At 61.1% G+C, this 57671-nt stretch carries 47 protein-coding genes and 6 tRNA genes (2 of these 53 only partly in view); 18 read left to right on the top strand and 35 right to left on the bottom strand.

Annotation, left to right across the window (positions count from 1 at the left end):
• On the top strand, nt 1-20 hold the end of the coding sequence (locus L6963_RS01775; protein WP_237206410.1) for an aminotransferase class I/II-fold pyridoxal phosphate-dependent enzyme. The gene continues 1198 nt to the left of window position 1, outside the view; only the last 20 of its 1218 coding nucleotides appear in the window; the start codon falls outside the window, past its left edge; its stop codon occupies nt 18-20.
• A gap of 6 nt (nt 21-26) precedes the next feature.
• Here L6963_RS01775 and L6963_RS01770 read toward each other — a convergent pair whose 3' ends face one another.
• The 6 genes from L6963_RS01770 to L6963_RS11790 form a co-directional block, all read right to left on the bottom strand.
• Nucleotides 27-644 (bottom strand): LURP-one-related/scramblase family protein, encoded by a 618-nt coding sequence (locus L6963_RS01770; RefSeq protein ID WP_237206409.1) that lies wholly within the window; start codon nt 642-644, stop codon nt 27-29.
• A 14-nt stretch (nt 645-658) separates the two neighbouring features.
• On the bottom strand, nt 659-1219 hold the full coding sequence (gene rsmD, locus L6963_RS01765) for a 16S rRNA (guanine(966)-N(2))-methyltransferase RsmD (RefSeq protein WP_237206408.1): 561 nt from the start codon (nt 1217-1219) through the stop codon (nt 659-661).
• Between the two features lie 216 nt (nt 1220-1435).
• Complete coding sequence (locus L6963_RS01760) at nt 1436-3970, bottom strand: ATP-dependent DNA helicase RecG (protein WP_237209105.1); 2535 nt, start codon at nt 3968-3970, stop codon at nt 1436-1438.
• Nucleotides 3971-3999: 29 nt separating this feature from the next.
• A complete protein-coding gene (locus L6963_RS01755; RefSeq protein WP_237206406.1) occupies nt 4000-4959 on the bottom strand; it encodes a DAK2 domain-containing protein in 960 nt (319 codons plus the stop codon).
• The gene (gene thiL / locus L6963_RS01750; protein ID WP_237206405.1) at nt 4940-5980 is read right to left on the bottom strand and encodes a thiamine-phosphate kinase; all 1041 of its coding nucleotides are present in this window, start codon (nt 5978-5980) and stop codon (nt 4940-4942) included. Before thiL ends, L6963_RS01755 begins: the two co-directional genes overlap by 20 nt.
• Before the next feature lie 7 nt (nt 5981-5987).
• Nucleotides 5988-6986: a hypothetical protein gene (locus L6963_RS11790; RefSeq protein ID WP_272878926.1), complete on the bottom strand. Its 999-nt coding sequence runs from the start codon at nt 6984-6986 to the stop codon at nt 5988-5990.
• Between the two features lie 139 nt (nt 6987-7125).
• On the opposite strand from L6963_RS11790, the gene L6963_RS01740 reads away from it, so the two are divergent.
• Entirely contained in the window at nt 7126-7653 is a 528-nt protein-coding gene (locus L6963_RS01740) for a DUF3515 domain-containing protein (protein ID WP_237206404.1), read from the top strand.
• 83 nt (nt 7654-7736) lie between these two features.
• Here L6963_RS01740 and L6963_RS01735 read toward each other — a convergent pair whose 3' ends face one another.
• The 6 genes from L6963_RS01735 to leuC all read right to left on the bottom strand — a co-directional run bounded on the left by L6963_RS01735 (nt 7737) and on the right by leuC (nt 14399).
• On the bottom strand, nt 7737-8864 hold the full coding sequence (locus L6963_RS01735; RefSeq protein ID WP_237206403.1) for a D-alanine--D-alanine ligase family protein: 1128 nt from the start codon (nt 8862-8864) through the stop codon (nt 7737-7739).
• Between the two features lie 41 nt (nt 8865-8905).
• Nucleotides 8906-9994 carry an NAD(P)H-dependent glycerol-3-phosphate dehydrogenase gene (locus tag L6963_RS01730; protein ID WP_237206402.1) on the bottom strand — a complete coding sequence of 363 codons (1089 nt, stop codon included), beginning with the start codon at nt 9992-9994 and terminating at the stop codon, nt 8906-8908.
• A 22-nt stretch (nt 9995-10016) separates the two neighbouring features.
• Entirely contained in the window at nt 10017-10790 is a 774-nt protein-coding gene (locus L6963_RS01725; protein ID WP_237206401.1) for a lysophospholipid acyltransferase family protein, read from the bottom strand.
• Nucleotide 10791: 1 nt separating this feature from the next.
• Entirely contained in the window at nt 10792-12114 is a 1323-nt protein-coding gene (murA, locus tag L6963_RS01720) for a UDP-N-acetylglucosamine 1-carboxyvinyltransferase (protein WP_135013844.1), read from the bottom strand.
• 225 nt (nt 12115-12339) lie between these two features.
• A complete protein-coding gene (leuD, locus tag L6963_RS01715; RefSeq protein ID WP_237206400.1) occupies nt 12340-12927 on the bottom strand; it encodes a 3-isopropylmalate dehydratase small subunit in 588 nt (195 codons plus the stop codon).
• A gap of 50 nt (nt 12928-12977) precedes the next feature.
• Nucleotides 12978-14399, bottom strand: a complete 1422-nt coding sequence (leuC, locus tag L6963_RS01710) for a 3-isopropylmalate dehydratase large subunit (protein WP_237206399.1) — start codon at nt 14397-14399, stop codon at nt 12978-12980.
• 221 nt (nt 14400-14620) lie between these two features.
• Between leuC and L6963_RS01705 the strand changes: the two genes are divergently transcribed.
• Nucleotides 14621-15337 carry an IclR family transcriptional regulator gene (locus tag L6963_RS01705; protein ID WP_237185919.1) on the top strand — a complete coding sequence of 239 codons (717 nt, stop codon included), beginning with the start codon at nt 14621-14623 and terminating at the stop codon, nt 15335-15337.
• Nucleotides 15338-15406: 69 nt separating this feature from the next.
• Here L6963_RS01705 and L6963_RS01700 read toward each other — a convergent pair whose 3' ends face one another.
• The 8 genes from L6963_RS01700 to L6963_RS01665 all read right to left on the bottom strand — a co-directional run bounded on the left by L6963_RS01700 (nt 15407) and on the right by L6963_RS01665 (nt 23706).
• The gene (locus L6963_RS01700) at nt 15407-17122 is read right to left on the bottom strand and encodes a dynamin family protein (RefSeq protein WP_237206398.1); all 1716 of its coding nucleotides are present in this window, start codon (nt 17120-17122) and stop codon (nt 15407-15409) included.
• 15 nt (nt 17123-17137) lie between these two features.
• Complete coding sequence (locus tag L6963_RS01695; protein WP_237206397.1) at nt 17138-18934, bottom strand: GTPase; 1797 nt, start codon at nt 18932-18934, stop codon at nt 17138-17140.
• A 107-nt stretch (nt 18935-19041) separates the two neighbouring features.
• Nucleotides 19042-19114 (bottom strand) — tRNA-Glu (locus L6963_RS01690).
• 214 nt (nt 19115-19328) lie between these two features.
• Nucleotides 19329-19401 (bottom strand) — tRNA-Glu (locus L6963_RS01685).
• Between the two features lie 25 nt (nt 19402-19426).
• A tRNA-Gln gene (locus tag L6963_RS01680) sits at nt 19427-19498 on the bottom strand.
• Between the two features lie 309 nt (nt 19499-19807).
• Nucleotides 19808-21322 carry a glutamate--tRNA ligase gene (gene gltX / locus L6963_RS01675; RefSeq protein WP_237206396.1) on the bottom strand — a complete coding sequence of 505 codons (1515 nt, stop codon included), beginning with the start codon at nt 21320-21322 and terminating at the stop codon, nt 19808-19810.
• Nucleotides 21323-21418: 96 nt separating this feature from the next.
• Complete coding sequence (locus tag L6963_RS01670; RefSeq protein WP_237206395.1) at nt 21419-22195, bottom strand: fumarylacetoacetate hydrolase family protein; 777 nt, start codon at nt 22193-22195, stop codon at nt 21419-21421.
• Between the two features lie 53 nt (nt 22196-22248).
• The gene (locus tag L6963_RS01665; protein WP_237206394.1) at nt 22249-23706 is read right to left on the bottom strand and encodes a pentapeptide repeat-containing protein; all 1458 of its coding nucleotides are present in this window, start codon (nt 23704-23706) and stop codon (nt 22249-22251) included.
• 238 nt (nt 23707-23944) lie between these two features.
• Here L6963_RS01665 and L6963_RS01660 point away from each other — a divergent pair, with 238 nt between their 5' ends.
• Nucleotides 23945-25636 carry an ABC-F family ATP-binding cassette domain-containing protein gene (locus tag L6963_RS01660; RefSeq protein WP_237206393.1) on the top strand — a complete coding sequence of 564 codons (1692 nt, stop codon included), beginning with the start codon at nt 23945-23947 and terminating at the stop codon, nt 25634-25636.
• A 77-nt stretch (nt 25637-25713) separates the two neighbouring features.
• On the opposite strand, the gene L6963_RS01655 is transcribed toward L6963_RS01660, so the two are convergent.
• From L6963_RS01655 to thrC, 4 genes are all read right to left on the bottom strand, one after another.
• The gene (locus L6963_RS01655; protein WP_237206392.1) at nt 25714-26811 is read right to left on the bottom strand and encodes a branched-chain amino acid aminotransferase; all 1098 of its coding nucleotides are present in this window, start codon (nt 26809-26811) and stop codon (nt 25714-25716) included.
• A 111-nt stretch (nt 26812-26922) separates the two neighbouring features.
• A complete protein-coding gene (locus tag L6963_RS01650; protein ID WP_237185912.1) occupies nt 26923-27981 on the bottom strand; it encodes a 3-isopropylmalate dehydrogenase in 1059 nt (352 codons plus the stop codon).
• A gap of 65 nt (nt 27982-28046) precedes the next feature.
• The gene (locus L6963_RS01645) at nt 28047-28397 is read right to left on the bottom strand and encodes a hypothetical protein (RefSeq protein WP_237206391.1); all 351 of its coding nucleotides are present in this window, start codon (nt 28395-28397) and stop codon (nt 28047-28049) included.
• Nucleotides 28398-28495: 98 nt separating this feature from the next.
• On the bottom strand, nt 28496-29923 hold the full coding sequence (gene thrC / locus L6963_RS01640) for a threonine synthase (RefSeq protein ID WP_237206390.1): 1428 nt from the start codon (nt 29921-29923) through the stop codon (nt 28496-28498).
• A gap of 123 nt (nt 29924-30046) precedes the next feature.
• Here thrC and L6963_RS01635 point away from each other — a divergent pair, with 123 nt between their 5' ends.
• From L6963_RS01635 to L6963_RS01620, 4 genes are all read left to right on the top strand, one after another.
• Nucleotides 30047-31294, top strand: a complete 1248-nt coding sequence (locus L6963_RS01635; protein WP_237206389.1) for a sensor histidine kinase — start codon at nt 30047-30049, stop codon at nt 31292-31294.
• 104 nt (nt 31295-31398) lie between these two features.
• Nucleotides 31399-32025, top strand: coding sequence for a response regulator transcription factor (locus tag L6963_RS01630; RefSeq protein ID WP_237206649.1), 627 nt, complete (start codon nt 31399-31401; stop codon nt 32023-32025).
• A gap of 142 nt (nt 32026-32167) precedes the next feature.
• Nucleotides 32168-32917 carry an ABC transporter ATP-binding protein gene (locus tag L6963_RS01625; protein WP_237206388.1) on the top strand — a complete coding sequence of 250 codons (750 nt, stop codon included), beginning with the start codon at nt 32168-32170 and terminating at the stop codon, nt 32915-32917.
• A 1-nt stretch (nt 32918) separates the two neighbouring features.
• On the top strand, nt 32919-35513 hold the full coding sequence (locus tag L6963_RS01620; protein ID WP_237206387.1) for an FtsX-like permease family protein: 2595 nt from the start codon (nt 32919-32921) through the stop codon (nt 35511-35513).
• A 51-nt stretch (nt 35514-35564) separates the two neighbouring features.
• Here L6963_RS01620 and L6963_RS01615 read toward each other — a convergent pair whose 3' ends face one another.
• A complete protein-coding gene (locus L6963_RS01615; protein ID WP_237206386.1) occupies nt 35565-36380 on the bottom strand; it encodes a hypothetical protein in 816 nt (271 codons plus the stop codon).
• Nucleotides 36381-36599: 219 nt separating this feature from the next.
• Between L6963_RS01615 and L6963_RS01610 the strand changes: the two genes are divergently transcribed.
• A complete protein-coding gene (locus L6963_RS01610) occupies nt 36600-37667 on the top strand; it encodes a hypothetical protein (protein ID WP_237206385.1) in 1068 nt (355 codons plus the stop codon).
• A gap of 95 nt (nt 37668-37762) precedes the next feature.
• On the opposite strand, the gene metG is transcribed toward L6963_RS01610, so the two are convergent.
• The 5 genes from metG to L6963_RS01585 form a co-directional block, all read right to left on the bottom strand.
• On the bottom strand, nt 37763-39304 hold the full coding sequence (gene metG / locus L6963_RS01605; protein ID WP_237206384.1) for a methionine--tRNA ligase: 1542 nt from the start codon (nt 39302-39304) through the stop codon (nt 37763-37765).
• Between the two features lie 95 nt (nt 39305-39399).
• Nucleotides 39400-40995, bottom strand: a complete 1596-nt coding sequence (gene serA, locus L6963_RS01600) for a phosphoglycerate dehydrogenase (RefSeq protein ID WP_237206383.1) — start codon at nt 40993-40995, stop codon at nt 39400-39402.
• Between the two features lie 256 nt (nt 40996-41251).
• Nucleotides 41252-42280: a ketol-acid reductoisomerase gene (gene ilvC, locus L6963_RS01595; protein ID WP_185174491.1), complete on the bottom strand. Its 1029-nt coding sequence runs from the start codon at nt 42278-42280 to the stop codon at nt 41252-41254.
• Nucleotides 42281-42428: 148 nt separating this feature from the next.
• Nucleotides 42429-42938, bottom strand: coding sequence for an acetolactate synthase small subunit (gene ilvN, locus L6963_RS01590; RefSeq protein WP_185174490.1), 510 nt, complete (start codon nt 42936-42938; stop codon nt 42429-42431).
• A complete protein-coding gene (locus L6963_RS01585) occupies nt 42935-44773 on the bottom strand; it encodes an acetolactate synthase large subunit (protein WP_272878928.1) in 1839 nt (612 codons plus the stop codon). Before L6963_RS01585 ends, ilvN begins: the two co-directional genes overlap by 4 nt.
• A 429-nt stretch (nt 44774-45202) precedes the next feature.
• On the opposite strand from L6963_RS01585, the gene L6963_RS01580 reads away from it, so the two are divergent.
• Nucleotides 45203-45655 (top strand): hypothetical protein, encoded by a 453-nt coding sequence (locus L6963_RS01580; RefSeq protein ID WP_237204498.1) that lies wholly within the window; start codon nt 45203-45205, stop codon nt 45653-45655.
• 121 nt (nt 45656-45776) lie between these two features.
• On the opposite strand, the gene L6963_RS01575 is transcribed toward L6963_RS01580, so the two are convergent.
• The 3 genes from L6963_RS01575 to L6963_RS01565 all read right to left on the bottom strand — a co-directional run bounded on the left by L6963_RS01575 (nt 45777) and on the right by L6963_RS01565 (nt 46891).
• Nucleotides 45777-45849: transfer RNA gene (locus L6963_RS01575), tRNA-Lys, on the bottom strand.
• Between the two features lie 186 nt (nt 45850-46035).
• A tRNA-Lys gene (locus L6963_RS01570) sits at nt 46036-46108 on the bottom strand.
• 168 nt (nt 46109-46276) lie between these two features.
• Complete coding sequence (locus L6963_RS01565) at nt 46277-46891, bottom strand: MarR family winged helix-turn-helix transcriptional regulator (protein ID WP_237198552.1); 615 nt, start codon at nt 46889-46891, stop codon at nt 46277-46279.
• 199 nt (nt 46892-47090) lie between these two features.
• Between L6963_RS01565 and bcp the strand changes: the two genes are divergently transcribed.
• From bcp to L6963_RS01525, 8 genes are all read left to right on the top strand, one after another.
• Entirely contained in the window at nt 47091-47561 is a 471-nt protein-coding gene (gene bcp / locus L6963_RS01560) for a thioredoxin-dependent thiol peroxidase (protein WP_237206371.1), read from the top strand.
• A 70-nt stretch (nt 47562-47631) separates the two neighbouring features.
• A tRNA-Leu gene (locus L6963_RS01555) sits at nt 47632-47713 on the top strand.
• A gap of 116 nt (nt 47714-47829) precedes the next feature.
• Complete coding sequence (locus L6963_RS01550; RefSeq protein WP_237206370.1) at nt 47830-49557, top strand: ABC transporter substrate-binding protein; 1728 nt, start codon at nt 47830-47832, stop codon at nt 49555-49557.
• Nucleotides 49558-49718: 161 nt separating this feature from the next.
• Entirely contained in the window at nt 49719-51197 is a 1479-nt protein-coding gene (locus L6963_RS01545; protein ID WP_272878929.1) for a malate:quinone oxidoreductase, read from the top strand.
• A gap of 177 nt (nt 51198-51374) precedes the next feature.
• A complete protein-coding gene (locus L6963_RS01540) occupies nt 51375-52481 on the top strand; it encodes a YihY/virulence factor BrkB family protein (protein ID WP_237206369.1) in 1107 nt (368 codons plus the stop codon).
• Nucleotides 52482-52486: 5 nt separating this feature from the next.
• Nucleotides 52487-53320, top strand: coding sequence for an alpha/beta fold hydrolase (locus tag L6963_RS01535; RefSeq protein WP_237206368.1), 834 nt, complete (start codon nt 52487-52489; stop codon nt 53318-53320).
• A gap of 60 nt (nt 53321-53380) precedes the next feature.
• Complete coding sequence (locus L6963_RS01530) at nt 53381-54472, top strand: S-(hydroxymethyl)mycothiol dehydrogenase (protein ID WP_237206367.1); 1092 nt, start codon at nt 53381-53383, stop codon at nt 54470-54472.
• Nucleotides 54473-54483: 11 nt separating this feature from the next.
• The gene (locus tag L6963_RS01525) at nt 54484-55131 is read left to right on the top strand and encodes an MBL fold metallo-hydrolase (protein ID WP_237206366.1); all 648 of its coding nucleotides are present in this window, start codon (nt 54484-54486) and stop codon (nt 55129-55131) included.
• Nucleotides 55132-55224: 93 nt separating this feature from the next.
• On the opposite strand, the gene L6963_RS01520 is transcribed toward L6963_RS01525, so the two are convergent.
• Both L6963_RS01520 and L6963_RS01515 read right to left on the bottom strand, forming a co-directional pair.
• A complete protein-coding gene (locus L6963_RS01520; protein ID WP_237206365.1) occupies nt 55225-56613 on the bottom strand; it encodes an MFS transporter in 1389 nt (462 codons plus the stop codon).
• Nucleotides 56610-57671 carry the 3' end of an AAA family ATPase gene (locus L6963_RS01515; RefSeq protein WP_237206364.1) on the bottom strand. Its footprint extends 2082 nt past the window's final position, so the window shows 1062 of its 3144 coding nt (coding positions 2083-3144); its start codon lies off the right edge, out of view — the gene reads right to left on this strand; its stop codon occupies nt 56610-56612. Before L6963_RS01515 ends, L6963_RS01520 begins: the two co-directional genes overlap by 4 nt.

The following is a 57671-nucleotide window of genomic DNA, read 5'->3' as shown; positions in this document are numbered from 1 at the left end:
TGCGCGCCTACAGCGGCTAGGTTCTGCTAGTTGCGGGCGTCCTTAGCTCGAATCAAATCGAGGGCCACCAGGCCACCCAGAATGGCCAGCCGTACAGGTTCGGGGGCACCGGGGTCAAAGTTCACCCCGTAACGGCTTTTACCGCGCAGACCAGCTACCAGGCCACCCCACTCGCGGGCGACGCGGGCAGCGACATGGCCATTGACCGTAATGTTGAAGTCGTATTCAAAGAGGCTACCTTCGAGCTCCAGGGTGAGGCCAGGCAGTTCGATGGTCAGGCGCTTGCGCATGAAAGAGAACTGCTTTTGCACGTGGGCGAAGAGGGAACCATCGGGGTTCAGCAGTTCGTAGCGGTCCAGGCCAAAGTCAAAGGGGTCAACGATCTTGAGAAGAAGGTTCCCGTTACCGTCGACCAGGTCAAAGGTGCGGTTGCCCTTGAGCAGGCGGCCCGCGGTTGAGCCGGTGGTGAGCACCCGGCCGAGCACGCGCCCGTCCTGGCTCTGCATCTCAAAGTCATTGCTCATGAAGCTGCGGGTTTGCTGCACCACCAGGGTGTTTTCGGTCAGCAGGGGCGCGGACGCTCCCTGGTTCGTTTCTGGGGTCGGCTGGGGCTGATACCCGGGGTTGTTTGTGTTCTCACTCATAGTTCCACCCTAAACTAGACGGCGGGCTCCACATAATAGAGCACGGTCTCACCGTATTTTTTCTCGGCAAACTTTTCAAGGCCTTCGGGCCAGGCGGGCTCGTCGGTGCGGGAGGCCCGTTCAACCACCACCACCGCTCCCTCGGTCAGGCGGGGCGCCAGCAGGGCCAGCAGATCTTCGAGCTCGCTGTTGGTCACGGCGTAGGGCGGGTCAATAAAGACCAGGTCCCAGGCGGACGCCCCCGCCGAAAGGTAGGTGCGGGCCGTCATCTTATGCACGCGAGCAGTTCCGCCAGCGGTCTTGCCCACGGCGGCAATGTTTTTTTCGATGACGGTAACGGCCTTGGGGTAGTGGTCTACGAAGTCCACATGGGCGGCCCCGCGCGAGAGGGCCTCGCAGCCCAGGGCACCCGAGCCACCAAAGAGGTCGAGGGCGCGTACACCGTCCAGCATGTTGTAGGTGTCCAGGCGAGAGAAGAGGGCTTCTTTAACCCGGTCGGTGGTGGGGCGGGTGTTATCACCGGGGACATTCGCTAGGCGCAGACCGCCTGCGGCTCCTGCAATAATGCGGCTCATTCGGCTGCGCTCCGCTCGTGATGGTAGGGGGTGGGGACTGTTATAAGGGTACCGTCAGGCAGGGGCGGGAACAAAGGTGGATGTGATGTCAGGGCATGTGGTGACGTAGTGCTGAACGGTAGGCCTTGGTTGACCGCATTTATTCTGTTCTGACCGCAACTAGTTGCGGGTATATCAGAATAAGTGCGGGGGGGGCTCCGTCCTCCACCGCCGCATCTAGCCGCGCCCCAGGAAGGCCTCGCGGTCGGCGTCGAGGGCCCGGTCGATGGTGCGGGCCAGATCGGGGTGTTTAGCCAGGGTGGGGTCAGCCTCAATAATTCCGAAGGCGTCCTGCCGGGCCCGCTCAATGAGTTTGGCATCGGTCAGGGCCCGCAGCAGCTTGAGGGTGGACTTCTTCCCTGACTGGGCAGCGCCGAGAATATCGCCTTCGCGCCGCTGTTCCAGGTCAACCCGCGAAAGCTCGAAGCCGTCGGTGGTGGCCGCTACCGCTGCCAGTCGCTCCCGACTGACGCCGTCCGCCGGCTGCTTGGTGACCAGCAGGCAAGTGCCGGGCAGGGAGCCGCGGCCGATGCGTCCGCGCAACTGGTGGAGGCCAGAAATACCGAAGCGGTCGGCATCCATAATGATCATGAGAGTTGCGTTGGGCACGTTCACACCCACCTCAATCACGGTGGTAGACACCAGCAGGTCAACGCGACCGGCGGAGAATTCGGTCATGACCCGGTTCTTCTCGGCGGTATCCATTCGCCCGTGGAGCCCCTCGATGCGCACCCCGGCCAGGGCGGGAACGTCCTCTAGCTCCTCCAGGGTGCTCTCGACCGAGGCCAGCGAACCTCGGGCGCTCTCCCCCGCCGCAGCCTGGGAGCCCAGCCCTTTACCGGTGAGCCCGCCCGCCCCGAAGAGGGTCTGGCCTGCTTCGGCGTCACCGGGGGTATCGGCCCCACCGATTTTGGGCACCACCACATAAACCTGGTGCCCAGCATCGATTTCTTCGCGGGCGCGGGCCCAGATGCGGTCGGCCCAGCGGGGGTGCTCTGCCAGCGGCACCACGTGGGTGGTAATTTTTTGGCGGCCGGCCGGTAGCTGGTCAAGCACCGAGGTGTCGAGATCGCCGAAGACGGTCATGGCGACGGTACGGGGTATGGGGGTGGCGGTCATGACCAGCCGGTGGGGCAGCTCCCCGCCGGGCCCGCGCAGGGCATCGCGCTGTTCAACGCCGAAGCGGTGCTGCTCATCGACTACGACCAGCCCGAGGGCGGCGAAGGTCACCGAGTCTCCGAGCAGGGCGTGGGTACCAATGACGATATCTGCCTCGCCCGAGGCGATAGCCAGCAGGGCTTCCCGTTTGGCCTTGGTTTTGAGGGAGGCGGTGAGCAGCACGACGCGGACGCCCGCCCCGGCGCTCCCGGAACCGTCCTGCGGGGCCAGCATGTCGCCCAGAATCTCGCAGACCGACCGGTAGTGCTGTTCAGCCAGAACCTCGGTGGGAGCCAGCATCGCTGACTGGGCACCGTTATCTGCCACCTGCAGCATGGCGCGCAGGGCCACCACGGTTTTGCCCGAGCCCACGTCCCCCTGGAGCAGGCGATTCATGGGGGAAGAGCTGGCCAGGTCAGAGCGGATTTCTGCACCAACGGCCTGCTGGCCCTCGGTCAGCTGATAGGGCAGGGCTTCCAGCAGGGCGTCCGCGAAACCGCCCTCTACATAGGGGCGGGCAACGGTCTGGTGGGCGGCTCGGGCTGCACGAATACGGGCCAGAGCGGCCTGTAGCACGAAGGCCTCGCGGTAGCGCAGGGAGTGGTGGGCTGCCCGCCAGGTTTCTTCGGTATCGGGGGTGTGCACGGCCCGGTAGGTCCATTCCAGGGAGGGGATCTTGCGGCTCTTGCGCACGGTAAAGGGGACGGGGTCTTCGAGCTCCTTGAGGTTGATGCGCTCAATCAGGGTCTCGATGGCTGCGGCCACCTTATCGGTGGGGAACTTGGGGCTGGCCTTATAGACCGGTATGGGGGCGGACGCCCGCGCGGCAGCCCGCTCTATCGCTTCGGCGCTGGCGCCGGGGGTGGCGGCCAGTTCTTTTCCGGCGATGACGGCGTAGTGGGGGTTGGTCAGGGTGATTTCGCCCCGGTAGGAGCCCACTTTGCCCGAGAACATGACATGGTCACCCTCGTGAATGTCGCGGGCTGCTGTCCAGGCGTTGAAGAAGCTTAGGGTCATGGTGCCGCTGGCTGTCAGCGAGTAGGGTTCGGGGGCGTAGCCACCAAAGATGTCTCCCAGCCGGTAGCTGGGCTGGGTGCCCGGTAGCTGGGTGTCGGTGGAGCCCCCTGCGCTGCCGTGCAGACGGGGGTTGGTGTAGCCCCGGGTGTAGGACGCCGGTGGGGCCGCTCCCCGGTAGGCGTTGGGGTTAGGGGGTTGCCAGGTGGGCTCGGGCTGGCCAACCTGATCTAGCTGGTCGGTGATGGTGATTTCTGTGATGGATCCGCGGCGCGATGCCATCTGGCGGGTTGTCACCCGCACTACCCTGGCGACGATGGTAGCTTCGGCGCCTTCGACCAGGGATGAGAAGGGGGTGAGTTCCCCGCGTGGCAGGTACTTGCGGGGGTAGTAGTCCAGGGCCTGCCCCACGGTTTCTAGCCCCAGATGGGTCTTAAAGGACTTGGCCAGGGTCGCCCCCAGGTAGTCGGTCAGGGGGGCGTTATCGAGGCGGTCTTCTGCGGCGTACCGGGCCAGGGCGTCCTTTGCCTGCTCGCTCAATTCCGGGGTCTTTCGTTTACGGGCTGTCATTAGGGGCTGGGCTCCCGGTGGGCGGGGTCATCCAGGGAGGTGGTTCGCACGTTGAGGGGCTTGCCCGCAGCGCGGATGAGGGCCAGGGCGTCCTCGGCCTCGGGGACGTGCACGTGGATAGCCCACAGGGCCTCATTCCCTGCTTCGACCTGGGCGATGGAGACCGAGTCCCCGACCGTCTCTAAGGCGCTGCGCAGCTGGGTTACTTCGAGCACCGGAAGATAAATCTCGCACATAACCTCAACGCGGGCTTCTGCCGCCGAGCGCTGCCGAGTGCTTCGGGGCGGTAAGGACGCCGCCCCCACCTGGAGCAGGTCGCGGTAGGTAGCCTGCGGGGCGGCTCCCAGCAGCTCTGTTGCCAGGGCCACTAAGACCAGGTGCAGGCCCAGGGCTCCGGAATCAACCCAGCCGTTACGGGCGTGGTCTGCTTCGGCGGTAGCTCGCAGGGCAGCCTCTGAGACGGCCAGTAGCTTCGTGAGGTAGACCTGCCAGGGGTCCTCTTCATCGGTAGGATCTGGCATCGGGCAGGTAGCAAGAGCCTGCATGAGGGTGAGCATGGTGCCGTCGGCGGGCTGGCTCAGAGCGGCGGACGCCTGCTGGGCCCCTCGTTCCCAGGCAGCGGCGAGCGCCTGCGGGGTCAGAGCTTGAACAGTAGAAGGCAGCAGCTGCCCGGCCTCCCCCAGTTCCTCAGCTAGACCCAGGAGCCAGACAGCTAGCAGGGTTCCAGAGTTTCCCCTGGCCCCGCGCAGGGCTGCCCGGGCGGCGAGGGCGAGGGTGGGCTCGTCCGCCATGCCTGCGGTGTCGGCGGCCCGGCCGAGGGTGGCGACCATGTTGGCCCCGGTGTCGGCATCGGCCACGGGGAAGACGTTAATGCGGTTGAGAAGGGATCGGTGCTCCACCAGCTGGGTGCGAGCGCGCAGTAGCCAGTTCAGCCACCAGTCAGCGGGAACCTGCCTCAAAGTGATCCCATCCTTTCGCGGTGTAGGTGCGGCCGTCGACGGTGATTCCGTCACCTGCCTGTACCGTACCAATTCTAGTAAATCCGGGCGGTATCTGTGCAGGTGGGCAGGTGCCTAGTAGGCCGTGGTCTTCCCCGCCGGTTAGCACCCAGCGTAGGGCTTGGGCGTCAGCCTGTTCTGGGGTGCCTGCGGTGAGCAGGGCTGCAGGGCCTACCCTGTCAATCCAGGGGGCCAGGGCCGTCGAGTCGAGGTCGAGGGCCACACCGGAGGCCGCTGCAATACGGCCGCCGTCGCGCACCAGCCCGTCGGAGACATCCATGAGGGAGGTCAGGTAGGCGGCGCCCTCCGGCCCCAGGTGAAGGGGCGAGCGGGGGCGCTGCTGGGCGCGGACGCAGGCGGTCAGCTCTTCGGTGGCGGTGAAGGGGGCTGAGTCGAGCAGGGCTAAGCCGGCAGCTGCGGTGCCCAGAGCACCGGCGAAGACCATGGCGTCCCCGGGGCGGGCACCGCTTCGGGTGATGGGTCGGTCGGTCAGGCCCACGGCGGTAACAGTTACCGAGATTTCGCTGCCTGAGCCCATATCGCCCCCGGCAATCGTGCAGGTGGTAGCCCCCTGGGCAGTACAGGATTCGGTAATCCCCCGGGCAAAGTCCTGCACCCAGCTCACGGGGGTATCGGGGGTCAGAGTGAGGGATACCAGCAGGGTGACCGGGGTAGCCCCCATAGCTGCGATATCGGCCAGGTTCTGGGTGGCGGCCTTCCAGCCCACCTCATACCCGCCGGTTGTGTAGCCCGAAGGCCAACTGCGGCGGAAGTCCTGGTTTTCGGTTTGGGTGTCGGTGCTCATGACGGTCAGCCCGCCCCGCAGATCGAGGGCAGCGGAGTCGTCCCCCGGCCCCAGGACCAGGGCGCCGGGGGCACCTAGCTCGGCACGGACGTCCGCCGCCCGCTCATTGTGCTCGGCCAGCACGGGCATAAACAGGGCAAGAAGCTGGCCCTCACTCACCTGGGCAACGGTCTGCATAGGGCTCCTAGTTCCTGGGCGCACGGTTACGCCAGACAAAGTTAAAGACCACCAGGGCCAGGCCCGCCGTGGCAATACCCGTAAAAATCAGCAGGGGGCGGGCACCGTTCATAATGGTGTTGCCGCGCTGGAAGATACTCCCCCCGGTCACTGCCCCGGCCTGGTGCCCCTGGGTTTCGGCCCCGGCAACACCGGCGGCCTGGTTGGGATCAATCGTCGAGGAAGATTTCTCTTGAGCTACCGCTGCATTCAAGAACCCTTCTACCCACTCAGGTGCCCCTGAGTACCCCGGGTCTTGCTGGCTGCTTGAGAAAATACCCAGGACTGTTCCACCCACCGGGGAGCTTTCCAGCTGGCTTGTATCGGCGTCCATTCGCCCAGGAGCCTGGGCACCAGCAACACTACTGCCCAGGGTAGAGGGCACAGGCGAGCCCTGAACCGGTATCGAACCTGGGCTAGTGTCGGTTTGACCGATACCCTCAGAAGGCTGCCCCGTAGGTTGGGGGGCTGGCAGGCTAGGGAGCCCGGCAGCTCCACCGGTCACATCAGGGTCAGCAGTTTCCCCTGGAGGCAGGAGAATCTCAATCGCCGATTGGCTGGGGGCAGGTTCAGGGTTAGCCGAAGGAAGCGGGTTCTCGCTCGGTTCTGGCACAGGAGTCGAGGGGGCGGACGAACTCGGTTCGGGGCTGGGTGTTGGGGCAACGGGCACTGGGCTAGTCGGCTCAGGGTCTGTGGGCTCGGGCGAAGGAGACTCTGGCGCAGAAGTTTCAGGACCGGGTGACTCGGTAGCGCTGGGAGAATCGGTGACGGTGGGGCTCTCACTCGGCAAGTCACTCGATGGGGAGGAACCAGTGGGGGCAGGGCTCACCGTAGAGGTGAAGCTCTCAGTTGGATCAGCTGCGTAGGCGCTCTGGGAGCCTGCCAGGGTCGAGCCGACCAGCAGGGTCAGGGGGGCAAGGGATACAGCCAGAGCCGTTCCCGCAGCATAACAGGTCTTCTTCTGCACGGGCCCTCCTTTCCATCGCTCAAAACCAGGCTGCCGTACCCGGAGCAACCCTACCCCTACCCTACCGAATCTGCCACCGCCCCGGCTAGCTAGACCGCTTACCAGCTCCAAGCCCTCAAGAAAGTTATAGAATAGCCGGGTGAGAACACCACACAAACCTCTTATTCTCTTCCTGGCAGCCTTCGGCCTCACCGGCTGCGGGGCAGGCGCCGTCACCCTTGAACCGGCCCCCGACGCTGCTAACCCCACCTGCGCCTACGCTTTGGTTGCTATGCCAGAAACCGTCAGTGGACTCTCCCAGCGCGAAACCACCGCCCAGGCGACAACTGCCTGGGGCGACCCCAGCGCCGTCATTCTCAAATGCGGAGTCGAGCTCGGCACAGCCCCCGTCTCAGATACCTGTGTCTCCGTCAACGGGGTGGACTGGATCGTCAAACCCGCCGACGAAGAACTTGCCACTGCCACCGAGCAAACAGCCACCGGCACCTGGGTTGCCGAAACTTTCGGACGTGACCCCGCGGTGCAGGTCACCTTTGATGCAGATAGAGTCTCATCGTCCACCGTCCTGGCAGAACTATCATCTGCTGTAGCCCAGATACCCCAGCAGATGCAGTGCACCAACCTCGATGACACCCTCACCGGTATCGACAGCGGCACAGATAGCTAAAGAAAAACCCCCGGCACCTAGTAAGGTACCGGGGGTCATTCACAGCTACGGGTGCGGGGCTTAGGCCAGCACCGCTACCGGGTCTAGCGCAGGCCCAGGGGGCGCTCTAGAGCCAGAGAAATCAGCTCGTCAATCAGCTCACCATAAGCCAGGCCGGTGTTCTCCCACATGGTCTTATACATAGAAATCGGGGTGAAGCCGGGCATGGTGTTCACCTCGTTAATGACCAGGCGGCCGTCCTCGGTGTAGAAGAAGTCAGCGCGGCACAGGCCTTCACCGTCAACGGCAAGGAAGGCCTCAACAGCCAGCTGGCGCATCCGCTCAGAAACCTCAGCGGGCAGGTCAGCCGGGCAACGGGTCTCAGCGGAAGTCTTCGAAACGTACTTGGCCTCAAAATCGTAGAAACCGTGCTGCTCATCCACCACAACAATTTCACCGGGGTAAGAGGCCCGAGGCAGCTCAGAACGGTGCCCATCGAGCACAGCACACTCAATCTCCCGGCCCACAATGCCAGCCTCAATCACGAGCTTAGGGTCGTGGGCCTGGGCCTCAGCAATAGCAGCATCAAGCTGGTCAGCCGAATCAACCTTGGTAATACCAAAGGAGGACCCCGCACGGGCAGGCTTCACAAAGACCGGGTAGCCCAGTTTCTCAATGCGCTCGCGGGCACCAGCCTGGTCAAGTACCCACTGGCGGTGGGTCACAACCTCGTAGGGTCCAACGTCCAGGCCAGCGGCCTCAAAGGCCACCTTCATGAAATGCTTGTCCATACCAACCGCGGACGAGGCAACGCCACAGCCTACGTACTTCAAATCTGCCATTTCCAGCAGGCCCTGCACGGTGCCGTCCTCACCAAAGGGGCCGTGGAGTAGGGGGAAGACCACGTCGATAGCCGGGCCCAGCTCAACACTGGTGGAATCAGCAGAATCAATCAGGCGCAGACGATTATCACCGCCGCCTAGGGGCAAAAAGACCTGCTTGCCTGTAGCTGGGAACTCTGCCAGGGCGGTAGCCTCGGTTAGCTCAATCAGGGCAGCTTCATCGGTCAGGTACCAGCGGCCGTCCTTAGTAATACCGATGGTGACCACATCGTACTTGTTATGGTCGATAGCCCCGAGGACGCCTCGGGCGGTAATCAGTGAGATGGAGTGCTCCGACGAGCGCCCACCGCACAGCAGGGCGACAGTAGGTTTGGTGCTGGTTTCGGTCATAACGTCCTTTGGGTCGTGGGCGGGGCAAAGCCCCGTCTGCCCTAGCCTGCCGGGGTGCTTTCCTCAGATTTAAGGGTGCGGCCCAGCAGGGCGGGGGCTAATTCTTCAACTGATATTCTACGGTCGAGCACAGCGGTGACAGCCTCGGTAATGGGCATTTCTACCCCTACTTTTCGCGCGAGTTCTGCCACAACGGGAGCTGATTTGATGGACTCAGCAGTCTGGGTCATGACGGTGTGCAGCTGGTCAGGGGCAATCCCCTCAGCCAGGAGCCGACCGGCGGTATGGTTACGGGAGAGGGGCGAAGCGCAGGTGGCAATCAGGTCGCCCATTCCTGCCAGGCCGCTCACAGTTTCGCTCTTACCGCCAAGGGCCAGAGCGAGGCGGGTCGTCTCAGCCAAGCCACGGGTCATGACCGAGGCCTTGGAGTTATCACCGTACTGCTTGCCCTCGCACATGCCTACGCACAGGGCAATCACGTTTTTGACCAGGCCACCAATTTCAACGCCAACGATATCGGTGTTGGTGTAGGGACGGAAGTAGTCGGCAGCGCAGACGGCGGCAATCTCCCGGGCGGTATCCTGACTCAGGGCCGCAACCACGCTGGTGGTGGGCTGTTCGGCAATAATTTCTTTAGCCAGGTTGGGGCCAGAGAGCACGGTCACCCGCCCGGGAACAGCCTCTACGGCTTCGGGGGCTGCACCGCTAGCGATCAGGTGGCTTTGCAGCACCTCAACCATGACCTCACTCATGCGCAGGCCTGTGCCCATTTCAAGGCCCTTGGCCAGGGAGACCAGCAGGGCGTCCTCTTCCAGCAGAGGGGCGAAGACCTCGAGCTGGGAACGCAGCACCTGGGCCGGAATAGCCAGGACCACAATGCTGGCCCCGGTCAGAGCCTCAGCGGCATCTGCGGTCATCACCATGCTGTCGGGGAGCTTCACCCCGGGAAAGTAGCCCTCATTGGTGCGACTCTCTTGCATGGCCGCCATCGTAGTGGGATTACGCCCCCACAGCACAACCTGCCGGTCGGTGCCTGAGCTGGCGGCGGCGTCCGCAAGAACCTTGGCAAAAGCGGTGCCCCAGCTGCCTGCTCCAAGAACAGCGATTTTCTGGTGCTTCACATTGGTCATGGGTGCGGGCCTCCCCTAGCGGTTACTGGTCAGGTGACTGGCGGACGTCCAACACGGCATTCCAGCGCCCGGCTGGGGCTTTCTCCCCGCGCAGGCCTTCAAGCAGGCTGGTAACGTCATCAAGCATACGGTTGGTGACGGCATTCAGCTCGTCGTGGGTATAGCGAGCACCGGCTTCGCGACGCTGCACCAGGTCGCTGAAATCAACCGGATCACCTACCACGATTTTGACCTTCTTGCGGGGCCAACCAAAACGAGGTTTCCCGCGGCGAGGCCAGAAGTCCTGATCGCCCCAGTGAGCCACCGGGTAGACCGGGGCCCCGGAAGCGAGGGCCAGGCGGGCTGCCCCCGATTTACCGGTCATGGGCCACATCTCGGGGTCCTTGGTCAGGGTGCCCTCGGGGAAGATAATGACCGCTCCCCCGGCGTCCAAAACGTTCTGGGCAACCTCAAGAGACTGGCCCGCCCGGGCTGAACCGCGGGCTACCGGAATGTGGGCACACTGGCGCATGAGCCAGCCAAGCACCGGCACCCGAAATAACGCTTCTTTGGCCAAGAACCTAGGTAGGACCCCCTCCAGGAAGAGAGGGTAGGCTGCGGTAATCGGGTCGACCACGGTCAGGTGGTTTGAGACCACGATAAACCCACCGCTCTTGGGTAGCTTCTCCCGCCCCTCAATCTGCGCCTTCATGGGCAGATTGTAGAGGGGGCGCAAGAGCGTACCGGCTACGGTGTAGACCGCGTCCCCCAGCTTGGTGGGCTTGATATCACTCAAAGAAGCGCTGTTCTTGCTCATCTTAGGCAGTGACCTCGAAGTTAGCGCCCAGGGCGGTGAGCTTATCAACGAAGTGCTCATAGCCGCGGGAGATGACTGAAACGCCGGTGACGTTTGAGGTGCCTTCAGCGGTCAGGGCAGCGATCACGTGGGAGAAGCCACCGCGCAGATCGGGCACGTTGATGTCGGCGCCACGCAGGGGGGTCTTACCGGTGATGATGGCTGAGTGCTTGAAGTTCTGGTGGCCGAAGCGGCAGGGGGTGGGGCCCAGGCAGTCCTTGTGAAGCTGCACGGTAGCACCCATGCGCACCAGGGCGTCGGTGAACCCAAAGCGGTTCTCGTACACGGTCTCGTGAACGACGGAAACGCCCTTAGCCTGGGTCATAGCAACAACCAGGGGCTGCTGCCAGTCGGTCATGAAGCCGGGGTGGACGTTGGTTTCAACAAAGAGGGGGTTGAGGTCGCCACCCTGGTGGAAGAAGCGGATGCCCTCATCGGTGATGTCCAAGCCGCCGCCCAGCTTACGGTAGACGTTGATGAAGGTGGAAAGATCCTTCTGGTTGGCGTTACGCACGAAGATGTCGCCACCGGTGGCCAGGGCCGCGGAAGCCCAGGAGGCTGATTCATTACGGTCGGGCATCGCCACGTGATTAAAGCCGGTCAGCTCGTCGACGCCTTCGATGATGATCTGGCGATCAGTTTCGACGGTAATGATGGCACCCATCTTCTGCAAGATGGCGATGAGGTCCATAATTTCAGGCTCAATGGCAGCGCCGGTCAGCTCGGTCTTGCCCTTGGCACGGGAGGCCGCCAGCAGAACCTGCTCGGTGGCACCGACAGAGGGGTATTCCAGGTTAATCTGGGCACCCTTAAGACCATCAGCGGGAGCCTTCATGGAGATACCGGTAGGCAGCTTCTCAATCTTGGCACCAAACTTTTCCAGCACGCGCAGGTGCCAGTTGATGGGACGGTCACCGATCTTGCAACCACCCAGGTCGGGGATAAAGGCTTCCCCGATAGTGTGCAGCAGGGGGCCGCAGAGCAGAATCGGAATACGGGAGTCGCCTGCGTGCACCTCAATATCGGTGTGGTTAGCTACGGAGACCTTAGAGGGATCCATGCGCAGTTCGCCAGCCTGCATGTTGTAGTCCACCGACACACCGTGCAGCTCTACCAGGTCGGTAACAACCTGCACGTCCTTAATTTCGGGAACGTTACGAAGCACCGAGGGGGTGGAGCCCAACAGGGCAGCAACCATGGCTTTGGGGACCAGGTTCTTAGCACCGCGGACGTTTACCTCGCCCTTCAGAGGGGTGCCACCTTCAATACGCAGTGCGCTGACCATGTATGTCCAATCGTCAAAACTGTTAGGGTGTTGATTCGCGTTACTTTACGCGTCAATTCTCGTTTACCAACTTTACCCCACTTAGGTGCACTGGTTGTTGTACAGGCGGTGTTCTTAGCCATACCACAGCTTTTACCTATCTAGACGGGCCAGGCAGAACACCGAAAGGACGCCGGTGCTCGGGGCACGGCGTCCTTATGGTTAAGCTGTGGGCTGGTTTTACAGCTACTGGGTGCGGGGCAACCAGGCGGGGCGCTTGGCTTCGTAGGCGGTAATCGCGTCCTCGTGTTGTAGGGTCAGACCGATATCATCCAGGCCCTCCATCAGGCGCCAGCGCACATAGTCATCAATCTGGAAGGGTACGGTCAGCGCACCAACGGTGACGGTCTTTTCTTCCAGGTCAACGGTGACCTCGGTACCGGGTTCGGTTTCCAGCTGCTTCCAGATCAGTTCGATGTTGTCCTGGTCTACCTGGGCAGCAACCAGGCCCTGCTTGCCGGAGTTACCGCGGAAGATATCAGCGAAACGGGCTGAGATCACCACGCGGAAACCGTAGTCCTTCAGAGCCCAGACCGCGTGCTCGCGAGAGGAGCCGGTACCAAAGTCGGGGCCGGCAACCAGCACGGAACCCTGCTTGTAGGGCTCCTGGTTGAGGATGAAGTTTTCGTCCTTGCGCCAGCCTGCGAACAGGGCATCGTCAAAGCCGGTCTTAGTGACGCGCTTGAGGTAGACAGCGGGGATAATCTGGTCGGTATCGACGTTGGAGGCGCGCAGGGGCACCCCGATGCCGGTGTGCTTCTTAATGGGTTCCATCAAAAAATCCGTTTCCGCCCGATCAAGCCGGGCTAGTGCGAGTGGGGTGCTTAGAGGTCAGCCGGTGAGGACAGGGTACCGCGGATGGCGGTAGCGGCGGCAACCAGGGGTGAGACTAGGTGGGTGCGCCCGCCCTTACCCTGGCGTCCTTCGAAGTTGCGGTTGGAGGTTGAGGCGCAGCGTTCGCCGGGAGCCAGCTGGTCGGGGTTCATACCCAGGCACATGGAGCAACCGGCAAAACGCCAGTCGGCCCCGAAGTCCTTGAAAATCTGATCCAGACCCTCTTCTTCGGCCTGGGCACGTACCTTCTGAGAGCCGGGGACCACCATCATACGGACGCCTTCGGCCAGCTTCTGACCCTTGACGATTTCAGCGGCAGCGCGCAGGTCCTCGATACGGGAGTTGGTGCAGGAGCCCAGGAAGACCACATCGACGGGGATGTCCTTCATAGGGGTACCTGCGGTCAGGTCCATGTATTCCAGGGCGCGGGAGGCGGCCTTCTGCTCGTTCTCGTCCTCGAAGTCCTCGGGGAAGGGCACTGCCTGGGAGAGGGGGACGCCCTGACCGGGGTTGGTGCCCCAGGTGACGAAGGGTTCTAGCTCGTCGGCGTTGATGAAGACCTCCCGGTCGAAGGTTGCCCCCTCGTCGGTGGGCAGGGTCTTCCAGTATTCAACAGCGGCATCCCAGTTTTCGCCGGTGGGCGCGTGGGGGCGGCCCTTGACATAGTCAAAGGTGGTCTCATCGGGGGCCACCATACCGGCGCGGGCACCTGCTTCAATGGACATGTTGCAGATAGTCATTCTGCCCTCCATGGAGAGGGCACGGATGGCTGAGCCACGGTATTCAAGCACATAGCCCTGGCCACCGCCGGTGCCAATCTCCGCGATAACAGCCAGAATGATGTCCTTGGCGGTCACACCGGGCTTAAGGGTGCCCTCTACGTTAATAGCCATGGTCTTAAAGGGAGCCAGAGGCAGGGTCTGGGTAGCCATCACGTGCTCTACCTCAGAAGTACCAATGCCAAAGGCCAGGGCACCGAAGGCGCCGTGGGTTGAAGTGTGGGAGTCACCGCAGACCACGGTCATACCGGGCATGGTCAAACCCAGCTGGGGGCCCACCACATGCACGATGCCCTGTTCTTTATCGCCCAGGGAGTGGATACGGACGCCGAATTCCTCGGCATTCTTGCGCAGGGTTTCGATCTGGGTGCGGGAGGTCAGATCAGCGATGGTGGAGAAGATGTTCTCGGTGGGGGTGTTGTGGTCCTCAGTTGCGATGGTGAGGTCGAGACGACGCAGGGGGCGTCCTTCGAGGCGCAGACCCTCAAAGGCCTGGGGTGAGGTGACTTCGTGGACCAGGTGCAGGTCGATGTAGAGCAGGTCGGGCTTGCCGTTTTCGCCGGGCACTACAGTGTGCGCGTCCCAAACCTTTTCAGCCAAAGTTCGCGGGGTATGGTCGGTAATACCAGCCATGGAGTCCTCCATAAAGTTTTCTCGTGATGCTTTAACAAGTGTGACCCGCCGAAGAAAATCTTTCCAATAAATGAACTTGCATATCACCATATGAGAAGTCATGATAGGTTATACGGACACAATCCTTTAGCTCTCGATCTTTCACACTCGAAAGGCTCCCACCGCAACCACTCACCTGGGCCGAAGCCCGGCCCACGACCACAGGCGAAAGAAAAGTCACCATGCACGATAACCGCAGCTCAGGCGTCGGCGTCCTCGATAAAGCCGCACACATTCTTGACTGTCTCGAAGCAGGCCCCGCCACCCTCTCCCAGCTCGTTGAAGCAACCGGCCTAGCCCGCCCCACCGCCCACCGTCTCGCCGTCGCCCTAACCCACCACCGCCTGGTGGCCCGCGACGTCCAGGGTCGGTTCATGCTCGGCCCCCGCCTGGGCGAACTGTCCAGCGCCGCCGGCGAAGACCGCCTGATTGCCGCTGCCGGCCCCGTGCTCAACAACCTGCGCAACGTCACCGGTGAGTCCTCCCAGGTCTTCCGCCGCCAGGGCGACTGGCGCGTCTGCGTAGCCTCCGCAGAACGCCCCATCGGCCTACGCGATACCATCCCCGTAGGCACCCAGCTCTCCATGAAAGCCGGTTCTGCAGCCCAGATCCTAACCGCCTGGGAAGACCATGCCCGCCTGGTCGAGGGTCTGCACAATGCCCGATTCTCAGCTACCATGCTGGCAGCCGTCCGCCGCCGCGGCTGGGCCCAGTCCGTCGGCGAACGCGAACGCGGAACCGCGTCCGTTTCAGCCCCGGTGCGCTCCCCCTCCGGCAAGGTCATCGCTGCGGTTTCCATTTCGGGCCCTATCGAGCGCCTCACCCGCCAGCCCGGCCGTCTTCACGCCGAAGTAGTGTGCGAGGCTGCTGCTGCGCTGACTGAGGCGCTACGTAGCTAAAGCCTTACTCAGCAGCTTATACACAGAAACTCCCCGCTCACCGGTGTCGGTGGGCGGGGAGTTTTTGTTTTATCGAGCCTCGTGCAGGGCCTGGCGGTAGCCCTCTAGGCGGGCTAGCTCATCCTGTACAGGGGCGGTGACACAGCGGGCCGCCACATCGGCCAGGTTGGTTTCGAGTTGGCGGCGGATGTTCTTGGCGTAGATGCGGTGACCCACCGCCGCCAGCCCCCGCCCCAGGGCCGCTGTCAGTATGCCCAGCAGGACGCCGGTGGCCACCAGCAGGGTGGGGACGGGCAGGGGGAAGCCCTCAACTGTGGGCGGATCGGGCAGGACGATCTGGAAGTAGCCAGCAAGAGCTAGGCCGGTGAGCCAGAGCAGGCCCACAAGAGCCGTTGCCAGCCCGACCCATTGCAGGGCGTTGAGCAGGTGCCACCACCAGCGCTTCTTCTGGGCATCGTAGTGCACGGTGGCTGCGGCGCGCTCAATTTCGCCGGGGAGCTGGCCCTCGAAGGTTCGGGCTGCTGCCCTGATGGAGTGGCTCCAGGGCTCTTCCACACCGTCTGAGACGCTCGTGGCGAAGGTGCGCAGGGAGGTTGAGAGGGCCGCTTTCTGGGGGGCTCCCAGCGGTGGCAGGGATGACTTAGAAATGGGAGCCCCGTCGTGCTCCTTATGCAGGCCTAGGCGTTTGAGGGGGTCGCGTTTGATTTTGAGCAGCCAGCGGGTTGCAATCCAGCCGGTAGACGAAGCAGCGTGCAGCCTATAGGAGTCAGACGCGGCCTTGACCAGGGCTTCTGCACCTGAGGCAGCGTAGAAGTCGTTCTCAAGCCGGGTGGTTGCGGCGGCGGTAATGCCCGCGGGCTCTCCCCCGCCGTCCTGACCAGCCAAATCTGTGCGGACGCCCGCCAGGTCAGCTTCGATGCGGGCTACCGCAGCGTTCTTGGCGACGGCCACCTGGCCGAGAATCTCGCGCAGGCGGGGTATCTGGTAGCCGGTGCGGGCAGAAACCCCCAACGGATCAGCAAGCAGGGTGGAGGTGAGCCCGTCCTGGGCCAGTAGGAGCTTGAGGGAGTCCAGGACTGCGGGCACTTCGGCTTCATCCAGGCGGTCTACCTGGTTGAGCACGGCCAGGGTCACTGCCCCGTGGGCGGCTAAGGGCCGGATGAAGTCCTGGTGAATCACGGCATCGGCGTATTTTTGGGGGTCCATGACCCAGACCAGCACGTCCACGCACTGGGCCATTTTCTCAACGATTGCCCGGTTGGAGGCCTCTACCGAATCGAAGTCAGGCAGGTCAAGGAGCACGAGCCCGCCGGTGGCCTGTTCGGTCTTGCCAGCTCCCACCGAACGGCGGATTTTGTTCCACATGCCCACGGTCACCGGCACATCGGCGCGGTTGAGGGCCTCTGCTGCCTGGGCGGGGTCTTCGTCCATGTAGGTGCGGTTATCTACTCCCAGCCAGTCCAGGAGGGGTTCTGCACCTTCCCTGCCCCAGATAGCGGCCTGGGCGGTAGAGGTGGTGGGGCGGCGGGCAGCGCTCTTGGCGATTTCTTTGCCTACGACCGCGTTGAAGAGGGTTGACTTGCCCGAACCGGTTGCGCCAAAGAAGCCGATGACGGTGTGTTCGGCGGAGAGTTCGCGGCGGGCTGCTGCGCGGGTGAGCACCCCCCTGGCGGTCTCGATAGTTTCGGGGTCTACGCGCCCCTCGCCCAGTTCCAGGGCGGTAGTGAGGGCATCGACGCGGCTTGCTAGGGCTGTGGTTGCGACAGCTGTATCGGTGGTGGTCACGGTGGTTACTCTCGCTTACTCGGTGTCAGTGCCGGTGAATGCTGAATCGCTGGTGGTGGAGGCGGACGCCAGCTGCTCCCCTGCCCGGGTCAGGGCCTGGGCTGCTGCGGTTAGGTCAGCCGCCGATGGGGTTTCAGGGTCAGCTGCCCCGGTCGTCTCATCAAGACGCTGGGTGAAGCGTTCCTGCTGGCTGATGAGGAGTTCCTGTATGCGCTCTTCCAGGCGGCTGCGGGCACCGGCTGCCATGCGGCGCACGGCGTCCTCACCGAAAATTGCTTCCAGCAGCTTCTGGCCAACGACGCCTGAGCCGCCAGCGATGCCAACCTCTAGACCGGTCAAGCCGCCGGTCATAGAGAAAACCGCGACCATGAGAATTACGGCGGTGACGTTGACGCCCAGCGACATGAACCGCGCTTTTTGGCGCTTACCGGCACCTTCAGCGGCGATGATGTCCATGACGTCTTGCTGCCAGGCGCGAATAGATTCAGCAACTTCTTCGGAGAAGTTCTCACCGAGGGAGGCTAGGTCGTCCCCGTTCAGCAGGGCACGGCCGGCCCGGTCTTCGAGCCAGCGACGCTGGGCGGTTTCGGCGGCAGCTGCCGCTTCTTCCATGATGACCGAGTGCAGGCCCACTTCGAGGGCTTGTTCCACCTCAACGGCGCGAGTGGGCGGGGTACCCCTAAAGAAGCCGGCTACCCGGTCGCGTACCTTGCCAATGGTGGTTTCGACCTGGCGGAAGAATTCGCCGGTGCCCACAAAGTCCTGCCAGCGGGTCAGCACCTCGCCGCGGAGCATCTGCCCGTCCTGGGTAGCCTCGTTGAGATTAGCCAGGGCGCGTTCAAAGGCTGTGGTGACGTCCGCGCGCAGACGGGTCTCGGCGTCCTGCTGTTCCCCGGCGGCCTGGGCCAGGGTAATAGCCTGCTGGGCTACCCCGCGCACGGCTCCTTCGAGGGTTCGGCGGGCGATATCTGAACGGGCGTCCACGTCAGCGCCCAGGGAGCGTAACCAGAAGATGAGCGGGGTCAGGGCGACGGAGGGCAGCAGGCCGCGTTCGTCGCGTTCCTGTTCGGTTACAGAGTGAATGAGGGCGGGGGTGATACCGGCTTCGGTGAGCATGCGGGTGAGGTCGGCTTCGATTTCGTCCTCGGCCCCTTCGGGCACGCGGTTGAGCACCACAGCGATGGTGATATCGCGGGCTGCTGCCTGGCGCAGAATTTCCCAGGGCACGGCGTCGGCGTAGCGGTTGGCCGTGGTGACAAAGAGCCAGAGGTCAGCGGCGCGCAGGAGCTGCTGGGCCAGGCGGCGGTTCTCGTCTGAGACCGAGTCAAAGTCGGGGGCGTCAATCAGGGCGATGCCGACAGGCAGGGACTCTACGGGCACGGTTACCAGCTCGTCTTGGCCGCTGTGGGGGTTGGCCCCGGGCAGGGCTTCACCGGGCGCTACCGGTACCCGCACCAGGTGGGGCAGGATTCGCTCGGGGGTGAAGGCGTCGGCATCCTCGGGGCGGTGGAGCAGGACGGGCTGGCGGGTGGTGGGGCGGATTGCCCCGGAGCGGGTGACGGGCTCCCCCATGAGGGTGTTGACCAGGGTTGACTTACCGGCGCCGGTAGAGCCGCCCACGACCACTGTGAGCGGGGCGTCTAGGGTTGCTAGCTTGGGCAGAATGTAGTCATCGAGCTGGGTGACGGCGGTACGGGATTCTTTGCGCGCGTCGTCAGCGGAAGCTGTGATGAGGGGAAAGGACGCTGCCGCCAGGGTGTTGCGGGCGTCGCGGACGGCTGCGAGAGCGGGGGTGATTGTTTCCTTGTGCACGCACCCTATTCTCGCATGTTTAGCGTAGGTTGAGGGTCTTGGGGCTCAATAAAGCTGAGGACAAAAGAAAAGCTCCACATCTTGGTAGATGTGGAGCTTTTAGCCTGTGACCCCAACCGGATTTGAACCGGTGTTGCCGCCGTGAGAGGGCGGAGTACTAGGCCGCTATACGATGGGGCCGAAACTCTTTCGAGCTGTTACCGTTTCCGGCAACAGATAAAACTATACACAAGGGGTTCACCTACAGGCAAATTGAAGAAGTGTAATCTGCACTACCCTAGATTCTGCCAGACTCCGCCAGGGCTAGCCTCAGGGGAAGAGATCAGGGCCAGGCTGGCTACATTCGGGTATGAAAAAATCCCCCGCTTCAACAGAAGCGAGGGATTTTAGCCTGTGACCCCAACCGGATTTGAACCGGTGTTGCCGCCGTGAGAGGGCGGAGTACTAGGCCGCTATACGATGGGGCCGTAACATCTTGAATCAAGATGTTCGCTGGGATACCAGGACTCGAACCTAGAATGACGGTACCAGAAACCGTAGTGTTGCCAATTACACCATATCCCATTATTATTTGCTCCGGCTTGTTTTCCTTTCGGAAGTCATCGCCGCAACGAGTAATAACTCTATACGAGCTTTTGAGTGCGTGCAACTTGAAATCTGTAGAGCTGGCTCACACTCAAGTAGTTCACCTCGTATTTACCCTTATTTCTAGCGGTTTTTGGCCCCAAAATTTTTGTAAAAATTCCTGAAAAAGTCGCTGCGGGCGTCCTCACCCGCCCCTTTTACCTGCATCTGGTAGGAAAAAAGCACCGCCCCGCTCCCCTGCTGAAGACAGGGAAACGGGGCGGGGCGTGAGCTAAACCTCGATATTTTTTAGGCCAGAGAAGCTCGCAGCTTCTTCAGACGGGCAAGGGAAGAATCCTTACCCAGAATCTCCATGGATTCAAAGAGAGGCGGTGAGATGCGCTGGCCGCTCATAGCGGTGCGCACCGGGCCGAAGGCCAGGCGGGGCTTGATCTCAAGACCGTCGACGATAGCTTCGCGCAGGGCAGCTTCGATAGTTGCAGCGGTGAAATCGGTTAGGCCCTCGACTGCGGTGATAGCCGCATCCAGAACTGCCGGTGCTGATTCCTTAAGCTGCTTGGCGGCGTCCTCAGCAACCTCAATGTTCTCATCTGCGGTGAAGAGGAAGCCGAGCAGGCCGGGGGCCTCGCCCAGAAGCTGCATGCGCTCCTGCACCAGGGGCGCGGCCTCAGTCAGAATAGCCTGCTCGCGCTCGGTCAGCTGCTCAAAGCTCTCGGCTGAGACCAATTCAGCCTTGTGCAGGAAGGGAACCAGGCGGTTACGGAAGTCCTCTGCTTCCAGCAGGCGGATGTGGGTGCCGTTGATGGCCTCAGCCTTCTTGACGTCAAAGCGGGCGGGGTTAGCCAGCACGTCCTTGATGTCGAAAGCAGCCACCATCTGGTCCATGGTAAAGATGTCTTCGTCGTGGGAGAGGGACCAGCCCAGCAGGGAGAGGTAGTTGAGCAGGCCCTCCTTGATGAAGCCGGCATCCAGCAGGTTGTAGAGGCTGGATTCGGGGTCGCGCTTGGAGAGCTTCTTGTTGCCCTGGCCCATGACATAGGGCAGGTGGCCAAATTCGGGGATGAAGCTGGTGACGCCGACCTCAACTAGGGCCCGATAGAGGGCGATCTGGCGGGGGGTGGAGGACAGCAGGTCCTCGCCACGCAGCACATGGGTGATACCCATCAGGGCGTCGTCCACGGGGTTGACCAGGGTGTAGAGGGGCTTGCCGTTGGCGCGGACGACCACGAAGTCGGGTACGGATCCGGCCTTGAAGGTGATGTCGCCGCGTACCAGGTCGTGGAAGGTGATGTCCTCATCGGGCATGCGCAGGCGCAGGACGGGCTGGCGCCCCTCGGCCCGGTAGGCGGCCTTCTGCTCTTCGGTCAGGTCGCGGTCAAAGTTGTCGTAGCCCAGCTTGGGGTCTTCGCCCTTGGCCTTGTGGCGCTCTTCAACTTCTTCGGGGGTGGAGAAGTCTTCGTAGACGAAGCCTCCGGCCTTGAGCTTCTCTACTACCTCAGCGTAGATGTCCATACGTTCTGACTGGCGGTAGGGCTCGTGGGGGCCGCCGATACCGACGCCTTCGTCCCAGTTGATGCCCAGCCACTGCAGGGATTCGAGCACCTGGTTGAAGGATTCTTCGGAGTCGCGGGCAGCATCGGTGTCTTCAATACGGAAGACCATGGTGCCGCCGGTGTGCTTGGCGTAGGCCCAGTTGAAGAGGGCGGTGCGCACCATGCCCACGTGCGGGGTGCCGGTGGGTGAGGGGCAGAAGCGGACGCGGGTTTCGCTGGGGTCGTTAAGTTTCAGAGCGTAATCACTCATGGATGTTGGCACATCCCTTTCTTCTTGAAAGCTGGTGGTGGGTTCTAGTTTACTCGCCGCTTTTCTTCGGCGCGGAACTTTGCTGAGGGGGGGTGTTTACTCAGCGCGGACGGTATTGATCAGGGAGCCGATGCCCTCTACCTCAATCTCGACCTCGTTACCTGCGCTCAGGCGTCCTACCCCTGCGGGGGTACCGGTGAGGATCACGTCACCGGGCAGCAGGGTGAAGTATTCGCTGGCTGCGGCAACGAGTTCGGCCACGGAAAAAACCATGTCGGCGGTGGTGCCGTCCTGTTTGAGGTCACCGTCCACCCAGGTTTGGATGGCGAGGTCGTCGGTGTCCAGGTCGGTTTCAATCCAGGGGCCGAGGGGGCAGGCGCCGTCGAAGCCCTTGGCGCGAGCCCACTGGATGTCGGTTTTTTGAGCATCGCGGGCGGTCAGGTCGTTAGCGACGGTGTAGCCGTAGATAACTTCGGGCACGCGGTCCAGGGGCACGGACTTGGCGATACGGCCGATGACGACGGCGAGCTCACCCTCAAAGGAGACGTTGTCTGACCATTCGGGCAGGGCGATGGGGTCACCGGGGCCGATGACGGAGGTGTTGGGCTTGAAGAAGAACTGGGGGGTGGTGGGGGTTTCGTTGCCCAGCTCGGAGGCGTGGTCGCGCCAGTTGCGGGCCACACCAATGACCTTGGAGCGGGGAATGATGGGGGCCAGCAGGCGGACGTCCGCTAGGGGGTATCGCTTGTCGGTGGGGTTAATGCCGGTGTAGAAGGGGTCGCCGGAGAGGACCGTGATGGTCTCTTCGCCGGGCTCACCTTCAACCAGGCCAAAGTGCAGGGTATCGTCTACAGTAAATCGGGCAATGCGCATGGTTCTAGACTACCGGACTCCCCCAGGGCTGGGCGGCGAAGGCTGGCCTTAGCCTACTCTTCTTTGCCTGCCTGTTCATCTTTGTGGGCTTGGATAATCTCATTAACCAGGTCCCGGTCAAAGTCCTTGGCTTTGAGCAGCTCAGCTTCTGCCGGGAGAGTGTCACTTACCTTTAGCTGGTTGATTATGCTGCTTCTTACTTTTGGATTCTGTGTATATTTAACGGGTCCAAGGGAGAATGAGGCCTTGTCTAGATAAGCCTCGGCCAGGTTCGCACCCTCCAGATGAGCACCCACCAGGCTCGCACCCTCCAGATGAGCACCCACCAGGTTCGCACCCTCCAGATGAGCACCCACCAGGCTCGCACCCTCCAGATGAGCAGCCACCAGGCTCGCACCCTCCAGATGAGCACTCCCCAGGTACGTACCCTCCAGATGAGCAGCCACCAGGTTCGCACCCTCCAGATGAGCACCCATCAGGTACGCACCCTCCAGATGAGCAGCCACCAGGTTCGCACCCTCCAGATGAGCACGCACCAGGTTTGCTTTCGTCAGCTCTCGACTGCTGAGGTCAAGACCCCGCAGGTCAAGGTAGCTGAGGTCAAAGGTGCCCTGCTGGCCGTCTGGAGTTTTAGGTTCAATCTCTTCCTTCTGAGCGCTACTAGACTCATTATCTACCCTTTCCTCAAAAAGAGGAAAGATATCCTGAATCACAGAATTGAGGGTTCGAACATCTACTTCACTGCGCTCTGAGGAAATTTTTTCATCTGATTCTTGATAGACGCCAAAGAGGAGCTTCAGAATATTCCGTTGCTGGCTACCTTTCTGACTCTTCACCAGTTCGGAATTGTCAGCCAGTGTTTCCCAATCCCGATAAAGAGCCGCTAGCTGGAAGTAACTGGCCGAAACTTCACGCGGTTTGCCTCCATAACGGCGGGAAATGATTTCATGGAGCCTATCGTTCAGGCTCTTAATCAGTTCCGCATCTAGCTTCTGCTGTTCAGTCTGCTTCTGCAAAAGACGGTTCTCTTCACCCGTCTTATAGCTGACCGCCACAGACACCACCACGCCCACAGCGGCAATCAAGGCCGCAAAGGCAGTAGCTATCCCCTGCCGGGCGTCCTTCCAGTAAACGTCATAGGTAGCAAGAGTAAGGGTAAGAACTGCTAAGGCAGAGACCAGAAAAAGAGCAGGAAGAACCGCTACTACAATACGGAAAAGCTGTTTACTTTCCTTCTTAACTGACTCCTTGGCAGAAGAAGCCCAGAAGCTCAAACCGCCTACTACACAGCCGAAGAATCCGGCAAGAGACCAGTCAGCCCACCCTAGCGCTTCAAAGGTAAGCCTCCAATACTCACGGTCATAGAGAATCCCCGCAAGCATCCAGCCATACACGAAGGCACCTGTTCCCCAGGCGATTGTAACCAACCAAAATCCTAGGTCGTACCTTTTTTCTTTCTTGCCTGCTCCAGGCTCACCTGGGCTTCCAAGGTCCTTAGGTGCCTCTGTCATCTTTTCCTTCCACTGTCAGTAAGAACTGATGGGGTTTCGCCTTATTTCTCAACTCATTCTATGGGCCAAGTAACCTGGTTGACATCGTCCGCCCCGCTGTCCTACAGTAATCACCAGTTCTTGTTCCCTACGGAAGGCTCCCCCAGTGGATTTTTCAGCGGTTCTCTAGACCACGCTGAAACCCCTCACCGCGGTTTTCAGCACTTCACCTCTTTGACGCTGATTGGATCGCACCCTCATGCCTATTTCCGTATCTGAACCCCACCTTTCTTTTAACAGCCTCAGCCTGATTTGGCCCGACGGCACCCCCTGCTTTGAAAACCTCACCGGCGCTGTCAGTGCCCCGGTTACAGCCCTCATTGGCGATAACGGCTCCGGCAAATCAACCCTGCTCAAGATTCTGGCAGGCACGCTAGAACCAACGAGCGGCAGCATCAGCCGGCCCGGTACCGTCGCCTATCTGCCCCAGGATTTAGGGCTCACCCCGCAGACCACCATCGCCGACCTCTTCGCTATCACCGACGTCCTCGACGCCCTCACCGCGCTAGAAGCCGGCGACTACTCCGAAGATCTCTACGACCGGATCGGTGATAACTGGGACGCCGCCGAGCAAGCCCAGGCTGCCCTGGCCGCGTCCGGCTTCTCCCCCGCCCTAGCCGCTACCGACGCCCGGGCCCTCATGCGGCGCACCGTCGGCACGCTCTCGGGCGGCGAGGCCGTCACCGCAGCCCTCACAGCCCTAGTTGCCACCCGCCCCGGCGTCCTACTATTGGATGAGCCCACCAACAACCTTGACGCCGACGCCCGCGCTACTCTCTACCGGCTCCTAGATACTCTGCCCTGCCCCGTGCTCGCGGTCAGTCACGACCGCGACCTGCTCGAGCGAGTCGATGAAGTGCTAGAACTCAGGCAGGGAACCCTGCGCTCTTTCACCGGTAACTACAGCGCCTACCGGCAGGCCATCGACAGCGAGCAGGACGCCGCCGCCCGCCACCTGCGCGAAGCCAAGCAGGTTGAGCGGCAGGAAAAGCAGGAGCGCATCGAGGCAGAAACCAAGCTGGCCCGCGCGGCCCGGGCTGGAGCGACCGCCCAGGCTAACCGGCGGGGTTCGCGTATGTCGATGGGGCTGGCCGCCTCCTCAGCCCAGCGGTCGGCGGCCAAGATTCGGCAGACCCACCAGGGCAGACTGGAAGCCGCTACTGTCACCAGGCAGGCCCGGGAGCGAGATATCCGCGAGGACCAGGCCATCTACCTTGACCTGCCCGACACTCGGGTGCCAGCAGGTAAACGGGTGCTGGAACTCACCCTGCGGCAGGGTACCGGTGCGGACGCCCATCCCCACCAGGGTGAGCAGGAGCAGGTGGACGACGGGGCGGCTGCTACTACTCCCCTGCCTGAGCGGCTGATTGTCCAGGGCCCAGAGCGCCTACGGCTAGCCGGGTCTAACGGGTCAGGTAAGAGCACCCTGCTGAGGGCCATCATGGGTGATTCTCAGGCTGCTGAAACCGCCCAGTACACCTGCGACTACCGGGTAGCGAACACCGGTTACCTGCCCCAGCGGCTGACACTCCCCCAGGACCAGAGCATGCTGCAGCTGGTCATGGCAGCCAACCCAACGCTGACTGAGCAGCAGGTCCGCGATGATCTGGCCCGGCTGCTCTTCCGCCGGGAACGGGTGCACCTGCCCGTGGGTGTTCTCTCCGGTGGCGAACGTTTCCGCGTGGCCCTGGCAAGCGTCCTCTTGGCCAGCCCGGCACCGCAGCTGCTGATTCTGGACGAGCCCACCAACAACCTCGATATGGCCTCGGTGGACTGGCTGGTGCAGGCGTTAGCCTCCTATGAGGGTGCGCTCCTGGTGGTCAGCCACGACGAAGCCTTCTGTGCGCAACTAGGCCTGACGGACGTCCTAACGCTCCCCAAGCACCACTAGAAAAGACCATTTAAACTAGAAAAACCCACCTAGTTGGTGGGTTTTTCTGATTTAGGTGGTACCTACCAGAAGAGAGACTAGACCAGCTTCACGTTCCAGCCCAGGCGGTCCTCAACCTTGCCGGTCTGAATACCAACCAGCTCTTGACGCAGGGCCATAGTGACCTCGCCGCCGTCCGCACCTGATGCCGAGGGGACCTCAAAGTCAGCGGCCTTGAGCTTACCCACGGGGGTAATCACAGCAGCAGTACCGCAGGCGAAAATCTCGGTAATCTCACCGTTTGCTACACCCTCGCGCCACTCGCTCAGGGTAATCTTGCGTTCTTCCACGGTGTGGCCGCGGTCCTCAGCCAGCTTGATGATGGACTTACGGGTCACACCGCGCAAAATAGTGCCGGTCAGCTCGGGGGTGACGATACGTCCGTCCTTGTAAACGAAAAAGACGTTCATGCCACCCAGCTCTTCGATAGCGTCATCGCGGTTGGGATCCTTGAAGATGACCTGCTTACAACCGTTGGCCTCGCCCTCCAGCTGGGCTGCCAGGGAGGCTGCATAGTTGCCGCCGCACTTGGCCTCGCCGGTGCCGCCCACGCCAGCGCGGGCGTAAGTGGTGGAAAGCCAGATATCAACGGGCTTGGGGGTGCCGAAGTAGTTACCGGCAGGGGACGCAATGATGAAGAAAGAAACCTCGTGGGCCGGACGGATGCCCAAGAAAGCCTCGGTGGCGATCATGAAGGGGCGCAGGTAGAGGGATTCACCGTCGCCGCTAGGCACCCAGTCGGCGTCGATGGTGACCAGCTGGCGGATGGCTTCAACAAAGAGTTCTTCAGGCAGGTTGGGCAGCACCAGACGGTCTGCTGATTTATTTAGACGGGAGGCGTTCTCTTCAGGGCGGAAGGTGGTGATGGATCCGTCTGCCTGGCGGTAAGCCTTGATGCCCTCAAAAATTTCCTGGCCGTAGTGGAAAACGGAAGCCGCCGGGTCCAGGCTCAGAGGGCCGTAGGGCAGGACCTGGGCATTGGTCCATTCACCGCCGTCGGTGTGGGTGCCACGCCAGTCAATGCGCACCATGTGGTCGGTGAAGTAGTTACCGAAACCGGGGTCGGCGAGGATTTCGGCGCGTCGTTCGGCGCTGGCGGGGTTAGGGTTGCGGTTGATGGTGAATTCGAGTGACATGCTCATCCTTCAAACTGTGTCGTGGGGTCTCTTATCTAGGGTACCCCAGGGTCTTTCGCTCTGTTAGCTAGCTTACGCAAGACCCCACCGGGTTTCGGTGGGGTTAGAGGCTTAGCCCAGTTGGGCAAGGATTGCGTCGCCGATTTCGTCGGTGGCGCGGGTTGCGCCGGGGTTGGCGGCCAGGTCAGCTTCAACGGCCTGCTCGATTCGGGCGGCTGAAGCCTCGTAGCCTAGGTGGCGCAGGAGCATAGCAGCTGCCAGGACGGTCGCGGTCGGGTTGGCCTTGTTCTGCCCGGCGATGTCGGGGGCAGAGCCGTGCACGGGTTCAAACATGGAGGGGTAGGTGCCGTCGGCGTTGATGTTGCCGCAGGCTGCATAACCGATGCCGCCGGTAATGGCACCGGCCTGGTCGGTAAGAATATCCCCGAAGAGGTTATCGGTGACGATCACATCGAAGCGGGCGGGGTCGGTGGTGAAGAAAATGGTGGCTGCGTCAATGTGCAGGTAGTCGGTGGTGACCTGGGGGTATTCTTCGGCGACCTTGGTGAAGATGCGGTTGTAGAGGGCACCAGCGTTGACCAGCACGTTGGTCTTGTGGATTAGGGTCAGCTTTTTCTTCTCGCGGCTGGCGGCCAGCTCGAAGGCGTAGCGCACCAGGCGTTCGATACCGTAGGCGGTGTTGACCGATACTTCGGTAGCGATTTCAGCGTCGGTACCGGCGCGCAGTACACCGCCGTTACCGGCGTAGGGGCCTTCGGTACCTTCACGCACGACTACAAAGTCAATGTCGCCGGGGTTGCTCAGGGGTGAAACAGCGCCGGGGAAGAGGCGGGAGGGGCGCAGGTTGATGTAGTGGTCGAAGGAGAAGCGCAGGTTGAGCAGGATTTCTCGTTCGATCAGGCCGCTGGGCACGGCGGACGAGCGCGGGTCGGCTCCCACTGCGCCGAAGAGGATGGCGTCGTGCTGGGCGAGGGCGGTCTTGGTCTCTTCGGTGAGGGTCTGACCGGTTGCGAGCCAGTGTTCTGCACCGAGGGGGTATTCGGTGGAGGTGACTGTGATGTTGTCGAGTTCGGCGGCGCGGGTGAGGACGCGGTGGGCTTGGGCTACTACTTCGGGGCCGATGCCGTCGCCGGGGATGACGGCCAGGTTGATGGAGCTGTTTTCAGTCATGGTTTAAGGCTAGTCCTGCGAGCGCAGCTTTGCCCATATTTTGACTGGTGGTTTCATATATTGAATTAGGGTGTAAGGTCGCCGATAGCCGGCAGTACCTCTACCGGTTTATTGCCGGTGGGGGCTACTTCGAGGGTAACGAGTTTATCCCCTACCAGATGGGCGAGGACGAGCGTATCCCCATCCTTAGTGTTTGCAGCCAGGTAGGTGCGGGGCAGGTCCTGATTGATGGGCTCGCCCGGGTATAGCAAATCGTAGGTCAGGCAGGTGCCGCAGTCGCAGGCCTGCACTATCTGAGCTTCTTCAAGGGCAGCAATTGCTGCCTCACGTTCTGCTGTATTCGGTTCACGGTCACTGGGGGTGTGGGGCTTGGCCAGGCGCAGTACCGCCGCAAAGAACTCTTTTTCTTGTTTCATAGCCACACTATAAAACTGAACCACATGCCTTGTCACCAGCCCCAGAGTTTAATCGGGGCTCAACAAGGCATGTGGTTCTATAAGTGGTGAGCGAACGGTTAGACGTTCTTCTCAATCAGTTCCTTGACCGCCTCAACATCGTTGGGCAGGTCAATGACATGACGGTCGGCGTCCATGATGCCAGCAAAGCGCTCGGGGATGGCAGGCTCAGCGCCGGTTGCTTCGAGGATGGTTTCAGCGAATTTAACCGGCAGGGCGGTTTCTAGGCAGATGATAGGGGTATCAACCTTCCCAGCCCAGTCGCGGGCGACCTTTACGCCGTCCGCGGTGTGGGGGTCAAGCAGCACACCCAGGCGCTCGTGGGCATCGCGAATGGTGGCGACGCGGTCGGCGTGGGTTGAACGGCCAGAGGCGAAACCGTAGCGCTCAGCAGCTTCGGCAAAGGCCGGGTCATCGGTCAGGGAGAATCCGCCCTGACGCACCTTGAGGCCAAAGAGGTCAGCGGTCCGCTCGGCGTCACGGCCTAGCAGGTCAAAGACAAAGCGCTCAAAGTTTGAGGCCCGGGAGATATCCATGGAGGGGCTGGAAGTTTCGTAGGTATCAGCCGATGAGCGCACCCGGTAGTCGCCGGTGCGGAAGAATTCATCCAGCACATCGTTCTCGTTGGTGGCCACAATCAGGCGGTCGATGGGCAGACCCATCTGGCGGGCGATGTGACCGGCGCAAATATCACCAAAGTTACCGGTGGGCACACAGAAGGAAACCTTCTGGTCGTTGGTTTCGGTCGCACGAATCCAGGAGGAAACATAGTAGACGATCTGAGCCATCAGACGGGCCCAGTTAATAGAGTTGACTGCGCCAATGCGCTTCTCAGCCTTAAAGGCAGCGTCAGCAGAAATAGCCTTGACCACATCCTGACAGTCGTCAAAGACGCCGTCGAGGGCAACGTTGAAGATGTTTTCATCGTCCAGGCCGAACATCTGGGCCTGCTGGAAGGGGGTCATACGGCCAGCCGGGGTGAGCATGAAGACCTTGATGCCGGGGCGGCCGCGCATGGCGTACTCGGCAGATGAACCGGTGTCACCCGAGGTTGCGCCCACAATATTGAGGGTCTCGCCCCGGCGGCCCAGTTCGTACTCAAAGAGTTCACCCAGCAGCTGCATGGCCATGTCCTTGAAGGCGGCGGTGGGGCCCTCGGACAGGTGGCCGATCAAAATACCGGGTTCCAGTTCAGTAACCGGAACAATTTCTTCGGAGGCAAACTTGGGGTAGGAGTAAGCCCGGGCAGTCATGGCCTTGATATCGTCGGCAGGAATATCGTCGATGAAGAGCTGCAGCACCTCAGCTGCCAGCGCCGCGTAGCCTTCTTCTGCCAGAACGGTCCGCCAGCGGGTGAGGGTGGCCTCGTCAAGAGCAGGGTAGGTTTCGGGCAGGTAGAGACCGCCGTCGGGGGCTAGGCCACCGAGCAGGATGTCGGTGAAGCGGGCGGGAGTCTTGGATGCGTCGCGGGTTGAGATGTACTGCATGGGTATAAGCCTACCGAAACTGCCCGGCCGGTGGCGCTAGGCGCTCATACTGCGGTATGAATTTAGGGTGCGGACGCCCGCCGCCACCTTCCCGGGGCCGGGGCTGCTTTTAGACTTAGGAGGGTGGATACCCTTCAGTTAGAGCTGGCTGCTACTCAGCGCCGTAAGAAGCTGGTCAATGCGATCGCTGTTGCCCTGGGGCAGATACTGACCCTACTGATAACTCTTGCCTTTGGTCTTTCCATGATGGAGGGCACCTGGGCACTGATCTACATCGTTGCTTGGCTAGTTGCTACGTCCAGTCTCTACTTCCGGTATTCCCGTCCGGTCCTGGTCTTGGTTCTGGTGGTGGTATCGCTGCTGGTCACTATTCCTGCTCAGTACCCTGCGGTGGGCTCCTGGTGGACAGCCCCGGTGATGGTCTACCATCTGGTGCGCTATTTTTCGCGCCCAGTCCGTATTGGAACTTTTCTTGCGGCTCTGCTTGCTTCGCTTGTTGGCGGCTTTGTTTTTGCTCGTACCTTTTTGGTCTATGACTTCACAGCTTTTGAGTTCTACGTTACCGCTCTGACCGCTGCTTTTATCTGTGCGGCCATCGTTACTATTGCCTGGTTCTTTGGGGATTCCCGGCGGCTACGCGAGAACCGCCACCGGGCACTTATTGAGCGCAACCGCCAGCTGGAACATGAGCGGGAACAGGAACGGGCACTCGCAGCCCTGGACGAGCGGGCTCGCATCGCCAGGGAGATGCACGATATCGTGGCGCATTCGCTCTCCGTCATCATTGCCCAGGCGGACGGCGCCCGCTACGCTGCCGCTGCCCAGCAGGCTGGGAGCGGGGCGGGGACGTCCGCGCAGAATGAGCCCGTGGAACTAGCCGCCCTGGGCACGATTTCTGAGGCGGCGCGGTCGTCCCTGCAACAGATGCGTACCCTGCTGGGGGTCCTGCGCACCGATGAGGGCACTACCGTTGAGCCCCTCCCGGCCCTGCACAACGTCCCCCAGCTCATTGAGCAAACCCAGAAGCTGGGCATACCGGTGCGCTTTAGCACGGTATCGGGGGTTGAAGAGAAACTGCCGCAGGGTGCCGACCTGACCATCTACCGTATTGTGCAAGAGGCCCTGACCAACGTGGCCAAGCACTGCCCGGGCACTCCCCTGGTGACCGTCACCATTAGCGAGGGTAAGCAGACCCTGGATATCGACATCACCAACCTGCCCCAGGCCGAGCCCACCGAGCCCCTGCCCGGTGCCCGCCGCGGGCTGCTGGGTATGCGCGAACGTGTCGATATGTACCACGGCACCCTGCACTACGGCCGCCTAGCCGACGGGTCTTTTAGGGTTTTTGCCCAGATTCCCTTCGTGCCCTAGACCCGTTTTTACCAGCCCCCCATGATGACCAGGAGCGATAGAGTAAAACCGTGATTAGAGTTCTTCTTGTAGATGACCAGCAGCTTGTACGTTCTGGCCTGGCTATGCTGATTGGTTCGCAGGCCGATATGCAGGTGGTGGCCCAGGCCGGGGATGGTCAGCAGGCTATCGAGCTGGTCGCCGAGCTGCAGGCCGCGGGGCTGGGGCCTGATGTGGTGCTCATGGACGTGCGCATGCCGGTGCTCGATGGCATCGAAGCAACCGGAGCTATCATCGCCGCCCACCCCGAGGTCAAGGTGGTCATGCTGACCACCTTCGATATCGACGACTACGTATACGCCGCGGTTCAGCGCGGGGCCAGCGGCTTCCTGCTCAAGGACGCCCCGCCCGAGCAGCTTCTCGGGGCCATTCGGACGGTGCAGCGCGGGGACGCCGTCATCGCCCCCAGCGCCACCAAGCGGCTGCTTGAACAGATGATTCCCCACCTGGCAGGAGGTGCACCCACCCAGCAGGCGCCCCAGAAACACGCTGAAAAGATTGCCAGCCTGACCAACCGCGAGCGCGAGCTCTTCTTGCTCATTGCCCAGGGCCTGTCGAACGGTGAGATGGCCCAGCAGCTCTTTGTTTCTGAGGCGACCGTCAAAACCCATGTCTCGCATATTCTGGCTAAGCTTGAGGCCCGCGACCGCGTGCAGGCAGTGATTATTGCCTACGAGGCGGGGCTGGTTTAACCTTCAATACTGAAAATTATTAGGGTCGGCAGCGAGCGTGAGTCTGCAGAACCTATTTTCATACCTAGGTATGAGGCCCGCCCCTTTCGCTTCACTCCCTAGTGCGATGTGCCCTACCCCACCGCCTTGCCATACTGGGTATATGAGCACCTCACACACTATTCCTATCGCTGTTTCTGCCCGGAATCTTTCTAAAACCTATGCGGGTGAGTCCCCCGTGCACGCCCTGCGCAACATTTCCATTGATTTTGAGCGGGGCAAGTTCACCGCCATCATGGGCCCTTCTGGCTCCGGCAAGTCAACCCTGCTGCACACGCTGGCAACTCTCGATGCCCCTGACCCCGGGGAGCAGACGTCCGTACAGGTCAAGGGCGTAGAGCTGACGGGGCTCAAAGATTCCGCCCTAGCTGAGTTCCGGGCCCGTAATATCGGTTTTATCTTCCAGGCCTTTAACCTGGTCCCGACGCTCACCGCGGCCCAGAACATGGAGCTGCCCCTGGGGCTGGCTAAGGTGGCGGTAGATACCATCTGGCGGGATGAGCTGGTGCGCATTTTGGGTCTTGAGGACCGCCTCAAGCACCTGCCCTCCCAGCTCTCCGGTGGGCAGCAGCAGCGGGTGGCAATCGCCCGAGCCCTGCTCCCGCGCCCGGCCGTCATTTTTGCGGACGAACCCACCGGCGCCCTCGACTCGGCGACCAGTACCGAGGTTCTGGGGCTCCTGCAGCAGGCCAGCCGGGAACAGGGGCAGACTATTCTGATGGTGACCCATGACCCGCTTGCGGCCTCTTACGCTGATCGGGTGCTCTTGCTCAAGGACGGCCAGCTAGCCGGTGGGCTCGAAGCCCCCACCCAGACCAGTGTGCTCTCAGCCCTGGCAAGGCTAGGTGATTAAGATGGCCACCACCCTAAGTACCGTCGCTTTCTCCAACCTGGGCAAGCACCGCCTACGCTTTGCCCTGACCTCCATCGGCATCGCCATCTCAGCCTTCTTCCTCACCGCCGTACTGCTGATTAACACCTCCTTCTACGATGAGGTGCGGCAGGCAGCTGACCAAAAATATTCCACCTCCGATGCAGTTGTCGAAACTACCAGTAGCTTTGCCCAGGGGAATGCCTCTGATCCCTTCCTCAGCGAGAAGCAAGCTGATCGGGTAGCAAGCCTGCCTGCGGTTGAATCAGTCTGGAAGGTAGCCACTACCGATTCCAGCATCCATGTACCGGCTACGGACGGGCGTGAGGCGACTACACACAGCATCTTTCAGACCGATATGCCAGATGCTGATTTCTTCCCCTATCCCCTCGTTGAAGGTGCCCTACCTACCGCAGGCTACCAAGTAGTGATTACCGACCGGATAGCCGAAACTCTCTCTGTAGGGGTGGGTGAAAGCATCACCTTAGATGACCTTTCTACCGTTACCGAGCACACCGACCTGCAAGAGGGCCTCCCCCAGGCAACCTACACCATCACAGGTATCTACGAACGCCCCGTCGGCTACAACGCAGGGGCAGATATGGTCTTTACACCGGGCACCGGGGTAGCTACCTACATAGAACACAGCCGAAAACACTGGGGTAATACTACTAACGGCATTTATGAGCAGGTACTTCTAAAGCTCAAAGAACCCGTTTCTGCCTCTCTGGAAGAAGTCAAACAGGCACTCTCCAACTCCCCTGCCTTTACCGTCTCATCGACTGAAGAGCAAATCAGGAACGACGTGAGTATGGCCGTTGGCAGCTACACCGCTCTGCTCTCTATCCTCTTTGGCTTTGGGGCTCTCTCCCTGCTGATGAGCGCTTTCATTATCACCAGCACCTATAAGGTGCATGCAGCGGCCCGCTCCCGCGAGCTGGCCCTGCTGCGCACCCTCGGTGCCACCCGTCAGACGGTGGTGCGTATGCTGCTGCTTGAGGCTGCCGCCCTGGGGGCCCTTTCAGCCCTGGCCGGTGTCCTCACAGCCTACCTAGCAGCCTTTGCTCTCGATACCACGGGTCGGGTCACCTACAACCCACTAGCAGGTATCATCGCTCTGCTGATTTGCACCGTGGTGACCCTGCTGGCTGTGCTCAAGCCGGTCTGGAACACCCGAAAGATTCCACCGGTGGCAGCACTCAATAGCCAGCATGAGGCACCGGTAGCTCAGCGCACACGCCGCACCTGGCCCTTGATGCTACTCTGCCTGTTCCTTGCAGGCATCACGGTCCTCTGCGCGGTTTCGGGGTTGGCTGGCCAGTACTCAGCCCTGATTGTAGTAGCTACCGTGCTTGCAGCCTTCACCTTTGTGCTAGCCGCTCCCCTACTTGCAGCCCCGGGTCTGGCCCTGCTGCGGCGCTGTGCCAAGCCCTATTCCACCGCGGCCCTGGCCCACAGCAATATCGCCCAATCGAGGGCGTCCGCCTCGGTGACCGTGCGTATGGTCTTTATCTGTGCAGCCTTTGTCAGCGCAGCCCTCACCGGCTACTCCACCATGCAGCACAGTATGCTGGCAGAGCTTGACCGTAACTACCCCTACGACGTTGAAGCGATACTGACCGAGCCAGATACCGCCCGCCTGCACGAGATAGAGCGCCAGATCGCTCAGATAGAGGGAGTGGACGCCGCCCTCATCGCCCTGCCGCAGGGCAGGCTCATCACCGCAACCGATAGCTGGCTAGACACAACGGTCTACTCCGCAGACCCAGAGACCCTCACCCGTCTACAGGGTGAAGACGTCGGCCAGAAGCTCACCGAAGGGACGGTGCTTCTGAGCCAGTTCGATGCAGATGTTCTCGGTATTGACGAAGGCCAAGAGCTCTATATCGAAGGTACTCAGGGTTCTGTGGAACTTGCCGTCAGTATCACCCCGGCAACCCTGCGCGGTATCCTCATCACCACGCAGAATGGCCAGCTCATCAGCGGCTCAGAGCTCATGCCTCCGACCGGTCTAGAAACAGATACCGGCCTACTACAGGTCAACTTCACGCCCGATATCAGCTGGAATAACTCTTCCTCGGTACTCAACCCTATCGCTGACCTTATCGGCCAGGAGGCAGGCGAGCTCTCAGGCGTAACCTTTGAGAAAACCCGGCTCCAGGAGGATATGCGCGCCGTTCTCTGGGTAATTCTGGGGCTACTCTCAGCTTCACTGCTCGTCTCACTCGTGGGGCTGGCCAACACCCAGCTACTGACCACCCAGCAGCGCCGCCGCTCCTACGCCCTGCTCCGTATTAACGGCCTCTCCAGCCGTCAACTACAGGCAGCGGTCAGCTACGAGACCCTGATTCTGGCTATTTTTGCCCTGATCTGGGGCACGGCCGCTGGAGCAGTCACGGCCCTACTTTTGATGCAGGTCTTCCCGATACTGGGGCTTGATCTAGTCTATGGTCTACAGCCCTGGCACTACCTAGCAATTCTTGCAGGTGGCCTGTTCCTGGCCTGGGCCACGGTCTTCTTCCCGGCCCGATCAGCCTCCCGCATACCGCCAGTTGCCGCCCTTCAGGAGGTGAGCTAGCAGGGTGGGGCGGGCGTCCGCTTCTCTCAGGGGCCGGACGCCCGCCCCGCCTTAGCTAGCGCTGGGGCTAGCGGTGGGGGTTGGGACGGTCACCGGTGAAGTATTCTTGGGGTCGGCTTTATCGGTTTCAACCCGTTCAAGGGCGGTTGCGTGAGTAGCTTCTAATTCTTCAGAGAACTGCTCAAGACGCTGGTAGACAGCCTCATAGTAGGAGTTCTTCAGATCGGTGATAGAAGAGTCAAAGGAAATGCTCTCACGGCAGGAGATATCGGCCTGCAGCATCTTCTCGGCGCTATCAGCCCCCAGCAGGCTAGCGCTATAGGCTGCCTGGTCGGTGCTCGAGGCCTGGCCGAACCCCGCGTCCTTCATGCAGGTAGCCCACGACTCCTGCAGGGCCAGGTAGTTCTCATCGGCCCGCAGGCTGGTCTCAATAGCCTGGGCGAACTCGGGGGCCAGCAGGGCCGCCTTCACACCGCTCTCTACAGAGCCGTAGATGTACTCATAGCTCTGGGCCATGCAGCCAGCCGAGTTTAGCTCGCCGCTGGAGTACTCCATGAAAGTCACGGTGAAGGTTTCGCCGTCCTTACCCAGGTAGGCATCCAGCCCCGCCTCGTCAAAGCTGGCGGTCGCCCGCCCCTCAGCGGCAGGCAGCTGGCCGTAACCAGAAGTCTTCAGCTCCTCGGTGGTGCGACCCGTGTAGACAGCCGAATCCAGGGTCAGCCCAACCTCGGGCTCCTTGTAGCTACCGCCGGCCTCAGCCACACAGCGCTCCACAAAAGCCCGGCGGGCAGACTCAGCCTCAGCAGGCGGGAAAATCCAGGACTGCAAGCTGTCAATGTGCTCGGTCTTGGCAGTCTCTGCGGTCAACTCATCAAAGTTCTGAGGCTGCGAAGAACACCCGGCCAACCCTAAAGCTGTGAAACAACCAAGCACAGCGAGCCCTTTTACACAACGGTTCGTAAGTAATGACACGGCGTCCTCCCTAGATAATCAGCCTCAATTCTAACTACTATGAAGAAGCAGCATCACCACAATCATCGAATGAATCCACGACGACCTCGTCACAGAAAGCAGACTACAAACGCCATGACCTCCCTTGACCAGCAAGGACTTCAGACCAGCCGCCGTGGCCTCATGCGCTTTGCCGCACTCACAGGTGTGGCCGGTGTTGCCACCGCAGCAGGAACCGTAGCCATCAACGCTACCGCCCACGCAGCAGACGCAACCGCCAGCGTCTTCCCCTCAGATTTCACCTACCCCACCGTCACCGGCCCCTCCCTGGCCCTGTGGGGTAGCTCCTCCTTCGAAGGTGCCCAAGCCGACCAAGGCGTGCCTGCGGGGTTCAATGCAAGCATGGAAGCCCTGCTCAGCAGCTACCTTTCAGCACCGATTCTAGAATTCGGCCGCGGTGGCGAAACCTCCACCATGATCGCAGCCCGCCGAGGCGTAGCAACCAACATCTATAAGCTCTCCTTCCCCAACGACCGTATCCCGGCCAGCGGAAGCGTCAACATCACCCTGTCAGACTCTACATATGTTGCCTGGGGTGTCAGCGCTTACGTACCCGGTTATGTAGGTGGCGTAGCGGGCGTCCTCGAAGCGGGTAGCACCGAAGGCACCTACACATTTACCCGCGTCGTGCCCGGGGAAGAAATCTACGCCCCCGCCAATACTGAGGCAGCCTGGTTCTACTCCTACCAGGAAATGATTAGCCGCTCTTCTTACCATGTGCTGCAGATTGGCCGTAACAATATCAGCGATTACGACCGCATCACCCAGGACACCCAGCGATGCTACGATCTTGCGCCCGAACGCACCATCGTGATGGGCCACTTTGCATCGAGGGGCGATACTCTCGACTCTGACCGCGTCAAGAAGGTCAAGGCCTACAACGAGTGGGCGGCAAGCACCTACGGGGCTAAGTTCATGAACCCCGAGACCTACCTGCGCGAGACCACCCAGGAGTCCTGGCTGCGCTACGGTGCCCTTTCTGGCTCAGGTGTCTGGTCTTCAGACGAAGACCGCAAGGCTTACGAGGCCGGGCAGATTCCCCCGTCCCTGTATTCCTCCGACGGCCTGCACCTGAACGGCTGGGGTTACATTGCCCTGTCTCAGATGGTCTACTACAAGGTCACTGAGCTCGGCTGGTTCTAGCCTCTCGGGTGTAAGCATAAGGACGCGGCCCCCGACTTTCGCGCGAAAGGTGGGGGCCGCGTCCTTATACGTTTGCTGGATACCCTGCTCGTAGCCTAGGCGTTCTTGGGTTCCTCGTAGCGGGGGAAGACGGGAGCCGGGGCGGGCAGCTCGGTGCCGGGCACTAGGGCTTGATCAAGCGCTGCGAAGAGGCGGTTCTCGGGAGCAACCGCCAGCAGGTCAAGCATCTTGCCCATGGATGTGGGCATAACCGGCTGGGTGAGGGTAGCGACGATGCGGAGTACCTCGGCGGTCACGTAGAGCACGGTGTTCATGCGTTCCAGGTCGGTCTTGCGCAACTTCCAGGGCTCCTGGGCGGTGAAGTAGCGGTTAGCTTCACCCACAACCTGCCAGATGCGCTCCAGGGCGCGGTGGAAGGCCTGCTCATCGAAGTCAGCGCGGACGGGCTCGTACAGGGCCGCTGCCATCTCAAGCATGGCGGTGTCTTCTGCGGTGAAGGTGCCGTGAGTCGGAACCTTGCCGTCGCAGTTCTTGGCGACCATGGAGAGGGAGCGCTGGGCCAGGTTACCCAGGTCGTTGGCTAGGTCGGAGTTAATGCGGTTCTTGATACCTTCGGCTGAGTAGGAGCCGTCCTGGCCGAAGGAGACATCGCGCAGCAGGAAGAAGCGCAGCTGATCCAGGCCGAAGCTGGCGACCAGATCGGCAGGGTCAACTACGTTGCCGATGGACTTGCTCATCTTCTCGCCGTCAACCAGCAGGAAGCCGTGGCCGAAGACCCGCTTGGGGATTTCAAGGCCGGCTGACCAGAGGAAGGCGGGCCAGTAGATGGCGTGGAAGCGGGTGATGTCCTTACCAATCAGGTGAAGATCAGCGGGCCAGAACTTGGTGAAGAGTTCGCCCTCGGTATCGGGGTAGCCCAGGCCGGTGAGGTAGTTGGTGAGGGCGTCCACCCACACGTACATGACGTGCTTGTCATTGCCGGGCACGGGTACGCCCCAGTCGAAGGTGGTGCGGGAGATAGAAAGGTCGGTCAGACCGTTCTTGATGAAGGCGGCCAGCTCGTTGCGGCGGGATTCAGGGTAGACGAAGCCTTCGGTGGAGTAGAGCTCCAGCAGGCGGTCACCGTACTTGGAGAGACGGAAGAAGTAGGATTCCTCTTCGGTCCACTCGACCTCGGTGCCGGTTGAGATGGCGTAGCGGACGCCGTCCCGCACCTCGGTTTCGTCTTCGGTGTAGTAGGCCTCGTCGCGAACGGAGTACCAGCCAGCGTACTTATCCAGGTAGATATCGCCGTTCTCTTCCATCTTCTTCCAGATGGCCTGGGAGGCTGCGTAGTGGTCGGCATCGGTGGTGCGGATAAAGCGGTCGTAGTCGGCACCTACCAGATCAGCCATAGCGCGGAAGCGGGCTGAGTTCTCGTCGGCCAGTTCCTTGGGGGTCTTGCCCTGTTTGGCAGCGGTGGTCTGCATCTTCTGCCCGTGCTCATCGGTACCGGTCATGAAGCGCACGTCAAAGCCATCAAGCTTCTTGAAGCGGGCCATGGTGTCGGCGGCAATAACCTCGTAAGCATGCCCGATATGGGGGGCACCGTTGGGGTAAGAAATCGCAGTGGTGATGTAGTACGGGGTAGAAGTCATAGCTACCACTTTACCCGTTTACACCAACCACTGCGAACGCTATTTCCCGAGCTGGAAAGGCGCGGGTGGGCGGGAAAGCCCACCCGCGCTTCTTGCTAGTCAGCCAGGTTAATAACCGCCGCGCGGGAGGCGTTGACCACGCGCTTGATCGATTCGAGCACCTCGGCTGAGAGGGCTGAGTCCAGGGCAAGGACGCAGAGGGCTTCAGCCTTCTTGTCGTTGCGGGAGACCTGCATACCGGCGATGTTGATGGAGGCGGTGCCCAGCAGGGTACCGATAGCGGCAATAACGCCCGGGCGGTCTTCGTATTCGAGCACCAGCATGTGGTCGGTGATGGGGATTTCGATATCGTAACCGTTGACGTTGGTCAGCTTTTCGATGAGCTTGGGGCCGGTGACAGTACCGGCGACGGAGACCACTTCACCGTTAGCGAGAGCACCGGTGAGTACGGTTTCGTTGCGGAAGTACTCGGTATCGGTGGTGGTGACCAGCTCGACCTCAACGCCGCGCTGTTCGGCTAGCACGGGGGCGTTGACGTAGGAAACCTTGTCTGAGACGACGTCGGTGAAGACACCCTTGAGGGCTGAGAGCTTGAGGGAGGTGACGTCCTTGGTGGCGATTTCACCGGCGATCTTGACCTCGACGCGGGTGAGGGCTTCGTCGCCGCCGATGGCGGTGAGGATGCGGCCGACCTTCTCTGCCAGGGGGACGCCGGGGCGGACGTCCTTGTCGATTGCGCCGCCTGCGACGTTGACGGCGTCGGGCACCAGGTCGCCCTCAAGGGCCAGACGCACAGACTTAGCAACCGAGATACCTGCCTTTTCCTGGGCTTCGAAGGTTGAGGCACCCAGGTGGGGGGTGGCAACGACGTTGGGCAGCTCAATGAAGGGCACGTTCTTGGCAGGTTCCTTGACGTAGACATCGATGGCGGCACCAGCAATTTCACCCGAGCGCAGGGCTGCGTCGAGGTCTGCTTCATCTATCAGGCCACCGCGGGCTACGTTGACCACGTAGGCGGTCTTCTTCATCTTCTTGAAGCTCTCGGCGTTAATCATGCCCAGGGTTTCAGGGGTGCGGGGCATGTGGATGGTGATGAAGTCAGAGCGCTCTACCAGCTCATCCAGTTCAACCAGTTCTGCGCCCAGGGCTGCTGCGCGGGCTGAGGTGACGAAGGGGTCGTAGGCGATAATTTCGGTGCCGAAGGCCTTGAGGCGTTCTGCAACCAGACCACCGATTCGGCCCAGGCCGATAATGCCGATGGTCTTTTCAAAGAGCTCAACGCCTGAGAAGGCGGAGCGCTTCCACTGGCCGGCCTTCATGGAGGCGTCGGCAGCGGCGATGTTGCGGGCCAGGCCCAGGATGTGGCCGACGGTGAGTTCGGCGGCGGAAATGACGTTGGAGGTAGGGGCGTTGACCACCATGACGCCGGCCTTGGTGGCGGCCTTGATATCGACGTTGTCGAGGCCAACACCTGCGCGGGCGATGACCTTGAGCTTCTTGGCGGCGGCAATGGCTTCTGCGTCGACCTGGGTGGCTGAGCGCACCAGAATAGCGTCTACATCGGCAATGGCGGGGAGGAGTTCGTCGCGGTTGGCGCCGTCGCAGGAGCGGATTTCAAAGTCGGGGCCCAGGGCTTCAACGGTGGCGGGTGAGAGTTCTTCAGCGAGCAGAACGACGGGTTTTGCAGTCACAGGTGGTTTCCTTAGATAGCGGGTGACGGTTAGAGAAAGTGGGGCAGCTGGCGCTTCGGACCCTAAGGACGCCGCTGGTAGGGGTGCTCGGCAAAGAGCAGGAGTGCGGTGGTTAGGCTACAGTTCACCGTACGGCTGTAGCGAGACCGCTCCCCCAGTTTACTGGGGGTTGGCAAGAGCCGGCTACCTTGCCCTGGGTGGGTGAGGTAGCCGGCTCTTGAGAGTTCACTGCTGGTGCAGGTGAGAGTAGCTTGGCTTAGCGGGCAACTGAGCCGTCGACGTAGTCTGAGTCAACGGAGTTGTTCCAGGCAAAGAGCTTGCGCAGTTCGCGGCCGGTTGCTTCGATGGGGTGGGCTTCACCCTTGGCACGCAGCTCCTTGAACTCGGGGCCGCCGGCTGCCTGGTCTTCCATGAAGCGCTTGGCGAAGGTGCCGTCCTGAATGTCGGCCAGAACAGCCTTCATGTTTTCCTTGACCTCGGGGGTGATCACGCGGGGGCCTGAGACGTAGTCGCCGTATTCGGCGGTGTCTGAGATGGACCAGCGCTGCTTGGCGATGCCGCCCTCAATCATGAGGTCAACGATCAGCTTGAGCTCGTGCAGCACCTCGAAGTAGGCGATTTCGGGCTGGTAGCCAGCTTCGGTCAGGGTTTCGAAGCCGTACTGGATCAGCTGGGAAGCGCCACCGCAGAGAACTGCCTGCTCGCCGAAGAGGTCTGATTCGGCTTCTTCCTTGAAGGTGGTCTCGATAACGCCTGCGCGGGTTGCACCCATAGCCTTGGCATAAGCCAGGGCCAGGTCGAGGGCCTTACCTGAGGCGTCCTTTTCAACGGCAACGAGGGCGGGTACTGCGCGTCCTGCCTCAAATTCGCGGCGGACGGTGTGGCCGGGGCCCTTGGGGGCAACCATGGCAACGTCGACACCCTCGGGAGCTTCGATGTAGCCGAAGACAATGTTGAAGCCGTGGGCGAAGAAGAGGGCGTCACCTTCGTTGAGGTTGGGGGCGATGTCATTCTTGTAGACCTCTGCCTGAACCTGGTCGGGGGTGAGGATCATGATGACGTCTGCTTCTGCTGCTGCTTCTGCAACGGTGAGGACGCGCAGGCCTTCTGCTTCTGCCTTGGCGCGTGACTTTGAGCCTTCTGCAAGACCGACGCGGACGTCTACGCCGGAGTCACGCAGGTTGAGGGCGTGGGCGTGGCCCTGGGAACCGTAGCCGATGATGGCGACGGAGCGTTCTGCGATGTTCGCCAGATCTGCGTCGTCGTTGTAGTAGATCTTTGCCATGGTGTTCGATCTCCTTGATCGGTTGAGGGGCAGCAGCTGCTGCTAAACCTTGGTTGTGATGAACCGTTAGTCTCTAGCCTAGTAGGTTCGGCTGATTTTGAGACGCAGGTTTCATATTTTGGAACGATATTTTTGGGCGGCTCTTGCCCTAGCCACGCAGGGCCTTTTCGCTCATGGAGCGGGGGCCGCGAGAAAGCCCGATGGTGCCAGCGCGCACAATCTCACGGACGCCGAAGGGCTCAAGCACCTCAAGCAGGGCGTTAATCTTATTGGCAGAGCCGGTGGCCTCGATAATGACGGACTCGGTAGAGACGTCTACAATCTTGGCGCGGAAGAGGTCGGCGGCCTGGGTGACCTGGATGCGGGCTGCCGCGTCCGCCTTGACCTTGATGAGAATGTGGTCTCGCTGGGCCGACTGTTCGTCGGGCAGTTCCACAATCTTGAGCACGTGAATCAGCTTGTTGAGCTGTTTGGTGACCTGTTCAAGCAGCACGCCCTCGGCGTCGACCACCACGGTGATGCGGGAGATGCCGGGAACTTCGGTGGGACCAACGGCCAGGGAATCAATGTTGAACATGCGGCGGGCAAAGAGACCTGAGACTCTGGCCAGCACGCCGGGCTTATCTTCTACAAGAACCGAGAGGGTGTGGCGGCTCATAGCATCTCCTCATCTTCGCCCCAGGAGGGTGAGATATCTTTAGCAATCTGAATCTGATCGTTCGATACACCGGCGGGCACCATGGGCCAGACCAGGGCATCGGGGCTGACGTTGAAGTCTACGACGACGGGGCGGTCGTTAATCGCCAGGGCCTGCTTGATAGTTTCTTCTACGTCTGCATCGCTCTCGCAGCGCAGGGCTGCGCAGCCGTAGGCTTCAGCCAGTTTGACGAAGTCAGGTACGCGCTCGGTACCCATGCCGGTCTTGAGGTGGGTGTTGGAGTAGCGGCCATCGTAGAAGAGGTTCTGCCACTGGCGCACCATACCCAAGGACGAGTTGTTGATAATGGCAACCTTGATGGGGATGTTGTTCTGCACGCAGGTGGCCAGTTCCTGGTTGGTCATCTGGAAGCAGCCGTCACCGTCAATAGCCCACACGACAGAGTCGGGGAAGGCAACCTTGACGCCCATAGCGGCGGGGACGGAGAAGCCCATGGTGCCCAGACCTGCTGAGTTGATGAAGTGGCGGGGGTTTTCGCTCTGGATAAACTGGGCTGCCCACATCTGGTGCTGGCCCACACCGGTGACGTAGTAGGCATCGGGGCCGGTGAGCTCACTCAGCTTTTCGATGACGTATTGGGGGGAGCCCAGGCCGTCGTCAGTCTTGGTGTAGCCCAGCGGGAAGGTTTCCTTGAACCGGTTAACCAGCTTCCACCAGTCCGAAAGGTCGGGAAGTTCAGAGGCAAACTCGCCCTCGAGAATCTCGTTAAGCTCGGGAAGCACGTAGCGCAGATCCCCCACGATGGGTACGTCGGCAATACGAATCTTTGAGATTTCTGCGGGGTCTACATCGACGTGGATGACCTTGGCGTGCGGAGCAAATTCCGAGACGACGCCGGTGACGCGGTCGTCAAAACGGGCACCCAGGGCAATGAGCAGGTCAGACTTCTGCATGGCGGTTACAGCAGGAACCGTACCGTGCATGCCCGGCATGCCCAGGTTCTGGGGGTCTGAGTCGGGGTAAGCACCGCGGGCGGTCAGGGTGGTGATGACGGGGGCACCAATGGTTTTAGCAAGCTTGAGCAGCTCATCGGACGCTTCAGCGCGGACGACACCGCCACCCACGTAGAGGACGGGGCGCTGGGACTCGGTGATAAGCTTAGCCGCTTCGCGAATCTGCTTGGAGTGGCCGCGGGTCACGGGGTTGTAGCCGCGGGGGTCGGTGTTAGCGGGCGGCCAGGAGAAGTCCATCATGCCCTGCTGGGCGTCCTTGGTGATGTCAACGAGGACGGGGCCGGGGCGGCCGGTTGCGGCAATTTTGAAGGCGGTGGCGATGCAGCGGGGAATCTCCTGGGCATCGCGCACCATAAAGGAGTGCTTGGTGATGGGCATGGTCATGCCCACGATGTCGGCTTCCTGGAAGGCATCGGTGCCGATGACCTTTGAGGAGACCTGGCCGGTAATACAGACAATGGGCACAGAGTCCATGTTGGCGTCCGCAATGGCGGTGAGCAGGTTGGTGGCACCGGGGCCCGAGGTGGCAATAGCTACGCCGACCTTGCCGCTGGCGATAGCATAGCCTTCTGCAGCGTGCCCTGCCCCCTGCTCGTGGCGCACCAGGATGTGGTTGAGCTTTTCAGAGTCAAAGAGGGGGTCGTAGGTGGGCAGAATTGCGCCGCCGGGCAGGCCGAAGATATCGGTAACACCCAGTTCTTCGAGGGAGCGGACGATGGCCTGCGAGCCGGTCATACGCTCTACCGGTGAGGTTTCTGAGCTGCTACGGTTGCCCAGGTTTTTAGCTAGATCTGCAGGGTTGATGGGATTTCCCGCTGTCATTGGTGATCCTCGCGATGGTCTGAAGATGATCTTGTGTGTGAGCGGTGGGTGCGCCCGTTGGGTGTAGGTAGTGCCGGGTTGCGGATAAACCTAGAAAAAAACCCTCCGCTTGGTTGAGCGAAGGGTGCGCACGCCGTAAGACACATCAAAGACTTATGCTGCGCACTCGTTCACGAGTCGCACCACAAGAATAATCTGTGACTGTTGGCGTGTTGTCATACCCTTTATTCTTGGTGCTCGAGGGCACACCGGTCAAACCGGTCTTAGAATATGACACAGCCAGCTCACCCCTCAGACACCAACGGAGAGGGGTAAAGCGGTCTAGCCTGGTCAAACGACACAAACCTGCACATCGTCATTTAAAGACTTTTAGGCAATCAGTAGCACTTTTCTAGCCAAGACTTCAGCTATAGCACGTAGACTGATGGTATGACTGAACCCCAGCTCACCAGTAGTGAAATTGCCAAGGCCCTGCACACTGTCTTTGATAGTCAGATTATTAACTATGGGGCCTACAACCTGGTTTTTGCTACAGGTTCATCTATCTACCGCAACCCCGATTTGGCATCCCATCAGGAAGAAAACCAGAGCCACTTCCTTATCGGCTACAGGGATACCCCGCGAGAGGCCGTCATCGCCCCGCTCTCCCTACCCGAAGTTCGTGGCACCGGAACTCCCACTTCTATCGACAACACAAATGCCGCCCGCACCTTTAGCCTTTCAGAGTTTTCCTTTGGGTTAGAATCCACGAACGGCACCTCTTTTTCTCTCACCTTTGATCCCCACATGACCGTCCAGACAACAGAAGGTAGCGGCGTACTGGATCAGGCACTTGATATTGAAGATTTTAAGCGCGTCATCATTGAGGCCTGGGAGCTCTAGCCCTCCCCCAGGGTGAAGCCCGCACACAAAAGATTGGGTATCACCTGAAGACTAGACGTAGATAAACCAGGATGAATAAAGAAGAAGCCCGACCGGCTAGCCGGTCGGGCTTCTTACGCTGTGCGCCCCCTGGGACTCGAACCCAGAACCCATTGATTAAGAGTCAATTGCTCTGCCAATTGAGCTAGAGGCGCATATTTACTTGTCAGGCCGAGAACCTGTCTCAGCAACGGGTTCTACTATACGCACCTTTTTTGAGGCGTGCAAGCCGAAAGGGGCTTTTGTGAGCACTTCCACATAAGCGCCACATTTACACCCCCAGCAGCCGCTTTTAGGCACAAAGAAGCCCGACCGGTTAGCCGGTCGGGCTTCTTGCGCTGTGCGCCCCCTGGGACTCGAACCCAGAACCCATTGATTAAGAGTCAATTGCTCTGCCAATTGAGCTAGAGGCGCATATTTACTTGTCAGACCGAGAACCTTTCTCAGCAACGGGTTCTACTATACGCACCTTTTTTGAGGCGCGCAAGCCGAAAAGGGCGTTTGTGAGCACCTTCATAAAAAGCGTATATATACAGCCCATACAGAAGACCTCCCGCCGTATCAGCAGGAGGCCCAGAAGCACTATTTACGGTACTCAGCAATCATCTCTGGCGTAATAACGTCCATAACAGCGGTATTGACGCGCTCAACGATAGGCTCCGTGACATTAGCCTCGGGTACGTCGGCTTCTGCCGACGGAGCCTCTGCTAAAGATTTAGTGATAGCCCCAATCTGGGCGGTGTGCTCACCGGCAACATCATCGAGCACCTCGCTACCAGCATGGTGCTCGCTCAGGCCTTCAATAATATGAATGAGCATTTCGCGAAATTCAGGGTTTGAGAGCTCGCCGGCAGATCCAAGCTTGCGGTCAATGTTCTCTGCTTCGGCCAGCACGCGCCGCCCCTCTTCGGTGATACCTAGAAGGTAGCTGCGGCGGTCAATAGTGTTACGGGTGCGGAAAACATGCCCGTGCGCTTCGAGTCGCGCAAGGGTCTTGCCCATGGTCTGGGCCTGCACACCCACAAGGGAGGCAACTTTCACCTGTGAAATCATGCCTTCGCGGGCAATGACGCCAAGAGCTGTTACGCCAGCATGGGTAAGCCCAAGTGACTTCAGCTGATCATTCCAGCTGTATTCCAGCATGCGCGCTGCAGTTGAGAGGAGTCGATTAATCGACCAATTACGAATTTCTGGCATAGCACCATTATAAGCATACTCAGCACTTATATGCCTAGACATGACAGGTGCTTGACATAACCAACTGTACACTGAGTAATTGTTGAACAACCCTGTTTTTCCGCTAAAAATCAGGGTTCCTTGCCCCTGATAAGCTGGTAGCAAGGCCGCAGCCCGGTAGGCTGCACCCCTATTCTGTTCACCATGTGAAAGGACGCCCGTGGAACGACTTACTCCGGGAACCCCCGCACCCCAGTTCACCCTGCCCGCTGCAGGAGGTGGCACCGTCTCCCTGGCCGACTACGCAGGGCAGAAGGTGATCGTCTACTTCTACCCCAAGGCCTCCACCCCCGGCTGCACCACCCAGGCCTGCGATTTTAGAGACAACCTAGCCTCGCTCACCTCGCACGGCTACGCCGTCCTGGGTATCTCACCCGACAGCGTCAAGGCCCTCGATACTTTCACCGAGAACCAGGAGCTCACCTTCCCCCTGCTCTCCGATGAAGACCACGCGGTTGCGGAAGCCTACGGGGCCTGGGGCGAAAAGAAAAACTACGGCAAGACCTATGTGGGCCTGATCCGTTCCACCCTCGTCATCGACGAGAAGGGAATGATTGAGGTCGCCCAGTACAACGTCCGCGCTAAGGGCCATGTTGCCAAGCTCCGCCGAGACCTAGGTATCGACTCCTAGGGGCGGCCGTATTTAGCAAAACCTCTCAAGGTGTTGTAGCATAGACACTGTTGTGCTGACAGCACCGCATGCGCGAGTGGTGAAATTGGCAGACACGCAGGATTTAGGTTCCTGTGCCTTACGGCGTGAGGGTTCAAGTCCCTCCTCGCGCACACTGACGAAACACCCGTTCAGCCCGGTTTATCCATGGTTGGACGGGTTTTTTGATAACCAGAACCTGGCGGCCACAGCCTAGGCCAACGAGCCTCAGAACGAAGGGGATTCTCTCATGGCAGCACCAGCCCTCACCCGTCGCACCCTGCTTCACTACGGTTCCCTGCTGACCGCCGGCCTAGCCCTTTCCGCCTGTTCAACCTCCACCGGGGCCGACCCCGCGGCGTCCGCCTCCGCCACCGAGAGTGCAGGTCCCACCTTCCGTTTTGCCCAGGGCGCGCAAGTACTCACCCTTGACCCAGCAGCGACCTACCGGGTAGAAAGCCACCGCATCAGCGCCCAAATTCTAGAACCTCTAGTTCGATCTGATGTCAACACCGGTGAGCCCGCCCCTTCTCTTGCAACCAGCTGGGAGACTAGCGAGGACGGTCTCACCTACACCTTTAATCTGGTTGAGAATGCCACCTTTAGCGATGGCACCCCGTTGACAGCCAGTAGCATACTGGCCAATATCGAGCGTTGGTCTACTCTGGGAAAAACTGCTCTCACCCGTATGACTCAGCCTTTTCATCAGCTCTTTGGTAGCGCTAAAGCCGCAGACGGCAACGAGATTAAGCCCCTGGTGACCGCCTGGTCGGCACCTACAGATACTAGCCTTGACATCGTTCTCAGCCGACCTTCTCGCAGTTTTCTCAAGGCCCTGAGCCAGCCAGCCTACGGGGTTGTTCTACCCAGCAGTATCGGGGCGGACGGCTACCTCACCAGCTCCCCCGTAGGCACCGGTGCCTTTACGCTGAGCTCCTGGGATGGCAGCACTGCCGTCCTCACCCGCAATAGCTCCTACCGGGGCCAGGCCCCCGACCTTGGCACCATCGAATTCCTCACCATCCCCGATGCCGAAAAGCGCTACTACAACCTGCTCGAAGGCAGCATCGACGCCTACGACCAGGTGGCCCTCAAGGACTACGTCCCATTGGCCCTGGACGGGTATGCGGTGCAGTCCCGCGACCCCTACGCAATTGCCTATATCGGTATCAACCTCTCCCACCCGGCCTTCGACGATGCCCGGGTGCGCCAGGCCCTAGCCCGCGCCATCGACAGGGCCGCTATCGTCGAGGCCTACTACCCCCAGGGCACCAACACCGCGCCCGACTTCATCCCCGCCCTCTTCCAGATGAAGAAAGAGGACATGGCGCAGGTCTATACCTATAACCTCACCCGCGCCCAGGAACTCCTGCGCGCCAGCACCTACGCCAACCAGGCCATTGATTTCTACTACCCGGTCAATCTCTCCCTGCCTTCCCTACCCTCGCCCGAAGGTATCTACTCGCTGATTTCGGCAAACCTGGTTGAGGCAGGCTTCAACATCGTGCCCAAACCCTACCGCTGGTCGGACGCCGGTACCGAGGACGTACCCACCGCCCACCCCGACTACGGGTTAGAACTGACCGGCTTTATCGGAGCCTTCCGCGACCCCACCACCTTTCTAGGGCATGTACTGACGCCGGCAGCGTCCGCCCCCACCACCATCAGCGAACCCAACCCGAGCACAAGCGCCAGTGCCAGCCCCTCCCCCACTTCCACAGCAGCAGCTGCCGAACCGACCAAGGCTACTGCCAGCTACGCCAGTATCCGCCAGGCTATCGACGAGGCTGATACCCGCACCGATATCGCCGAATGGCGGGAAGCCTACAAGGACATCAATAACCAGGTAGCCAACCTGCTATCTGCAATTCCTCTGGCCTACCCTGTCTCGGGCGTTACCCAGGGCCAGAGGGTGCGCACCTACACGGTGAGCGCCACCTGCATCGATGATTTCTCCACCGTGCACATCGACGACTAGCCCACCGCGGGCGTCCGCAAAAGTGCGTCAAAGAACCGTACGTGTTAGGTACGTCGCCCTATCTGTACTACGCTAAAGATGAGAACGGGGCCGAGCGGCTCCACCCCAGCCGGTGTCCAGCGTCGGGCACCACAGTCTTAGAGTGACGGAGTGTCAATCACGTGGCAAACGAAGTACAGACCGATGTCGTCCTAGTGGGCGGCGGTATTATGAGCGCAACCCTGGGCGTCCTACTCAAGGAAGTAGAGCCCACCTGGAATATCACCCTGCTGGAGCGTCTGGATCAGGTAGCCCAGGAGTCATCTAACCCCTGGAACAATGCTGGTACCGGCCACTCAGCGCTCTGCGAACTCAACTACGCCCCGGCAGGCCCCGACGGCACCGTAGACCCGGCTAAGGCGCTGGGTATTAACGAGCAGTTCCAGGTTTCCCGCCAGCTCTGGGCCTCCCTGGTTGAAGAGGGCAAGATCAAGGACGCCAGCTTCATCAACCCCGTACCCCACATGTCCCTGGTCTTCGGTGAAGACCATGTGCGCTACCTGGGCAAGCGTTTTGAGGCCTTCGAGAACCAGAAGCTCTTTGAGCGCATGAAGTTCTCAACCGATTTTGACCAGATTCGCCAGTGGGCTCCCCTGGCCGTTGAGGGCCGCGACCCCAACCAGAAGATTGCCGCCACCTGGTCACCCGAGGGCACCGACGTAGACTTCGGCAACCTCACCCAGCAGATGGTGGACTACCTGGTAGAGCAGGGCGTCACCGTCCAGTACGGCCAGCAGGTCACCAACCTCGAGCAGCAGAGTGACGGCAGCTGGCTGGTCAAGGTCAAGAACCGCCTGAACTCCGAGCACAGCCAGACCATTCGTGCCAAGTTTGTCTTCCTGGGTGCCGGTGGCGGTGCCCTCAACCTGCTGCAGAAGTCAGGTATTAAGGAAGGCAAGGGCTTCGGCGGCTTCCCCGTCTCGGGCCTCTTCTTCCGCAACACCAACGAAGAAACCGCTCTCAAGCACAATGCCAAGGTCTACGGTCAGGCTTCGGTGGGTGCCCCGCCCATGTCTGTGCCCCACCTCGACACCCGCTACGTGAACGGCAAACGCTCCCTGCTCTTTGGCCCCTACGCTGGCTTTAAGACCAACTTCCTTAAGCAGGGCTCCCTGCTCGACCTGCCCCTCTCCCTGCGTCCGGACAACCTGGTCCCCATGATTCGCGCAGGCCTGGACAACGTAGATCTCACCAAATACCTCATCGGTGAACTGCTCAAGAACCGCGACGAGCGTGTAGCTTCTCTGCGTGAGTACTACCCCACCGCGGTAGCGGATGAGTGGGAGCTCATCACCGCCGGTCAGCGCGTGCAGGTTATTAAGAAGGACGCCAAGAAGGGCGGCGTGCTACAGTTCGGCACCGAGCTCATCGCATCGGGAGATGGCTCCATCGCGGCCCTGCTCGGTGCCTCCCCCGGCGCCTCAACCGCCGCCCCCATCATGCTGACCCTGTTGGCCCGTTGCTTCCCCGCCAAGATAAACCAGTGGGAACCCCGCATCAAGGAACTGGTGCCCGGCTACGGCGTCAAGCTCAACGACAACCACGACCTGGCTGATGAGCTCTTTGCCCACACCGCTAAGGTGCTGGGTATCGATAACTAGCCCACCGGCGTCCGCCCACTACCGTGTGGGCTACCCTGTCTCATAGCTGCCCCGGCATCATGCGCCGGGGCAGCTACTGTTTTATCACGAAGCAGACGCTCAGCCAGCTCAAAGGTTTATCATGCTACTGATAAGATGTTTACTGATTAAATCACCGCATGCCCTAAGGACGACACCATGGCTCTCAAAGAACAAACCATTAGCCGGGCCGTTACAGAGGACGCCCACAAAGAGGCTCCCAAGCCCGCCAAGCTCTCAGATATGAGCGGCTCTAGCTGGAAGTACATCTTCAAGCGCGCCCTGAGCGAATTCACCAACGACGGCTGCACCGATCTGGCCGCCGCCCTGACCTACTTCACGGTGCTCTCTATCTTCCCAGGCCTACTGGCTGTGGTCTCCCTGCTGGGTGTCTTTGGGCAGGGCCAGCAGACCACCAACGCGATTCTCAACTTCCTTGAAGACTACGCCCCGGCTGAAATGCTGACCCTGCTGGAAGAGCCCATCACCCAGCTCACCAGCTCAAACGCCGCAGGTCTGGCCCTGGTCACCGGTGTGGTCGGCGCCCTCTGGACTGCCTCAGGCTATATCGGCGCCTTTGGCCGTGCCATGAACAAGATCTACGGTGTAGTAGAGGGTCGCCCCATCTGGAAGCTGCGCCCCTTCAACCTGCTGGTCACCGCTGCCATGGTACTGATTGTTGTTGCCATGATGCTGGTACTGCTGTCCTCCGAGGACGTGCTGACCACCCTGCAGAACGCCGTGCCCGCTATCGAACTCGGCGGCTTCATCGGCGTATGGATGTGGCTGCGCTACCCCATCATGCTGGTTCTGGCCGTTGTGCTCATTAGCCTGCTCTACTTCGCCACCCCCAACGTCAAGCAGCCCAAGTTCCGCTTCCTCACCCCCGGCGCCGCTATTGCCCTGGTCGTGATGGCTATTGCTGGTCTGGGCTTCACCTTCTACGTCTCGAACTTCGGCTCCTACAATGCCACCTACGGCCTGATCGGTGGCGTTATCGTGATGCTGCTGTTTATCTGGATTATGAACAATGTGCTGCTGCTCGGCGCCCAGATTGACGCTGAGATTCAGCGCGGCCGCGAGCTGCAGGCAGGCATCAAGGCCGAGGACGAGCTTCAGCTGCCCCCTCGCGATGACACCATGGCGATCAAGCAGCAGGAGAAGAAGGAAAACCTCATCGAAGAGGGCCGCAAGATTCGCCTGGCCCATAACGGTGTTGATTTCCAGCAGATGGCCGAGAAGCAGGAGAAGAAGGACTCCGAGTAGGCCCTATGTGCGAGCCCTGTCTTTCGGTCGAGATTTACTGTGCCCCCGTTGCTGGGGCGGACGCTCCGCCCCGGCTTCTTGAGGGCCAGCAGGTGGTGGCGGTGCACGGTTTTGCCTCCACCCCCGAGGTGACCTGGGAACGGACCGGTTGGGTGCGGCAGTTGCAGCGGGCAGGGGCAGATGTCCATCTGGTCACCCTGCCCTATCACCGGCTCGAAGAAGCAGGGCACGAAGGGGCAGGAAAGTCTAGCGGGCAGATAGCCGTCACCTGGCAGCAAGAAGGGCTAGTGACTTCCCTGGGCACAGCCCTTGGCCAGGCTCTGGCAGATGTAGATACACCGGTTCATCTGCTGGGCTATTCTCTGGGCGCCCGCATCTGCTGGCAGGTAGCGCTCAGCTCCCCGCACCTGGTACAGAGCCTGACGCTCGGAGGCCTGCCCCTAGCAACCCACCTCGATGAGGTGCAGTCCTATCTATCGGCGCCTTCCGCCGCCCCCGGCACCTCCCTACCAGAGGGGCTCCAGGCCGTCCTCGATACCAGCCCCCTGCCCCGCGCTGCGCTGGCCGCTTTTACAGCCCAGCCGGTTGAGCCTTTCACACCGAACAAACTACCTGCCTGCCCCACCCTCCTCTTTGCCGGCAGCGACGATACCCTAGCCACCGGACTTCCTGCCCTTGCCGCGGCGCTGCCGCACCCGGCGTCCGCCTATCTCGAGCTAGTGGGCCGCGACCATATTAGTGCCCTGACCAGCGGGCAAGCCCGTCGGGCATCCGCTGACTTCATGGCCCGTCATGCGGTCTCACGAGCTGGCAGCGAGCCGGACCACACGGTAGCGTAGAGAGTAGCAGCAGGTAGCTACCTGCCGATATTTTTCCCCTCCCGCTATCGAAGGAGCCCCATGCACAAGGTCAAGGCCGTCGTCTCTCTGGCCAAGGATCAGCCCGTTGAAGTTGTTACCATCAATGTGCCCAACCCCATCAAGGGCGAGGCCCTAGTGAAGGTGCTCACCTGCGGTGTCTGCCAGACCGACCACCACTACGTCCAGGGCGGGGTCGGCAACGACTACCCCTACCTGCTGGGTCACGAGTCAGCCGGCATCGTCGAGGCGGTGGGCGAGGGCGTCACCAACGTCGCCCCCGGCGACCTGGTCATTCTCAACTGGCGGGCTGTCTGCGGCGAGTGCCGGGCCTGTAAGAAGGGCAAGCCCCAGTACTGCTTCGCCACCCATAACGCTACCCAGAAGATGACCCTTGAGGACGGCACCGAGCTCTCCCCCGCTCTGGGTATCGGCTCCTTTGCCGAGAAGACCCTGGTGGCAGCCGGCCAGTGCACCAAGATTGATGCTGAGCTGACCGAAGACCAGTACGCCGCTATCGGCCTGCTGGGCTGCGGCGTCACCGCCGGTCTGGGCGCTGTGCTCAACACCGGTGAAGTAGCCCGCGGCGAGTCAGTTGCCGTCATCGGCTGCGGCGGTGTAGGTACTGCCGCTGTTGCCGGCGCCAAGCTGGGCGGGGCAACCACCATCATCGCCGTTGATATTGACGACGAAAAGCTGGCCCGAGCCAAGGAGCACGGCGCTACCCATGTGATCAACTCTAAAAACCAGGACCCGGTAGCCGCTATCAAGGAGCTCACCGACGGCTTCGGCGCCGACCTGGTTATTGACGCTGTGGGCGTTGAAGCCACTTTCAAGCAGGCCTTCGAGGCCCGTGACCTGGCCGGACGCGTCGTTCTGGTAGGCGTGCCCGCCCCCGGCACCACCTGGCAGGCTCCCCTCGATGAGGTCTTCGGGCGCGGCGGCTCCATCAAGTCAGCCTGGTACGGCGATACCCTGCCCTCCCGCGACTTCCCCATGTTCGTGCAGCACTACCAGCTGGGCAACCTCGACCTGGACGGCTTCGTCTCAGAACGCATCAGCCTTGACCAGGTCAACGAGGCTTTCGAAACCATGAAGACCGGCAAGGTTCTACGCTCGGTCGTTGAGCTCTAGGAGTTATCACCATGACAGAACGCATTGAACGAGTTGTCACCTCCGGCACCTTCTCCCTGGACGGGGGCACATGGGACGTCGATAACAACGTCTGGATTATCGGCAACGACACTTCCGTGGTCATCATCGACCCCGCCCACGACGTCGATAAGATTTCAGCCAAGGTTGCAGGGCGCACCGTCGAGAAAATCCTGCTGACCCACGCCCACGACGACCACATCCGCTCAGCCAAGGAAGCCGCCGACCGCTTCGAGGCCCCGGTCTACCTCAACCCGGCAGACCGTCCGCTCTGGGAGATGGTCTACCCCTCCTGGGACTTCGACCAAGACCTGGCAGAGGGCGATACCATTACCATCGGCTCCACCGAGCTGAACGTCCTGGCAACCCCGGGCCACTCCCCCGGCTCCGTCTGCTTCTACGCCCCCACCCTCTCCTGGGAGAACTCAGAGGGCGTGCTCTTCTCGGGCGATACCCTCTTCAATGGAGGGCCCGGCGCCACCGGCCGCTCTTTCTCCAGCTTCGAGACCATCATCGAGTCAATCTCAACCAAGCTCTTGACCCTGCCCGAATCCACCGCTGTGCTCACCGGCCACGGGGACTCCACCGGCATCGGCCTAGAAGCCCCCGAACTCGAGAACTGGATTAAGCGCGGCCACTAGCCGCGAGGGCGTCCGCTCCCTCAACCTATACCAAGGGGCCCTACCGTCAGCTGACGGTAGGGCCCCTTGTGCTTGGAGTGATGAGAGGACGCGCTAGGGCAGCAGGGCCAGGCGCTCCTCGTAGGTGCGACGCCACAAGAACCCGTAGAGATGTCCCAGGCAGAAGTAGATCGCAGCGGCGATGAGAGGAATAATCAGGGCCACCTGGTAGCTGTAGGAGCCGCTCAAATCGGCTGCCCACACGCACCCCACCGCGATACCGCCCAGGGAACAGGCCTGCAGGGTAGAAAGAGCCAGATCCAGGTTCTTACGCACCGAGAGGCTGGTGGCCACCGAGTCCATGGTGACCAGGCAAATACCGTAGGCAAGACCCACGCTAATCAGAGGAATCACCATACCCATAGCTGAGGTGGGCAAAGACAGGGTCATGGCGGTGAGGGTCAGGCATACCCCGCTCACCAGCCAGGCCCCCCACCCGAACATGGGCAGACGTTCAAAGAGCACAAACAGGGCAGAGATAACCGCGCACAGACCGAGTAGGGCGATCAGGAAGCCGGTGACGCCTATCTGGTCGGTTGAAATGGCGTAGGCCACGATAGCTGCCTGGGTCGCGCCCAGGGATAGGCCCAAGCAGATGGTGCCTAGCTGGGGTATCCAGAGCAGGGAGCGGCTTACACCCCGCAGGGGCTTGCGGCGGTTGCCCCCGCTGACGTCACGGGTCTCAACCGGTAGGTTTTCCGGGCGCCACAGCAGCATAAGCAGGCCCAGAACATCGAGCACAATCACCGCGAAGAGGGCTGACTGGGCCGTCAAAAAGACCGTGGTGATACCGGCAATCACGGCCCCGGCGGGTAGGGCGATGACGTCGAACATGGTTTCAAGCGAAATGGACGCGTTGAGCTTACGGCGGTCCTTGGTGGTGAGGTACTCGGCGCTCCAGTAGCTTCGCATCACCGCCCCCAGCGGCACGGTGGTCACGCCCGTCACCGCGCAGGCTGCGAGGAAGCGGCCGATAGACCCGCTACTGGTCTCAGCAAAGCGCAGGGATTCCAGCATCAGCCACATCAGGGCCAGAATATTGAGCACGGTAACAGCGAAGAAGATTCTTCGCTGGCCCCAGCGCTCAGAGATAGACCGATAGACCGGCACCATGAGAGCCGCGCTCAACCCCACCGTACCGGCGGCGTACCCGCCGAGAGTGGCCTCATTGTTCTGCACAGCCAGCATCATCATCACCGCCAGCATCACCATAGCCGCGGGCAGGCGCATGAGCAGGGAGAAGAAGAGGAAGCGCCAGCCGTGGGCCAGCAGCAGATCGCGAATACGGGTGCGGGCGTACTCGGTTGAAACACGCAGGCGAGTGACGCTCTCCCGCAGGTTATTCCGCAGGTCAGGGCTACTGGGCCGCTGGCGGTCGCGCCGGTAGCCCAGCCCCGTGCGGGGAGAAGAGCTGCGATTCTTGGGGTTACGGTGGGGGCTCACGCTGCTCCTGCATCTGCGACCAGGGAGGACCCCTGGGGCGAGCTTGTAAGGACGATGTGCTTGTTAATGCGGTTCTTCATCTCGGCCACATGCGAGATAAGGCCGATGACCCGCCCGCGCTCACGCAGGGAGTCGATGGTGGTCATAACCTCTTCGAGGGTCTCATCATCGAGAGAGCCAAAGCCTTCGTCAACGAAGAGGGTGTCGATGTCGATACCGCCGTTGGCCTGCTGCACGACGTCGGCAAGACCCAGTGCCAGGGCCAGGGATGCCATGAAGGTTTCACCGCCCGAGAGGCTTTCGGGGCGGCGGCTGGCGTTGTGCCAGGCATCAAAGATATCGATGGCCAGGCCGGATTTCTTGTTGCGTCCCTCTGCCCGGTCGGTGTGTTCCAGACGGTAGCGGCCGTGGGTCATTTTTTCGAGGTGCTCGCTGGCTGCCTCGGCGACCTCGGCGAGCTGGTAGGCCAGCACGTAGGACGTCAGCGTCATGTGCAGGCGGTTATCGCTGCCGGGGGCCGCTGTGGCGGTCGCTGCGAGTTCATGTTTGAGGTGGGCGTCTTCGAGTAGCAGGCGGCTCTTTTCTAGGGTTGCTTCGAGTAGGCTCAGCACCTCGTGCAGCTCCTCGCGGGCACCTGTCAGGCGGGTGGTATGGCTAATGAAGCTATCGCGCTGGGCGCTGAGCTGGGCGATAGCTGCCTTGAGCTGGGCTAGCTGTTCGGGGGCAGGGGGTTGGCCGCCGTCCGCCTGGAGCTGGGCGATAGCTGCCAGAGCGGGGCTAGTGAGCTGGGCTGTGACTGCCAGGGTGCGGTCGCGGTGGGTGGTGATCTGTTGCTCTAGCTGGCCGACCTGGGCCTTGGTGAGTAGCTGGGTTTTTACCTGCTGGGCGTCCTTGAACTGGGCTTCTTGTAGGGCCTTGTTCAGTTCTTCCTGGGCGGACGCCTGGGCTTGGGCCTGCCGCTCCCGATCGGCGTAGGCGGCGAGCAGGGTGGGCAGCTGCCTGGTCAGCCGGTTGAGGGTGGCGATACGGTCGGCTAGGCCTGGGCCCTGTCGGTGGGG

Origin of the sequence: Rothia nasimurium (genome assembly GCF_928392795.1) — a bacterium.
Lineage (GTDB): Bacteria > Actinomycetota > Actinomycetes > Actinomycetales > Micrococcaceae > Rothia > Rothia nasimurium_F.
The sequence above is the reverse complement of the archived record's forward strand: the minus strand, read 5'-3'. Positions and strand labels throughout refer to the sequence as shown.

What these genes read in the sequence shown, in the direction of transcription:
- L6963_RS01650 (WP_237185912.1), bottom strand. Translation starts at nt 27,981, where the DNA reads ATGACTGAAAACAGCTCCATCAACCTGGCCGTCATCCCCGGCGACGGC.
- L6963_RS01660 (WP_237206393.1), top strand. Translation starts at nt 23,945, where the DNA reads ATGCCTATTTCCGTATCTGAACCCCACCTTTCTTTTAACAGCCTCAGC.
- L6963_RS01735 (WP_237206403.1), bottom strand. Translation starts at nt 8,864, where the DNA reads ATGACCGAAACCAGCACCAAACCTACTGTCGCCCTGCTGTGCGGTGGG.
- L6963_RS01670 (WP_237206395.1), bottom strand. Translation starts at nt 22,195, where the DNA reads ATGCGCATTGCCCGATTTACTGTAGACGATACCCTGCACTTTGGCCTG.
- L6963_RS01535 (WP_237206368.1), top strand. Translation starts at nt 52,487, where the DNA reads ATGTGCGAGCCCTGTCTTTCGGTCGAGATTTACTGTGCCCCCGTTGCT.
- gltX (WP_237206396.1), bottom strand. Translation starts at nt 21,322, where the DNA reads ATGAGTGATTACGCTCTGAAACTTAACGACCCCAGCGAAACCCGCGTC.
- L6963_RS01630 (WP_237206649.1), top strand. Translation starts at nt 31,399, where the DNA reads ATGCTGATTGGTTCGCAGGCCGATATGCAGGTGGTGGCCCAGGCCGGG.
- L6963_RS01770 (WP_237206409.1), bottom strand. Translation starts at nt 644, where the DNA reads ATGAGTGAGAACACAAACAACCCCGGGTATCAGCCCCAGCCGACCCCA.
- L6963_RS01665 (WP_237206394.1), bottom strand. Translation starts at nt 23,706, where the DNA reads ATGACAGAGGCACCTAAGGACCTTGGAAGCCCAGGTGAGCCTGGAGCA.
- L6963_RS01705 (WP_237185919.1), top strand. Translation starts at nt 14,621, where the DNA reads ATGCACGATAACCGCAGCTCAGGCGTCGGCGTCCTCGATAAAGCCGCA.
- thrC (WP_237206390.1), bottom strand. Translation starts at nt 29,923, where the DNA reads ATGCAGTACATCTCAACCCGCGACGCATCCAAGACTCCCGCCCGCTTC.
- L6963_RS01525 (WP_237206366.1), top strand. Translation starts at nt 54,484, where the DNA reads ATGACAGAACGCATTGAACGAGTTGTCACCTCCGGCACCTTCTCCCTG.
- thiL (WP_237206405.1), bottom strand. Translation starts at nt 5,980, where the DNA reads ATGCAGACCGTTGCCCAGGTGAGTGAGGGCCAGCTTCTTGCCCTGTTT.
- ilvN (WP_185174490.1), bottom strand. Translation starts at nt 42,938, where the DNA reads ATGAGCCGCCACACCCTCTCGGTTCTTGTAGAAGATAAGCCCGGCGTG.
- rsmD (WP_237206408.1), bottom strand. Translation starts at nt 1,219, where the DNA reads ATGAGCCGCATTATTGCAGGAGCCGCAGGCGGTCTGCGCCTAGCGAAT.
- murA (WP_135013844.1), bottom strand. Translation starts at nt 12,114, where the DNA reads ATGGTCAGCGCACTGCGTATTGAAGGTGGCACCCCTCTGAAGGGCGAG.
- L6963_RS01610 (WP_237206385.1), top strand. Translation starts at nt 36,600, where the DNA reads ATGACCTCCCTTGACCAGCAAGGACTTCAGACCAGCCGCCGTGGCCTC.
- L6963_RS01580 (WP_237204498.1), top strand. Translation starts at nt 45,203, where the DNA reads ATGACTGAACCCCAGCTCACCAGTAGTGAAATTGCCAAGGCCCTGCAC.
- metG (WP_237206384.1), bottom strand. Translation starts at nt 39,304, where the DNA reads ATGACTTCTACCCCGTACTACATCACCACTGCGATTTCTTACCCCAAC.
- ilvC (WP_185174491.1), bottom strand. Translation starts at nt 42,280, where the DNA reads ATGGCAAAGATCTACTACAACGACGACGCAGATCTGGCGAACATCGCA.
- L6963_RS01645 (WP_237206391.1), bottom strand. Translation starts at nt 28,397, where the DNA reads ATGAAACAAGAAAAAGAGTTCTTTGCGGCGGTACTGCGCCTGGCCAAG.
- L6963_RS01530 (WP_237206367.1), top strand. Translation starts at nt 53,381, where the DNA reads ATGCACAAGGTCAAGGCCGTCGTCTCTCTGGCCAAGGATCAGCCCGTT.
- L6963_RS01725 (WP_237206401.1), bottom strand. Translation starts at nt 10,790, where the DNA reads ATGAGCAAGAACAGCGCTTCTTTGAGTGATATCAAGCCCACCAAGCTG.
- L6963_RS01625 (WP_237206388.1), top strand. Translation starts at nt 32,168, where the DNA reads ATGAGCACCTCACACACTATTCCTATCGCTGTTTCTGCCCGGAATCTT.
- L6963_RS01550 (WP_237206370.1), top strand. Translation starts at nt 47,830, where the DNA reads ATGGCAGCACCAGCCCTCACCCGTCGCACCCTGCTTCACTACGGTTCC.
- L6963_RS01655 (WP_237206392.1), bottom strand. Translation starts at nt 26,811, where the DNA reads ATGTCACTCGAATTCACCATCAACCGCAACCCTAACCCCGCCAGCGCC.
- L6963_RS01565 (WP_237198552.1), bottom strand. Translation starts at nt 46,891, where the DNA reads ATGCCAGAAATTCGTAATTGGTCGATTAATCGACTCCTCTCAACTGCA.
- L6963_RS01620 (WP_237206387.1), top strand. Translation starts at nt 32,919, where the DNA reads ATGGCCACCACCCTAAGTACCGTCGCTTTCTCCAACCTGGGCAAGCAC.
- L6963_RS01540 (WP_237206369.1), top strand. Translation starts at nt 51,375, where the DNA reads ATGGCTCTCAAAGAACAAACCATTAGCCGGGCCGTTACAGAGGACGCC.
- leuC (WP_237206399.1), bottom strand. Translation starts at nt 14,399, where the DNA reads ATGGCTGGTATTACCGACCATACCCCGCGAACTTTGGCTGAAAAGGTT.
- L6963_RS01585 (WP_272878928.1), bottom strand. Translation starts at nt 44,773, where the DNA reads ATGACAGCGGGAAATCCCATCAACCCTGCAGATCTAGCTAAAAACCTG.
- L6963_RS01730 (WP_237206402.1), bottom strand. Translation starts at nt 9,994, where the DNA reads ATGACCAATGTGAAGCACCAGAAAATCGCTGTTCTTGGAGCAGGCAGC.
- leuD (WP_237206400.1), bottom strand. Translation starts at nt 12,927, where the DNA reads ATGGAACCCATTAAGAAGCACACCGGCATCGGGGTGCCCCTGCGCGCC.